51 protein-coding genes (2 of these 51 only partly in view) are annotated in these 57,547 nt (G+C 58.7%); 33 read left to right on the forward strand and 18 right to left on the reverse strand.

All coding sequences use genetic code 11. The features are described from left to right. A protein-coding gene (locus C1N84_RS09210) for a catalase (RefSeq protein ID WP_059008879.1) crosses the window boundary here: on the reverse strand, positions 1-679 show its start. The gene continues 788 nt to the left of window position 1, outside the view; the window shows 679 of its 1,467 coding nt (coding positions 1-679); the start codon lies at positions 677-679; the stop codon falls past the left edge of the window. 477 nt (positions 680-1,156) lie between these two features. Between C1N84_RS09210 and C1N84_RS09215 the strand changes: the two genes are divergently transcribed. From C1N84_RS09215 to C1N84_RS09225, 3 genes are all read left to right on the forward strand, one after another. Continuing rightward, entirely contained in the window at positions 1,157-2,578 is a 1,422-nt protein-coding gene (locus tag C1N84_RS09215) for a carbohydrate porin (protein ID WP_071813574.1), read from the forward strand. Positions 2,579-2,745: 167 nt separating this feature from the next. After that, positions 2,746-3,423 carry a glutamate racemase gene (locus C1N84_RS09220; RefSeq protein ID WP_264443487.1) on the forward strand — a complete coding sequence of 226 codons (678 nt, stop codon included), beginning with the start codon at positions 2,746-2,748 and terminating at the stop codon, positions 3,421-3,423. A gap of 80 nt (positions 3,424-3,503) precedes the next feature. Next, positions 3,504-4,208 (forward strand): pirin family protein, encoded by a 705-nt coding sequence (locus C1N84_RS09225; RefSeq protein ID WP_058769830.1) that lies wholly within the window; start codon positions 3,504-3,506, stop codon positions 4,206-4,208. 116 nt (positions 4,209-4,324) lie between these two features. Here C1N84_RS09225 and C1N84_RS09230 read toward each other — a convergent pair whose 3' ends face one another. Further along, the gene (locus C1N84_RS09230; protein WP_059008873.1) at positions 4,325-4,783 is read right to left on the reverse strand and encodes an RpiB/LacA/LacB family sugar-phosphate isomerase; all 459 of its coding nucleotides are present in this window, start codon (positions 4,781-4,783) and stop codon (positions 4,325-4,327) included. A gap of 434 nt (positions 4,784-5,217) precedes the next feature. Here C1N84_RS09230 and C1N84_RS09235 point away from each other — a divergent pair, with 434 nt between their 5' ends. The 11 genes from C1N84_RS09235 (at position 5,218) to C1N84_RS09285 (ending at position 17,080) form a co-directional block, all read left to right on the forward strand. After that, positions 5,218-6,552 (forward strand): MFS transporter, encoded by a 1,335-nt coding sequence (locus tag C1N84_RS09235; protein WP_127834109.1) that lies wholly within the window; start codon positions 5,218-5,220, stop codon positions 6,550-6,552. 1 nt (position 6,553) lies between these two features. Beyond that, the gene (locus C1N84_RS09240) at positions 6,554-8,299 is read left to right on the forward strand and encodes a dihydroxyacetone kinase family protein (protein ID WP_264443493.1); all 1,746 of its coding nucleotides are present in this window, start codon (positions 6,554-6,556) and stop codon (positions 8,297-8,299) included. A gap of 2 nt (positions 8,300-8,301) precedes the next feature. After that, entirely contained in the window at positions 8,302-9,078 is a 777-nt protein-coding gene (locus C1N84_RS09245) for a triose-phosphate isomerase family protein (protein WP_058769827.1), read from the forward strand. Then, a complete protein-coding gene (locus tag C1N84_RS09250) occupies positions 9,075-9,893 on the forward strand; it encodes a sugar phosphate isomerase/epimerase family protein (protein ID WP_059008866.1) in 819 nt (272 codons plus the stop codon). The genes C1N84_RS09245 and C1N84_RS09250 overlap by 4 nt, the downstream gene beginning before the upstream one ends. Beyond that, complete coding sequence (locus tag C1N84_RS09255) at positions 9,890-10,747, forward strand: phosphogluconate dehydrogenase C-terminal domain-containing protein (protein ID WP_088518233.1); 858 nt, start codon at positions 9,890-9,892, stop codon at positions 10,745-10,747. Before C1N84_RS09250 ends, C1N84_RS09255 begins: the two co-directional genes overlap by 4 nt. Before the next feature lie 108 nt (positions 10,748-10,855). Beyond that, positions 10,856-11,821, forward strand: a complete 966-nt coding sequence (locus C1N84_RS09260) for a sugar-binding transcriptional regulator (protein WP_021506007.1) — start codon at positions 10,856-10,858, stop codon at positions 11,819-11,821. Positions 11,822-11,977: 156 nt separating this feature from the next. Further along, a complete protein-coding gene (locus tag C1N84_RS09265; RefSeq protein WP_104092962.1) occupies positions 11,978-13,081 on the forward strand; it encodes an ABC transporter ATP-binding protein in 1,104 nt (367 codons plus the stop codon). 27 nt (positions 13,082-13,108) lie between these two features. Next, positions 13,109-14,386, forward strand: coding sequence for an ABC transporter substrate-binding protein (locus tag C1N84_RS09270; RefSeq protein ID WP_264443502.1), 1,278 nt, complete (start codon positions 13,109-13,111; stop codon positions 14,384-14,386). Positions 14,387-14,396: 10 nt separating this feature from the next. Beyond that, positions 14,397-15,308: a carbohydrate ABC transporter permease gene (locus C1N84_RS09275; protein ID WP_059008859.1), complete on the forward strand. Its 912-nt coding sequence runs from the start codon at positions 14,397-14,399 to the stop codon at positions 15,306-15,308. Further along, on the forward strand, positions 15,305-16,123 hold the full coding sequence (locus tag C1N84_RS09280) for a carbohydrate ABC transporter permease (protein WP_021506011.1): 819 nt from the start codon (positions 15,305-15,307) through the stop codon (positions 16,121-16,123). The genes C1N84_RS09275 and C1N84_RS09280 overlap by 4 nt, the downstream gene beginning before the upstream one ends. Positions 16,124-16,135: 12 nt before the next feature. Continuing rightward, positions 16,136-17,080, forward strand: coding sequence for a metallophosphoesterase (locus C1N84_RS09285; protein WP_127834104.1), 945 nt, complete (start codon positions 16,136-16,138; stop codon positions 17,078-17,080). Here C1N84_RS09285 and C1N84_RS09290 read toward each other — a convergent pair. Next, positions 17,064-17,732: an MmcQ/YjbR family DNA-binding protein gene (locus C1N84_RS09290; RefSeq protein ID WP_264443509.1), complete on the reverse strand. Its 669-nt coding sequence runs from the start codon at positions 17,730-17,732 to the stop codon at positions 17,064-17,066. The two genes, C1N84_RS09285 and C1N84_RS09290, sit on opposite strands and share 17 nt — an antisense overlap. 228 nt (positions 17,733-17,960) lie before the next feature. Here C1N84_RS09290 and rluF point away from each other — a divergent pair, with 228 nt between their 5' ends. The 6 genes from rluF to C1N84_RS09320 all read left to right on the forward strand — a co-directional run bounded on the left by rluF (position 17,961) and on the right by C1N84_RS09320 (position 24,961). After that, positions 17,961-18,842, forward strand: a complete 882-nt coding sequence (rluF, locus tag C1N84_RS09295) for a 23S rRNA pseudouridine(2604) synthase RluF (RefSeq protein ID WP_021506014.1) — start codon at positions 17,961-17,963, stop codon at positions 18,840-18,842. 265 nt (positions 18,843-19,107) lie between these two features. After that, positions 19,108-20,094, forward strand: coding sequence for a sugar ABC transporter substrate-binding protein (locus tag C1N84_RS09300; RefSeq protein ID WP_264443513.1), 987 nt, complete (start codon positions 19,108-19,110; stop codon positions 20,092-20,094). 4 nt (positions 20,095-20,098) lie between these two features. After that, entirely contained in the window at positions 20,099-21,607 is a 1,509-nt protein-coding gene (locus tag C1N84_RS09305; RefSeq protein WP_394541834.1) for a sugar ABC transporter ATP-binding protein, read from the forward strand. Further along, a complete protein-coding gene (locus C1N84_RS09310) occupies positions 21,604-22,617 on the forward strand; it encodes an ABC transporter permease (RefSeq protein WP_058758574.1) in 1,014 nt (337 codons plus the stop codon). Before C1N84_RS09305 ends, C1N84_RS09310 begins: the two co-directional genes overlap by 4 nt. After that, positions 22,610-23,584, forward strand: coding sequence for an ABC transporter permease (locus C1N84_RS09315; protein ID WP_264443519.1), 975 nt, complete (start codon positions 22,610-22,612; stop codon positions 23,582-23,584). The genes C1N84_RS09310 and C1N84_RS09315 overlap by 8 nt, the downstream gene beginning before the upstream one ends. Positions 23,585-23,596: 12 nt before the next feature. Then, the gene (locus C1N84_RS09320; RefSeq protein ID WP_394541835.1) at positions 23,597-24,961 is read left to right on the forward strand and encodes an LLM class flavin-dependent oxidoreductase; all 1,365 of its coding nucleotides are present in this window, start codon (positions 23,597-23,599) and stop codon (positions 24,959-24,961) included. On the opposite strand, the gene C1N84_RS09325 is transcribed toward C1N84_RS09320, so the two are convergent. The 4 genes from C1N84_RS09325 to C1N84_RS09340 all read right to left on the reverse strand — a co-directional run bounded on the left by C1N84_RS09325 (position 24,958) and on the right by C1N84_RS09340 (position 28,155). Next, the gene (locus tag C1N84_RS09325; protein ID WP_058758572.1) at positions 24,958-26,223 is read right to left on the reverse strand and encodes an SfnB family sulfur acquisition oxidoreductase; all 1,266 of its coding nucleotides are present in this window, start codon (positions 26,221-26,223) and stop codon (positions 24,958-24,960) included. The genes C1N84_RS09320 and C1N84_RS09325 overlap by 4 nt on opposite strands. 150 nt (positions 26,224-26,373) lie before the next feature. Beyond that, positions 26,374-27,399 (reverse strand): NADP-dependent oxidoreductase, encoded by a 1,026-nt coding sequence (locus C1N84_RS09330; RefSeq protein WP_264443526.1) that lies wholly within the window; start codon positions 27,397-27,399, stop codon positions 26,374-26,376. Between the two features lie 83 nt (positions 27,400-27,482). Further along, positions 27,483-27,833, reverse strand: a complete 351-nt coding sequence (locus C1N84_RS09335) for a DUF3147 family protein (protein ID WP_264443528.1) — start codon at positions 27,831-27,833, stop codon at positions 27,483-27,485. Between the two features lie 46 nt (positions 27,834-27,879). Then, complete coding sequence (locus tag C1N84_RS09340; RefSeq protein ID WP_058769814.1) at positions 27,880-28,155, reverse strand: metal/formaldehyde-sensitive transcriptional repressor; 276 nt, start codon at positions 28,153-28,155, stop codon at positions 27,880-27,882. A gap of 121 nt (positions 28,156-28,276) precedes the next feature. Here C1N84_RS09340 and C1N84_RS09345 point away from each other — a divergent pair, with 121 nt between their 5' ends. The 5 genes from C1N84_RS09345 to C1N84_RS09365 all read left to right on the forward strand — a co-directional run bounded on the left by C1N84_RS09345 (position 28,277) and on the right by C1N84_RS09365 (position 34,902). Next, entirely contained in the window at positions 28,277-28,459 is a 183-nt protein-coding gene (locus C1N84_RS09345; RefSeq protein WP_021506023.1) for a DUF1289 domain-containing protein, read from the forward strand. Between the two features lie 267 nt (positions 28,460-28,726). Further along, a complete protein-coding gene (locus C1N84_RS09350) occupies positions 28,727-29,797 on the forward strand; it encodes an amidohydrolase family protein (RefSeq protein WP_264443530.1) in 1,071 nt (356 codons plus the stop codon). After that, entirely contained in the window at positions 29,772-31,046 is a 1,275-nt protein-coding gene (locus tag C1N84_RS09355; protein WP_264443532.1) for an MFS transporter, read from the forward strand. The genes C1N84_RS09350 and C1N84_RS09355 overlap by 26 nt, the downstream gene beginning before the upstream one ends. Before the next feature lie 321 nt (positions 31,047-31,367). Continuing rightward, complete coding sequence (locus tag C1N84_RS09360) at positions 31,368-32,483, forward strand: lactonase family protein (protein WP_264443535.1); 1,116 nt, start codon at positions 31,368-31,370, stop codon at positions 32,481-32,483. A 322-nt stretch (positions 32,484-32,805) separates the two neighbouring features. Next, positions 32,806-34,902, forward strand: coding sequence for an FUSC family protein (locus C1N84_RS09365; protein ID WP_264443537.1), 2,097 nt, complete (start codon positions 32,806-32,808; stop codon positions 34,900-34,902). Here the strand turns inward: C1N84_RS09365 and C1N84_RS09370 are convergent. Next, entirely contained in the window at positions 34,899-39,482 is a 4,584-nt protein-coding gene (locus tag C1N84_RS09370) for an ATP-dependent helicase (protein ID WP_394541836.1), read from the reverse strand. The genes C1N84_RS09365 and C1N84_RS09370 overlap by 4 nt on opposite strands. A gap of 127 nt (positions 39,483-39,609) precedes the next feature. Beyond that, positions 39,610-41,037, reverse strand: a complete 1,428-nt coding sequence (locus C1N84_RS09375) for a purine-cytosine permease family protein (protein ID WP_264443541.1) — start codon at positions 41,035-41,037, stop codon at positions 39,610-39,612. 275 nt (positions 41,038-41,312) lie between these two features. Between C1N84_RS09375 and C1N84_RS09380 the strand changes: the two genes are divergently transcribed. Beyond that, entirely contained in the window at positions 41,313-41,843 is a 531-nt protein-coding gene (locus C1N84_RS09380) for a GNAT family N-acetyltransferase (protein ID WP_058769804.1), read from the forward strand. An 85-nt stretch (positions 41,844-41,928) separates the two neighbouring features. On the opposite strand, the gene C1N84_RS09385 is transcribed toward C1N84_RS09380, so the two are convergent. Then, a complete protein-coding gene (locus tag C1N84_RS09385) occupies positions 41,929-42,708 on the reverse strand; it encodes an alpha/beta hydrolase (RefSeq protein ID WP_264443545.1) in 780 nt (259 codons plus the stop codon). Between the two features lie 228 nt (positions 42,709-42,936). Between C1N84_RS09385 and C1N84_RS09390 the strand changes: the two genes are divergently transcribed. Both C1N84_RS09390 and C1N84_RS09395 read left to right on the forward strand, forming a co-directional pair. Beyond that, a complete protein-coding gene (locus tag C1N84_RS09390; RefSeq protein WP_021506033.1) occupies positions 42,937-43,668 on the forward strand; it encodes a YoaK family protein in 732 nt (243 codons plus the stop codon). A gap of 279 nt (positions 43,669-43,947) precedes the next feature. Further along, positions 43,948-44,463: a phenolic acid decarboxylase gene (locus C1N84_RS09395; protein ID WP_058758650.1), complete on the forward strand. Its 516-nt coding sequence runs from the start codon at positions 43,948-43,950 to the stop codon at positions 44,461-44,463. Positions 44,464-45,111: 648 nt separating this feature from the next. Here C1N84_RS09395 and C1N84_RS09400 read toward each other — a convergent pair. Continuing rightward, positions 45,112-45,555 (reverse strand): NUDIX hydrolase, encoded by a 444-nt coding sequence (locus C1N84_RS09400; protein WP_264443549.1) that lies wholly within the window; start codon positions 45,553-45,555, stop codon positions 45,112-45,114. A gap of 322 nt (positions 45,556-45,877) precedes the next feature. On the opposite strand from C1N84_RS09400, the gene C1N84_RS09405 reads away from it, so the two are divergent. Next, positions 45,878-46,633: an SDR family oxidoreductase gene (locus tag C1N84_RS09405; protein WP_264443551.1), complete on the forward strand. Its 756-nt coding sequence runs from the start codon at positions 45,878-45,880 to the stop codon at positions 46,631-46,633. A 40-nt stretch (positions 46,634-46,673) separates the two neighbouring features. Here the strand turns inward: C1N84_RS09405 and C1N84_RS09410 are convergent, their stop codons facing one another. Then, positions 46,674-47,507, reverse strand: coding sequence for a LysR family transcriptional regulator (locus C1N84_RS09410; RefSeq protein WP_152391003.1), 834 nt, complete (start codon positions 47,505-47,507; stop codon positions 46,674-46,676). Between the two features lie 109 nt (positions 47,508-47,616). On the opposite strand from C1N84_RS09410, the gene C1N84_RS09415 reads away from it, so the two are divergent. Continuing rightward, the gene (locus C1N84_RS09415) at positions 47,617-48,351 is read left to right on the forward strand and encodes an SDR family oxidoreductase (RefSeq protein WP_264443554.1); all 735 of its coding nucleotides are present in this window, start codon (positions 47,617-47,619) and stop codon (positions 48,349-48,351) included. 3 nt (positions 48,352-48,354) lie between these two features. Here C1N84_RS09415 and yeiL read toward each other — a convergent pair whose 3' ends face one another. Continuing rightward, on the reverse strand, positions 48,355-49,047 hold the full coding sequence (yeiL, locus tag C1N84_RS09420) for a transcriptional regulator YeiL (RefSeq protein WP_132462948.1): 693 nt from the start codon (positions 49,045-49,047) through the stop codon (positions 48,355-48,357). 136 nt (positions 49,048-49,183) lie between these two features. Here yeiL and rihB point away from each other — a divergent pair, with 136 nt between their 5' ends. After that, positions 49,184-50,116, forward strand: coding sequence for a ribosylpyrimidine nucleosidase (gene rihB, locus C1N84_RS09425; protein WP_058769797.1), 933 nt, complete (start codon positions 49,184-49,186; stop codon positions 50,114-50,116). 83 nt (positions 50,117-50,199) lie between these two features. Continuing rightward, positions 50,200-51,450, forward strand: coding sequence for a NupC/NupG family nucleoside CNT transporter (locus C1N84_RS09430; protein ID WP_264443682.1), 1,251 nt, complete (start codon positions 50,200-50,202; stop codon positions 51,448-51,450). Between the two features lie 15 nt (positions 51,451-51,465). Here the strand turns inward: C1N84_RS09430 and C1N84_RS09435 are convergent, their stop codons facing one another. The 5 genes from C1N84_RS09435 to C1N84_RS09455 form a co-directional block, all read right to left on the reverse strand. After that, positions 51,466-52,329, reverse strand: a complete 864-nt coding sequence (locus C1N84_RS09435) for a DeoR/GlpR family DNA-binding transcription regulator (RefSeq protein WP_021506045.1) — start codon at positions 52,327-52,329, stop codon at positions 51,466-51,468. Positions 52,330-52,457: 128 nt separating this feature from the next. After that, a complete protein-coding gene (locus tag C1N84_RS09440; protein ID WP_021506046.1) occupies positions 52,458-53,405 on the reverse strand; it encodes a D-ribose ABC transporter substrate-binding protein in 948 nt (315 codons plus the stop codon). 74 nt (positions 53,406-53,479) lie between these two features. Continuing rightward, on the reverse strand, positions 53,480-54,535 hold the full coding sequence (locus C1N84_RS09445; RefSeq protein WP_058758647.1) for an ABC transporter permease: 1,056 nt from the start codon (positions 54,533-54,535) through the stop codon (positions 53,480-53,482). A gap of 22 nt (positions 54,536-54,557) precedes the next feature. Then, on the reverse strand, positions 54,558-56,096 hold the full coding sequence (locus tag C1N84_RS09450; protein ID WP_021506048.1) for a sugar ABC transporter ATP-binding protein: 1,539 nt from the start codon (positions 56,094-56,096) through the stop codon (positions 54,558-54,560). After that, a complete protein-coding gene (locus C1N84_RS09455; RefSeq protein ID WP_264443560.1) occupies positions 56,093-56,746 on the reverse strand; it encodes a DUF2291 domain-containing protein in 654 nt (217 codons plus the stop codon). The genes C1N84_RS09450 and C1N84_RS09455 overlap by 4 nt, the downstream gene beginning before the upstream one ends. 432 nt (positions 56,747-57,178) lie before the next feature. Between C1N84_RS09455 and C1N84_RS09460 the strand changes: the two genes are divergently transcribed. Further along, positions 57,179-57,547: the 5' end (the start) of an FGGY-family carbohydrate kinase gene (locus C1N84_RS09460; RefSeq protein WP_264443562.1), read on the forward strand. It continues 1,188 nt past the right edge of the window; the window shows 369 of its 1,557 coding nt (coding positions 1-369); it begins with the start codon at positions 57,179-57,181; the stop codon falls past the right edge of the window.

The raw sequence follows: 57,547 nt of genomic DNA on the forward strand, positions 1-57,547 counted from the left end.
TCAGGAACTCCACACCCTGATCGGTTTTGAAGTGGTATTTAACCCAGAATTTTTCCCCGGCGGCGTTAACCCACATATAGGTGTGACTGGAGTAACCGTTCATGTGGCGCCAGCTTTTCGGAATGCCGCGGTCGCCCATCAGCCAGGTCACCTGGTGCGCCGACTCTGGCGACAGCGTCCAGAAATCCCACTGCATATCGTTATCACGCAGATTGTTGTCGGCACGGCGCTTCTGCGAGCGGATAAAGTGCTGGAACTTCATCGGGTCACGGATAAAGAACACCGGCGTGTTATTGCCCACCATGTCGTAGTTGCCTTCGCTGGTGTAAAACTTGATCGCGAAGCCGCGCGGATCGCGCCAGGTGTCCGGGCTGCCACGCTCACCGGCCACGGTGGAGAAGCGCATTACCACATCAGTTTTGGTGCCGGGCTGAAATACCGCCGCTTTGGTGTAGCGGCTGACATCTTCTGTCACCTGAAAATAGCCAAATGCACCGCTGCCTTTGGCGTGCGGCTGACGCTCTGGAATACGTTCGCGGTTGAAGTTAGCCATCTGCTCAATCAGGTAGTGATCGTGCAGCATCAGCGGGCCGTCAGGACCGACGGACAAAGAATGTTCGTCGCTGGCTACCGGAATGCCAGCATCCGTGGTGGTCGGCTTGCGATCGTCATTGCTCATAATATCTCCAGCTTTTGTAAGGATAATCCAACCACTAAGCGTAGCAGCGAGGCGCAGGCTTGCCCGAATAATTGCGCCGTCTCATCTGGTTGCCGCATTAAGCGATGCGGCACAGCTCGCAAATTTGCTTTTTATTTCTGCTGCAGGCTAAGCAGATTTTCCGTGCCGGAAAAAGCGCCATTCTGCGAATGGGATCGGAAAAGAAAAATTAATTCACCCGTCTTTTAAGACAGGTCGCAAAGGATTTTTCCATTTAGGTAAAAACAGACCTTGAATTAATCAATCATTTTATAACTTCATGTAAAATATCACTTTTTAATTTAATGATATTGATCAAAAAGAACCGCAATCCGCTTATTTATGCTCTCGCTGCGTCAAAGGCAATCCCGTTGTAATTAATGAATGGACATAATAAGAGAGATAAATATGGTGATGCATAAGGCTAAAACCGCGCGCCTGGCGCTGGCTATCGCGGGGATGATGGTGGGTGGCAGTGCAGCGGCACAGTCATTAACGCTGGAGCAGCGTCTGGCCCAGCTGGAAGAGAAAATCGCGCGCGATGAGCAGCAACAAAAGGAGGCGAGCGCCGGAACAACCAACACGTTCCGCTTTTCCGGCTACGCCCGTTCCGGCCTGCTGGTTAATGATAAAGGGCGCGGCGGACGTGCCGGACCTGCTATTTCGCCTGCCAGTTCGATCGGCGGCGATGCGCATATTGGCCGGTTAGGTAATGAAAAAGATCACTACATCGAGCTGGGCTTTCATAACCAAACCCGGTTCAGTAATGGTTCGTGGGCCAATTTCAAAGCGCTGCTGGCAGATGGCTCATCCAGTCCGGACCCGTGGGTGCAGAATAACGACAATAATCTGAATATTCGCCAGGTGTATGTCGAAATGGGGGATCTGCCCAGCTTTGGGGGCGCCGCGCAACATGCCTCGCTGTGGGCAGGTAAACGCTTTGACGGCGACAATTTTGATCTGCACTTCACTGATACCGATATCGTCTTTCTTGGCGGCACCGGCGGCGGCATCAGCAACCTGCAATGGAACGAGCAATGGCGCAGCGATTTCTCCATTTATGGCCGCAGTTTTGGCGACCTGGGCAGCAGCCGCTACGACGATAACAACGTGCAAAACCTGCTGCTGACCTCGAACCAGTTTTACGGTAACTGGCAGTGGATGCTGACCGGCATGAGCGCAAACGGCAACGACGAGCTGAAAGGGCGCGCATCGACCACCGGCAGCTATGCGCTGCGCAGTGACGATACGGCAAAGCACGGCGTGTTTACCATGCTGGCCTGGCACGATAAAAACCGCTTCTACGGACTGGCACCGGGCAGCAGCACTCACGCCATTCAATGGGGGAAAGGGCTGGGCGCAGAAACCCGGCAGATCGGTGGCGACGGCGACTTAACGCGCAACGCCAGCGCGCTGCGACTGGCCACTTTTGGCGTGATGCCACTGAGCGATCGCTGGTCAGTGGCCCCGTCGCTACTGGCGCAGCACAGCGAGGATCGCTACCGTAAAGGCGATCGCTATGACTGGGCAACCATCAACCTGCGCGCATCCCAGGCGATTACGGAAAACTTTGCGCTGCAATATGAAGCGTCGTGGCTGTATATGGACCTCAAACCCAATGGCCGCAGCTATCAGGATGGCGGCAGCATCGCGACGTACAACGCGGTGAAGGGCGACGTATATAAGCTGACCTTTGCGCCAACATTTAAAGTCGGCAACATCAACGACATGCTGGTGCGACCGGAGATTCGCCTGTTCGCGACCTGGATGAACTGGTCTAAAGCGCTGGACAACTATGCGCTGAACGATGATTTCGGCAGCGCGGGCTTTACCGCTGGCGGTAGCTGGAACTTTGGCGTACAGGCAGAAGTGTGGTTCTGAGATCGCACTTCGCGCTGACCGGCTGAAGGAAGGTTGCACGGTGCGAGGCGTTGAAAAATGCCTCGCACCGCATCCGGCGAAGCCTGCCAGCCAGCGGTAAAGCTGCATTCCGTCACCGATTATGGCTATAGTGCAACGTACTGAACCTGAAGCGATAAGGAATCGTTGTGACCATTGCCTGCCTGCATACCGCCGCCAGTAATATTGCTATTTTTGATGACGCCGCGCAGTCGCTCGGCATTCCGCCTCAGCAAATCAGCCATCTGGTGATGCCACATCTGCTGGCAGAAGCAGAGCTCAGCGGTGGCATGACGCCGGTCCAGCAGCAGCGTCTGGAGCAGCTGTTACTCAGCCTGACGCCGTGGTTCGACGCGATACTGATTACCTGCTCTACCTTAGGTGCCGCCGCAGACAGCTTTCGCGATCCACAACAGCGCTGTGCGGTTTATCGCACTGACCGTATGCTGGCGGACGAAGTGCATCGCCGTGGCGCACCCGCGCTGGTGCTGTGTGCCGCGGAGTCTACGATGCACAGTACGCGCCAGCTGTTTTGCCCGGAGCGTCTGGCACCTGACCAGCGTCCGCAAGTCAGGCTTATCCCTGATGCCTGGGCCGCATTCAAAGCTGGCCGGCTGGACGACTATTACACGCTGATCGCCGATGCCGTCGCTCAGGGACAGCAGCAGGGCGCGGTTCAGGTGGCGTTAGCGCAGGTGTCAATGGCCGGCGCCGCGTCGCGTTTTCCTGTGCCACAGCGGCCACTTACCAGCCCGCACCTGGCGCTCAGCTTCGTACTGCAGCAGGCTAAAGGCGCGAACGAAGGTCATTCAAAACCACTGATTTAAGCCAACAAAAAGCCCTACTGTTACGCAATTTTGCAGCCTTTATGATGGTCATCAGAACCTGATTTTTGAGGAAGCCACTGATGAACGTGATTAAAGCGCAGCGTGACCAGCTGTTTGAATACGGTCCCTTTACCATTCGCCGGCAGCGGCCGGGAGAACCACTGGGCACGCTGGCGATTGTCGACCAGATGACGCTGAAGCCCGGCGCGGTAGTACCGATGCGCCGCCATCAGGATGATGAGATTTTCAGCTATGTCTGGCGCGGCTCGGTGCAGTACCGGCGTGAGGAGGGAGAGACTCTCGCCCTCAACGGCAAACGTGCACTGCTGGTGAACGCGGGCAGTGGGGTACGTCATGAAGAGTCAGCACCGCTGATTGAAAGCGAAATGCTGCAGGCGTACATCCGCCCGGCATCCGGCGGCGGTGAAGGGCAGGTGCAGAGTGTGTACCGGGCAGAAGGGGCGGCACTTAACCAGTGGACGCTGCTGGCCGGTCCGCAGCACAGCGCGGCACCTTTGACGCTGCGTCAGGCCGTTTACATCTATGACGTCAGGCTGGATCGTGGCGCACAGATCGAGGTGCCGCATTTGCCGGGTTATGCCAGCTGGGTCACGGTGCTGGAGGGCATTGCACGCACCGGGGATGTGCGGCTGCAAAAAGGCGATGCGGTGAGCGATAGCGCTGCCTTGCCGGCTATCCACGGTGAACGCGACGCCCTGCTGGTCGCCTTTCTGGTGCAGCAGGATGCGCCTGCGGTGCTGAGCGGTACGCTAAGCGGCAGTTAAAACACCGGCTATGACACGGCTGGCACGCACCAAAGTGGCCAGTCGTGTCAGCGTGCCGCTGGCGATGTCACGCACTCAGGCGCTGCCGGCTTTGCAACTCAGCGCCCGATAACCCATTATTTCGCGTGTGACACCTGTTCGTAGTAACCGATCTTCTCCACTTTGGCGGTCGAACCGCCCCCTTCAAACTCGGATGCCAGCCAGGCGTTAACGATGTTTTTCGCCAGCTCCGGCCCAATTACGCGTGAGCCCATGGTCATGATCTGGGCATTATTACTTTTGCGCGCGCGCTCGGCGGAGAAGGTGTCATGACACTGCGCGGCGCGCACGCCTTCCACTTTATTGGCAACAATCGCGACGCCAATGCCGGTGCCACACAGCAAAATGCCGCGCTCAAACTGCTTTTGCTGCACCGCCGTCGCCAGCGCAAACGCCACGTCCGGATACATCGGGCGCTCATTTTGCGCGTCGTTACTGTAATCAGTTACCTGATAATCCTGCTCTTCCAGCAGCTTTTTAATGATGTTTTTCAAATCGATAGCCGCATCATCGGCACCAATAGCGATAGTTTTCATCACGTCTCTCCAGTGATACAGGGTCTGACACCTGCACATATGTTCGTCAGGTGATTAGATGTTCACTGACAGCCTGCCACAAAAACAAACATATGTTCAATACATGTTCATATGATTTAGCGATCGATTGCGCAAAATCTCGTGCCAACCCCTGCCAGTATGATCGCGCAGCGCCGCTCTGCTGCGAAAAATCCTGAAAACGCCACCGAAATCAAATCTCATGCGCACTGTCACACTTTCGCCAACTGCGCTTGAGGAGTGAGCAAATATCCGTGTAGTGTTCATTTGTTCGCATGACCCTATCCATGTACAAGAAGAACCATTGAGGACTCGAACATGTGTCATTTGCTTCTTACCTCGCATTTTGTCTGTCGCCAGCGCCGGTTTTGCGCCTGGCCAACACCGTCTCACTGCGCACGTTTCGGAGGTGCGTTATGAATCACTCTGCTGTCAGCGCGGTTGAGCAGACCGCAATCCGCAAAATCTCCTGGCGCCTGGTACCGTTTGTGGCGCTGATGTTCTTTATCAACTTCCTCGATCGCACCGCCATTTCCTTTGCCGGCCCAAACGGCATGACGCAGGACCTCGGCCTCAGTGCGCTGCAGTTTGGTCTCGCCTCCGGCATCTTCTTTATTGGTTACATCCTGCTGGAAGTGCCCAGCAACCTGGCGCTGCATAAGTTCGGCGCGCGGCGCTGGCTGGCGCGCATCATGATCAGCTGGGGCATCGTCTCGCTGCTGTTTACCTGGGTCAGCAGTGTCGAAGGGCTGTATACGCTGCGCCTGCTGCTGGGGATTGCCGAGGCTGGTTTCTTCCCGGGCGCCATCCTTTATCTCAGCCTGTGGGTGCCGGCGCGCCACCGCAGCAAAATTCTCTCGCTGTTCTACCTGGCACAACCGCTGACGGTGGTATTTGGCGCACCGCTGGCTGCCTCGCTGATTGAGCAGCACGGGCTGTTTGGCCTGGAGGGCTGGCGCGTAATGTTTATGGGCGTATCGCTGCCAGCAATCCTCATCGGGATTGTGGCGCTGTTCTGGCTGGTGGACTCGCCGCGTCAGGCGAAGTGGCTGAATGACGACGAGAAAAACTGGCTGATAGCCGAACTGGAGGCGGAACATCAGCACAAGCAGGGCCAGCACCCGCACAGCGTGCGTTCGGTGATGGGCAACAGCCGCGTGTGGATGCTGTGCCTGATCTACTTCGGCTTTATTTACGGCCTGTACGCGCTGGCGTTCTTCCTGCCGACCATTATCGCCGGCTTCCAGCAGCAGTTTGGCACCACCTTCAATGTGATGCAGAAAGGGCTGATCACCGGCGTGCCGTACCTGATCGCCGCCGTCGTGATGTTTTTCTGGTCGCGGGATGCCGCGCGGCGTGGCTGTAAAACCTGGCACATCGCGATTCCTGCGGTCGCGGGCGGCCTCAGCGTACCACTGGCGCTCTACATGGATTCACCGTTTACCACCATCCTGGTGATCGCCGTAACGGCCAGCGCCATCTTCGCCGCATTGCCCAATTTCTGGACGCTGCCGACGCAGTTCCTGACCGGCGCATCGGCAGCGGCGGCGATTGCGCTGATTAACACCCTGGGCAACGTGGCGGGTTTCTCCGCCGGTTACATCACCGGCGCACTGCATGATGCCACTCACAGTTATGTGTTACCGATGTTCGTGGTCGGCGGTTTTATGCTGCTCTCCGCTGTATTGATGCTGTTCCTCAATCGCCGTCGCGCGCAGCCTCTGCCAGCCTCATTTGTACAGGAGCAATAACATGACGTACCTGTTTAACCAGCCATCCGCGTTTGCCGCGGAACTGATCGAAGGCTTTGTGGCCGCCAACGCCGATAAAGTACGCCAGGTGAGCGGTGGCGTGGTACGCAGCACGCGCAGCCAGCCGGATACCGTGGCGGTGATTGTCGGTGGCGGTTCCGGTCACTATCCCGCCTTTGCCGGATTGGTCGGCCAGGGCCTGGCGCACGGGGCGGCAATGGGCAATCTGTTCGCTTCGCCGTCGGCGCAGCAAATCTATAACGTCGCGCGCGCGGCGCATAACGGCGCAGGTGTGCTGTTGCTGTTTGGAAACTATGCCGGTGACGTGCTGCATTTTGGTCAGGCGTGCGAGCGGCTGCGCGCTGAGGGTATTGCCTGTGAGGTGCTGGCGGTAACGGATGATGTGTCCAGCGCCAGCCACGATGAGCGTCTCAAGCGACGCGGCGTCGCCGGCGATCTGTGTGTGTTTAAAGTGGCTGCGGCCGCGGCAGAAGCGGGAGACGATCTGGCTACGGTGCTGAAAAAAGCGCAGCACGCCAACGATCGCACCCGCACCTTCGGCGTGGCATTTTCCGGCTGCACGCTGCCTGGCGCTTCGCATCCGCTGTTTGAGGTAGAGAAAGGGCGCATGGCGCTCGGGCTGGGCATCCACGGTGAGCCGGGCATCAGCGAAACGGCGGTGCCGCGCGCCGATGAGCTGGCAGAAATCTTTGTCGACCGGCTGCTGAGTGAGCGGCCAGCGGATGTGGCGCAGGTGGCGGGACAGCGCGTGGCGGTAATCCTCAACGGTCTCGGTTCAGTCAAGTATGAAGAGCTGTTTGTGGTGTATCGCCGCATCGCCCAGCTGCTGTCGGCGGCGCAGTTGCAGGTGGTGGAGCCGGATGTCGGCGAATTCGTCACCAGTTTTAACATGGCAGGCGTCTCGCTGACGCTGATGTGGCTCGATGATGAGCTGGAAACCCTGTGGCGCGCGCCGGCCAATACGTCGGCCTACCGCAAAGGCAGCGTCCTGATTGCCGAACCGCTCAGCGCCGCCGAATGCGAAGAGATCCGTGAAGAGACGTTACCGCAGGCCAGCACCGCATCACAACACAGCGCCCGGCGCGTTCTTGAGCTGCTGGAAGCGGTGGCGGTGATGATTCAGCGTCATGCCGGCCAGCTGGGCGACATTGATGCGGTAGCGGGCGACGGCGATCACGGCATTGGTATGGAGCGCGGCGTACTCGGCGCAGTGGAAAAGGCGCGTGAGGTGGCCGCGCGTGGCGCCGGCGCTGGCAGTCTGCTGTGTCGCGCCGCCGATGCCTGGGCGGATAAAGCGGGCGGCACGTCCGGAGCACTGTGGGGCGTGGCACTGACCGCGCTCGGCACCGCACTGGGCGACAGCGCGGCAGCGGATGCAACACGCGTCGCTGCCGGCGTCCGGGATGCCAAAGAGGGCATTATGCACTTCGGCAAAGCGCGCGTCGGTGATAAAACCATGGTTGACGTGCTGGTTCCGTTTAGCGACACGCTGAGCGCTGCGGTCGCGCAGGGCGCATCACTCACCGAAGCCTGGTTACGTGCGGCAGCGGTGGCGGAGCAGGCCGCGCAGGCCACCGCACAGCTGGTACCGAAAGTGGGGCGTGCGCGGCCGCTGGCAGAAAAAAGCGTTGGCACGCCGGACGCCGGTGCGGTTTCACTGGCGATGATCGTCAACACCGTTGGCAATCTGTTAAAAGAACACAGTGCATCTGAACAGGGAGCGTAATTATGGCTCAGCCTAAAATCTGGCTTGGCGTCAGCCTGAAAATGTATTTCGGCTATCAGCAAACGCTGGCGTGGTGTCGCGAGGTTGCGACGCTGGCGCAGCATCCGGCAGTGCAGCGCGGTGATGTCGGGCTGTTTGTGCTGCCCGCTTATCCGGCCATCCCGGCGGTAACGGAGATCTTTGCCGGCACGCCGGTGCGCGTCGGCGCGCAGGACGTGTGTCAGGCGGAAAACGGCGCCTGGACCGGTGAGGTCAGCGCCAGCATGCTGCAGGAGCTGGGGTGCTCACTGGCGGAGATCGGTCACGCCGAACGCCGTCGCCATTTTCATGAAGATAAAACGCAGATTGCCGCCAAAGTGGCGATGGCGCTGCGTTATCGCCTGACCCCGGTGCTGTGCATCGGTGAACCGCAGCAGGGCACGCCTGAGCAGGCGATTGCGCTGTGTCAGCAGCAGCTGCAGGAGGCGCTGGCGGAGGCCGCGCAACACGCGCTCAGCGGTGAGGTGTTGTTTGCTTACGAACCGCAGTGGGCCATTGGCGCACCGCATCCGGCGCCGGACAGCTACATCCGCGCGGTGTGCAGCGGGCTACAGCAGCTGACGACGCCCGACGGCATCACGCTGCGGGTGATTTACGGCGGCAGCGCCGGGCCGGGTCTGATTCAGCGCCTCGGCGGCGACGTCAACGGCCTGTTCCTCGGCCGCTTTGCCCACGATCCGCAGGCGCTGGCGCAGATCGTGCAGGAAGCCAGTAAGCTGGCTGAGGAGCTGCCGTCATGAGCCGCATTGGACTCAGTACCTATGCGTTTTTCTGGCGTATGTCGCCCCAGGTGCCACAGCCGCTCACGCTGGCGCAGATGCTGCAGCAGACTGCCGATCTCGACGTGTCAGTATTCCAGATCTGCGACTACCCGGCGATTGAGCAGTGGTCAGATGAACAGCTGCTGGCGCTGCGTCAGCAGGCGGATGCGCTTGGCATCACGCTGGAGCTGGGCACGCGCGGTCTGGGCAGCGCACACCTGCGCCGCTATCTGCACATCGCCGCCATTCTCGACGCGCGCGTGGTGCGCTCAATGTTCAACACCGCCGATCACCGGCCATCGCTGGATGAAGCGGCCAATCTGATTGCTGCCGTGCTGCCGGATTTTGCCCGCCAGCAGGTGCGGCTGTGCCTGGAAACTTACGAACAGGTCAGCAGCGCGGCGATGATGTCGGTGATCAACCGCTTTCTCTCGCCGTGGCTGTGCGTCTGTCTCGATCCGGCCAACTGCGTCGCCGGACTGGAACTGCAGGAGCAGGTGATCGCCAATACCGCTGCGCGCGTCGGCAATCTGCACATCAAAGATTTCGCCTTTACCCGCCGTGCCGGCTGGGTCGGTTTTACCCTGGCCGGCTGTCCGATGGGCGAAGGGAAGCTGGATTATGACCGGCTGATCGCCAGCGTGCGGCCGGCCGATCGCGACATCAACCAAATCATCGAACACTGGTTGCCGTGGCAGGACGATGCCGCGCAGACCTGCGCGCGGGAAGCTGAATGGACCCGCCGCGCCGTTGAATTCCTACGCAGTAAACAAGATCAGGAGTCGTTAACATGAGCAAGGCATTGAAAACCATCACCGTGATCGGCGCAGGCGGCAAAATGGGCATGCGTATTTCCGCTAATTTGCAGCACAGCGCTTATCAGGTGTTTTACTGCGAGAATTCACCGCAGGCGCAGCAGCAGGTGACTGCACAGGGACGCGAGCTGTCGGATGCCGCGTCGGTGGTGCCGCTGAGTGACGTGGTGATCCTCGCCGTGCCGGATATCGTACTGGGCAAAGTCTCGCAAAGCGTGGTGCCACAGATGCAAAGCGGTGCGGTGCTGCTGACGCTCGATCCGGCCGCGGCCTATGCCAACCTGATCGCCCAGCGTGACGGCATCGAATACGCAGTCGCGCACCCGTGCCATCCGTCGGTATTTCTGGCCCGCTACACCAAAGAGGAGCACGCCGATGCGTTTGGTGGCGTCGCTGCCGTTCAGCACGTCGCGGCAGCCTGGGAAAGCGGCAGCGCTGAACAGAAGGCAGAGCTGAGTAAGGTAATCAGCGTGATGTACGGCCCGGTTGATCAGGTGCACTGGGTCACGGTGACGCAACTGGCGTATCTGGAGCCGACGCTGGTCGAAACCGTCGCCTGCATGGTCGGTGCCTTCATGAAAGAGGCGCTGGATGAAACGGTGAAACACAGCGGCGTCCCGGAAGAGGCAGCGAAGGCCATGCTGTACGGCCATATTCAGATTGCGCTGGCGGTGGCTTTCCGCGCCACCAACCCGTTCTCGGACGCCTGCATGATCGCCATGGAGTATGGCCGCGAGAAGATCATCAAGCCGGACTGGAAACAGATCTTCGATCAGCAAGAGCTGGATAAGGTTATTGCCCGCATGCTGAAAATTGACGCCATTCAGCGTTAAGCGTGAAAGCAGCGGCGACTCGCGGCGTTGCTGGCTGGCGAAGCGAGTCGCATCAATGATATAACTCCCTGCTGAGCACTCCGCACGACGATACAAGACAGGTAACGGATGGAAAAAAACACGCTTTCTCAGGACTCCGAGCTGCTGACGGAAATTGCCGTCGCCTACTATCAGGACGAAATCACCCAGGAGGAGATTGCGCGTAAGTTTGGGATTTCCCGTATCAAGGTGGGGCGACTGCTGAAACGCGCGCGTGAAGAGGGCATCGTCGAGATCAATGTGCGCTACCATCCGGTGTTCAGTACGCGGCTGGAACAGCAGTTGCAGACGCGCTTTCCCCATCTGCAGCGCGCGCTGATTGCCCTCGATTCGCCAGACAGCGACGAGCAGCGGCGTCAGGTGGCGGCGCTGGTGTCGGCGCATCTCGCGCAGTCGCTGAAAGACAACGCCATTGTCGCCGTGGGCCAGGGGCGCAACGTGGCGGCCGTCGCCGATTATCCCGGTCAGGTGCCGACGCGCAACTGCCTGTTTATCAGCGGCATCGGCGGCACCCATCGTCCGGGGGATGCCATCAACGCGGACCACATCAGCCGCCGGCTGGCCAAAAAGTTTGGCGGCATCAGCGAAACCCTGTACGCCCCGGCTTACGTCGAAAACCGGGCGCTGCGCGACGCTTTCATGCAAAACGGCACCATCAAAGAGACGCTCGACCGCGCGCGGAAAGCGGATGTGGCACTGGTGGGCATCGGCGACATGAACGAAAACAGCTATATGGTGAAGCTCGGCTGGTTCACACCACATGAGATCATTGATGCCAGCGTCAATCAGGGCGTGACCGGTGACGTGGCCGGCTATGATTTTTTTAATGCCCAGGGCCAGCACGTGGATACGGTGATGAACGACCGGGTAATTGGCCTGAGTATCGACGAGCTGCGTAAAATTCCCTGCGTGATTGCCATTGCCGCTGAAAACACCAAAGCCATGGCGATCCTCGGCGCGCTGCGCACCGGCGCTATCGACATCATTGCCACCACGGCGCAGAACATCCGCACCATTCTGAGCATGTCGCAGTAACGCATCAACGCCTGCCCGGCGCGGCCTGCGGGCGTGCCGGGTGAGGGGGATGCTGCGCCAGGTCGCCGTCCATCACCCAACCGTCACGTCAGCGCCATAAATCTTTCATCCGCCTCAGCTAGCTTACCGCCATTCTGATTTCAGGACTGCGGATGCATGAGCCATCTCTCGCTGCAACACATCACCAAAACCTGGGGCGATAAAATCGCGCTGCAGGATATCAGCTTCGACGTGGCGCAAGGCAGTTTCGTCGCACTGCTGGGGCCTTCAGGCTGCGGTAAATCGACGCTGTTGCGCACCCTCGCCGGGCTGGAAACGGCCGACAGCGGCCGCATTTATTTCAATCACACCGACGTCACGCCTCTGCCACCGGCGCAGCGCAATCTGTCGATGGTGTTTCAGTCTTACGCGCTGTTTCCTCACCTGAGCGTGCGGGAGAATCTGCTGTTTGGCCTGAAGGCGCGCGGTGAAGATAAGCAACAGTTTGCCGCCCGGCTGGCGCAGGTCAGCGCACTGCTTGAACTGGAACCGCTGCTGGCGCGCCTGCCTTCACAGCTCTCCGGCGGGCAGCAGCAGCGCGTGGCGCTGGGCAGGGCGGTGATCGCCAACAATACTCTGTGTCTGATGGATGAGCCGTTATCCAACCTGGATGCCAAACTGCGTCAGAGCATGCGGCGCGAAATCCGCGCGCTGCAAAAGCAGCTCGGGCTGACCATGTTATACGTCACCCACGATCAGACCGAAGCGATGAGCATGGCCGATCACATCATTCTGCTCAACGATGGCCGCATTGAGCAGCACGGCACGCCAGACCAGCTCTACAACCAGCCGGCGAGCTGTTTTGCCGCGCAGTTTATTGGCGCACCGCCAATGAATATCCTGCCACTGCACAGCAAAGGCGCGCATCACTACCTCAGCCATCTCAGCACACCGCTGCTGAGCTATGCCGGCGAAACGGCGCTGAGCCTGGGCCTGCGCGCGGAGGATATCCAGCTGGTCGCCCCGCAGCAGGCCGCGCTGAGTGCGCGGGTAGTGAGCTACGAATACATGGGCGCGGATACGCTGCTGGTATGTCGGTTGCCCGGCATCACGGAATCACTGACCGTCAAAGTGCCCGGCCTGCAGCGCTTCACGGATGACAGCCTGGTCGGCCTGCAGTGGTCCACCAGCCGGCAATACCTGTTTTCCACCACCAGCGGCCAGCGCTGTGTCGCTGCTGAACACCCGATGTTGCTCGCTGAGAAAAAATACGCTGTTTAACCGTTGTCGTTTATTCAAGGGAAAATCATGTCTGCGATCCGTTTCTCGCCTCTGGCTTGTGTCGTTATGCTGTGTGCCTCCGCGTCGGTGTTTGCTGCTGAGCCGGTGAAGTTACAGATGTACTATCCGATTGCGGTCGGCGGTAAAGTCAGCCACACCGTGGAAGCCCTGGTGGCGGATTTTGAAAAACAGCACCCTGAGATCAGCATTCAGCCGGTCTACACCGGCGATTACGCCACCACCGTGACCAAAGCGCTGACGGCGTTTCGCGGCGGTAACGCACCGCAGCTGGCGGTAATGGGCGATATTGAAGCCTGGTCGCTGATGGATGCCGGTGCCATCGTCGCCGCCAGCGATTTAGCCCCGGGTGAAGAGGGCAAACAGTGGATCGACAGCTTCTATCCGGCCTTTTTGCGTCGCATTGAGGGCAAAGTGTGGGGCGTGCCTTTTCAGCGCTCAACCGTGGTGATGTACTGGAACAAACAGGCCTTTGAGAAAGCCGGCCTCGATCCGAATACGCCGCCCGCCACCTGGCAGCAGGTGGTGGCATTCAGCAAAAAACTGACGCTGAAACAGGCCAGCGGCGTCAGCCAGTGGGGCATTGAAATCCCTTCCACGCCGAACGGCTACTGGAATTTCCAGGGGCTGGCAGCCACCAATGGCGGACGGCTGGATAACGGCAAGGGCAACGCCGTGTATTTCAACACGCCGGGCAACGTGGAAACCCTGCAATGGCTGACCGATCTCGGCCAGAAAGAGGAAGTCTCGCCGAAGGGTGCGATTGCCTGGGGCACCACGCCGCAGGATTTCATCAGCGGCAAAACGGCCATGATGGTCACTACCACCGGTAACCTGACCAACGTGCACGATAACGCGGCCTTCCCGTTTGGCGTCGCCATGCTGCCGGAGAAAACCCAGCGCGGCAGCCCGACCGGTGGCGGCAACCTGTACGTGTTCAAAAGCGCTTCACCGGCGCAGCAGCAGGCGGCGATGCGCTTCATCCGCTGGGTCACCGCACCGGAACAGGCCGCGCGCTGGAGTATCGCTACCGGCTATGTCGCCACCTCGCCGGCAGCGTGGGACACGGCGGCAATGAAAGCCTATGTGCAGCAGGTGCCTCAGGCACTGGTGGCGCGTGAGCAGCTGAAATATGCCCAGCCGGAACTCTCGACCTACAACAGCGTGCAGATTCAGGACGCGCTCAATCACGCCATTGAAGCAGCGGTGACGCAGAGCAAAACCCCGGCCCAGGCGCTGGCCGATGCACAGAAACAGGCTGACCGCCTGCTGAAAAATTATCAGTGACGGCCGCGTGATGAGCTCATTCTCTGGCAGCGCCGCCACGCTGCGCCCGCGCGGGTGGACACTGCAGCTCAGCGGCTATTTGCTGCTGCTGCCCGCGCTCAGCTTCCTGCTGCTGTTTACTCATTATCCGGCGCTGGCCACGCTGTGGCAGAGCCTGTTCAGCGCCGCGCGCGCTTCGCATCCGGCCCATTTTGTCGGGCTGGATAACTATCGCGCGCTGCTGGATGACGACATTTTTATGCAGTCGCTGTGGAATAACCTGCTGTATGCGCTGATCACCATTCCGCTGGCGGTGACGCTGGCGCTGCTGATGGCGCTGGCGGTCAATCGTCGGCTGCGCGGCAACGCACTGGTGCGTGCGGCCTTCTTCATTCCGTCGCTGCTGCCGATGATCGCCATCGCCAATCTGTGGCTGTTTTTCTATACGCCACAGCTTGGCATCCTGAATAGCCTGCTGGCATGGTTTTCGCTACCGGCGGTCAACTGGCTCGGCGAGCCGGATACCACGCTGTACTGCCTGATGGCGGTTTCGGTATGGCGCGAGGCGGGTTTTTTCATGATCTTTTACCTCGCCGCCCTGCAGCAGATCGATCCGCGTCTCAGCGAAGCCGCTGCGATTGAAGGCGCATCGCGCCGTTACTTTTTCCGCCGCGTGCAGTGGCCGCTACTGCTGCCAACCACGCTGTTTGTGCTGATCAACGCCTCGATGAACGCCTTCCGCATTGTCGATCAGGTGATTGCTATGACCAACGGCGGCCCGAACAACAGCAGTAGCCTGCTGCTGTTTTATATCTATCGTACCGCGTTCAGTTTCTGGGACATGCCAGCCGCGTCGGCCATGACGGTGGTGCTGCTGGTGATCCTCGGATCGATTGCGTTGATCAAATTTCATCTGCTGGACAAGCGAGCCCATTATCAATGAAAGCTGCATCTTCTCCGGGCGGTTTTGCGCTCAACCTGCTGATTTGGCTGGCCGCGCTGCTGTGGAGCTTGCCGATGCTGGTGGCGCTGTGGATTGCCATTCATCCGGCCGCCGGACAGGGGCACTTTTCACTGCTGGCGCCGCTGACGCTGGAGAACTTCATCAATGCCTGGCACGCGGCACCGTTTGCCCGCTACTTCCTCAATACCACGCTGCTGGTGCTGATGATTGTGGTGGTCCAGCTGGTGCTGGCCACGCTGGCCGCTTATGCCCTGGTGCGGTTCCGCCTGAAATTTTCCGGTTTCCTCTTCGCGCTGATTCTGCTGCAGCTGATGATCAGCCCGGATGTGCTGATTCTGAATAATTACCGCACCATCAGCGCGCTCGGGCTGCGCGATACCCTGACCGGCATTGCGCTGCCGTACTTTGCCTCGGCGTTCGCCATCTTTCTGCTGCGGCAGACGTTCAAAAGCATTCCGCTGGTGCTGGAAGAGGCGGCAACCGTTGAGGGGGCCAGCCGGTTTTACATTCTGCGCCACATCTACATTCCGCTGGCAAAGCCAATCTATGTGGCGTTCGCGCTGGTCTCGATCAGCTTCCACTGGAACGATTTTCTCTGGCCGCTGGTGATCACCGACTCGGTTCAGGTGCGTCCGTTAACCGTCGGGCTGCAGCTGTTTTCTGCGCCGGAGCAGGGCGTGCAGTGGGCGCTGATTGGGGCAGCTACGCTGATGACCACCTTGCCGTTGCTGCTGCTGTTTTTGCTGTTCCAGCGGCAGTTTATTCAGTCATTCATGCGTGCCGGTATTCGCTAAGGAGAGCCACAGATGGGATATGCCCATGCGCTAACCGCAGCGCAACGCCAGCGGCTCGGTGATGTCGCTGAGCTGTATCAGTTACCGGATTTACGCGCGGCACCGCTCGACGGCACGCTGCGCTTCGGGCTGCTGGCCGATCCGCAATATGCTGACGTTGAGGCGGATGTCCCGGCGAATCTCTACTATCGTCATGCGCTGCATAAGCTGCCGCAGGCGATAACCGCGCTCAATCAGCAGCCGCTGGATTTTGTCGTTACGCTCGGCGATCTGGTGGATCGCCACTGGGCCAGCTATGCCACGCTGCTGCCGCTTTACGATCGGCTACTCCATCCGCATGCCGTGGTGCTGGGGAATCACGACGCCCAGACCATCGCGCAGCACTTTGATGACGCGCTGCCGCTGCCAAAAAGTTACTATGCCTTTCAGCTGCCGGGCTGGCGCTTTATTGTCTACGACGGCAACGATATCAGCCTGTACTGCAATCAACACAACGGCGACGATCGCCAGCGCGCGGCCGCACTGCTGGCTGATTTACAGGCGTGCCAGCAACCGCAGGCGCAGCCGTGGAATGGCGCGGTCGGTGCGACCCAGCTGGCGTGGCTGGAAACGCAGCTTATTGAGGCCCGCACCTGCGGCCAGCAGGTGGTGGTGTTCGGCCATTATCCGCTGGCACCGGGCTACAGCCACAGTCTGCTCAACGGTGCGCAGCTGGCAGAACTGTTCTGCCGCTATGGCGTGCGCGCCTGTTTTGCCGGCCACGATCACCGTGGCGGCTATCATCGCCGCGCGGATACCGTGTTTATAACCCTGAAGGGGATGCTGGATGGCCCGTCGCGCGTGCCCTTTGCGGTGGTGGAGCTGACGGGCGAGACGTTGCGGCTGCGGGGATGGGGCGGCGAAATCAGCCGCGAAGAGGTATACGGTGCCGCGCCGATTGCTAGCCGGCCAGGTTAAAACTGTTGTCAATGCGCAACAAAACCTCGGCCGTCGGGACTGATCCATCCAGACACAGGGTGACCCAATGCTTTTTGTTCATATGGTAGCCCGGGAAATAAACCTCGCCATCGACCAGCGAAGCGATCGCCTGCGGCGAGACTTTAATATTGACGATTTCAATCAGGCTATCATCCGGTCGGCCCAGCTTGCTGCTGTGAATCGTCAACAGCGCGCCGAACCACTTTTGATTATCTTTGCGGCGAAAGATAGCGTTTTCAGGAAAGCGCGGCCATAAGAATTCCAGCTCAGTCTGATACTGCTGTTTCAGGTGCTGAACGATCGCATCGGCCTGCGTTGTTTTGAAATGCTTCTGCGGGAAACATTTTTCTGCGATATCCAGCAAGATAGCATCATGTTCTTCACGGACCTGCCCCACAAAGGCACCGGTGGCAGAAATAATACGGTGAAGAATGTAATCTTCTCCTGTGACTTTATCGATAATGGTGGCGGCAATGTCACCCTGAGTAGTGATGTTTACCTGCAGGGTGAACTGCTTATTCATTACATCACAGCGGTAGCCGTAATCCTGCCCGTCCTTGCGGAAACCGTAAGCCAGCAGCTTTTTCACATTCATTTCCCGGCTGACGAAAAGATGATTTACGTTGTACATTTTCATGCCTGGTTAACGGTGAGATGTTCACAATACCTGGAGTTTACTCAGGGGCGAGCGGGCTATTTTAACCGACAGGTGGGATTTTTATGTGCCATAAATCGCTATGACACCCGGCACCGCTTTTTCGCCATATCACACCGCAAAGAACAACCGCCACCGGACGCTTAACCCAGCCTTACGCAACGCGCGCACATGCTGTATAGTCCGTTTTTTTTCGGAGGAACCATGCTGCCCAACTCATCCACGCGCCTGAATAAATACATCAGCGAGAGCGGAATCTGCTCGCGCCGTGACGCCGATCGTTACATCGAACAAGGCAACGTTTTCATTAACGGCAAACGCGCCAGCGTCGGTGCGCAGGTGTTCGCCGGGGATGAGGTCAAAGTCAACGGGCGGCTGATTGAACCGCGCAACGAAGACGATCTGGTATTAATCGCCCTCAACAAGCCGGTGGGCATTGTCACCACCATGGAAGAGGGCGAGCGTGACAACATTGGTGACTTCGTCAACCACAGCAAGCGCGTGTTCCCGATTGGCCGGTTGGATAAAGACTCGCAGGGGCTGATTTTCCTCACCAATCACGGCGATCTGGTGAATAAAATCCTGCGCGCCGGTAATAATCACGAAAAAGAGTACGTGGTAACGGTGGATAAGCCGATCACCGACGAGTTTATTGCCGGTATGGCGGCGGGCGTACCGATGCTCGGCACAGTGACGAAAAAATGCAAAGTGAAGCGGGAGTCGACCTTTGTATTTCGTATTATCCTGGTGCAGGGACTGAACCGGCAGATTCGCCGCATGGCCAAACACTTTGGCTATGAAGTGACGAAGCTGGAGCGCACGCGCATCATGAACGTGAGCCTGAAAGGTATCCCGCTCGGTGAATGGCGCGATCTGACGGACGATGAACTGATCGACCTGTTTAAGCTGATTGAGGATTCGTCGTCAGAAGATCAAAAAACGCAGCAGGCACAGGCGAAGAAGAAAGCGGCGACGCCCGCCGCGAAAAAACCGGCCGTCAGCGCACCGAAACAGAGTGACAAAGCGGGTCAGGGCGCTAACCGCAAGCGCTTTACCCAGCCGGGACGCAAGAAAAAAGGGCGTTAAAATCACACCCGCGGCGCCCGCGACCATCACGTATCTTTAGCGCCGCACGCCTTCATTCCAGCCACGTTTTTATTATTTATAACCGGGCGTCAGAATATCTGCGCCCGGTCATGCTTTTTCACGCAATCAATATGCAAATCCGCTGCATATCCAAAGGAGAAAATGGCATTAGGGATAAATAGTGACTGTGATAATTTTCAGCTATACGCCGAATAGCAGGCGTCACTCACCTTATTTAGCTGAACCTTTTCCAGGGATATAAACAATGCATAAACACCGCCTGGCCGGACTATTACTGGCCTCTGCATCGCTGCTCGCCGGCTTGTCGCTGCACGCTCGCGCCGCTGATGCATCCATTCCCTCACTGGCCGGTAAACGTATCGGTATTACCGTGGCCGGTACCGATCACTACTGGGATCTGAAAGCCTATCAGGGACAAATTGATGGAGTAAAGCGGCTGGGTGGCACGCCTATCGCGCTGGATGGCGGACGCAAAGAGTCACAGCAGATCGCGCAAATTCAAACGCTGATTGCACAAAAACCGGATGCCATTATTGAAACGCTGGGCACCGCCTCAGTGCTGGAACCCTGGCTGAAAAAAATTCGCGACGCCGGCATTCCCTTATTTACCGTGGATACCGCCAGCCCATCCAGTATTAACGTCACGACCTCCGATAACTTTTATATTGGCGAGCAGCTGGCATTAAAACTGGTCAATGATCTGCGCGGCGAAGGCAATATTCTGGTGTTTAATGGTTTTTATGGCGTGCCGGTGGTGGCGATGCGCTATGACCAGTTAAAAGCCGTGCTGAAATGGTATCCGAAAATTAAAATCATTCAGCCCGAACTGCGCGACGTCATTCCCAATACCGTGCAGGATGCCTATGCGCAGATTAGTCAGCTACTTAACAAGTATCCGCAAGGGTCAGTACAGGCTATCTGGGCGGCATGGGACGTACCGCAGATTGGTGCCACTCAGGCGGTTGATGCTGCCGGTCGCAGTGAAATCAAAACTTACGCCGTGGACGGCAGCCCGGACGTGGTCTCGCTGGTGAAAGATCCGAAATCCAGCGCGGCGGCGGTGGTGGCGCAGCAACCCTATCTGATCGGACAGACTGCGGTACAAAATGTGGCGAAATACCTTGCCGGCGATCGTTCACTTCCGCCTGCCACCTATGTTCCGGCCATTCTGGTCACCAAAGAGAATGCGGCGCAGGCGCAGCAAACGCTGGGCCAGAGCGATGATAAATAAGACAGTGCGACTGCAACTGCGCCAGATCAGTAAAGCCTTTGACGGCATTCCCGCGCTGCAGGCGGTATCGCTTGATGTCCACGCCGGCGAAGTGCATGGGCTGATTGGGCATAACGGAGCCGGAAAATCGACGCTGATCAAAGTGCTGGGCGGCATCCACGCTGCCGATGAGGGCAGCGTGACGCTGGAAGGCCGGCCACTGGTGTTGACCAGTCCGGCTCAGGCACAACAGCAGGGCATCGCCATTGTTCATCAGGAGCGGCTATTGCCAGGCACGCTGACGGTGGCGGAAGCGCTGCTGCTCGGTAATGAGCCACGGATTGGCAGCACACCGTTTATCGATCGCCGGCGTATGCGGCAGCAGGCGCGGCAGCTACTGCAACAGCACTTCGATCTGCAGATCGATCCCGATGCGCTGATCGCCGGGTTAAGTGTGGCGGAACAGCAACTGGTGCAGATCTGTCGCGTATTACAGCGCGCGCCGCGCGTGGTGGTACTGGATGAACCGACCGCCGCGCTGGCGCGCCACGAGGTGCAGGCGCTGTTTCGCGTTATTGAACGTATGCGTCAGCAGGGGATCGCACTGATCTACGTTTCTCACTATCTCGATGAAATCCAGGCACTGTGCCAGCGGGTTACGGTGCTGCGCGATGGTAAAGACGTCGCGCATTTTACCGGCGACGCCCTTTCTCCGCATGCGCTGATTAATGCCATGATCGGTGAGACGCAGCAGGCGATTGCACCGCGCGGTCTGCCACCTGACGGCGAGCCGGTGCTGACCGTAGACGCCCTGAGCGCGCCGGGTCGCTTTCACAATGTTTGTTTCAGCGCACGACGTGGCGAGATCGTTGGCATTACCGGCCTGCTGGGCTCCGGAGGGAAGGCGTTAATCAGCGCACTGTTTGGTCTGGAACGTGGCGTGAGCGGGACGCTGCGCGTAGGTGAGACGCACGGCGTACCGGCTTCGCCACATGCCGCGGTGAAACGTGGCATCGCGCTGGTGCCGGAAGATCGCCGCGCCAACGGCATCGCGCTCGATGTGAGCCTGCGCGACAACATCACCCTGACGACCGTGCAGCGCCTGCTGCGCTGGGGCGGCGTCTCCGCAACCGCCGAGACCGCGCTAGTGGCGGACAACATCCGCCAGCTGGCGATCCGCACACCGGGCCAGCTGGCACCGCTGCGTCAGCTGTCCGGCGGAAATCAGCAAAAAGCGGTACTGGCGAAATGGCTCAACACCCACGCCACGCTCTATCTGCTGGATGAGCCCACGGTTGGCGTCGACATTGCCGCCAAGGCCGCCATTTATCAAACCCTGCAGCAGCTGGCGGCCGCCGGTGCGGTGATTATCCTGTTTTCCACCGATCTGCTGGAACTGCAAACGCTCGCCGACCGCATTATTGTGCTGGCGCGCGGCGAGCAGGTCGCCACGCTGTCCGCCCGGCACACCAGTCACCAGGAGATTCTGTCCCTGGCTTCCGGCACGGGCGCATTGACGGAGCAAATCCTATGAGTGAACTGAGCCAACCGGCGGTGGTAACGGCGGCAGGCAAACCGCAGGGGCAGCCGTGGCTGCAGCACGTCGCGCTGCTGATTATTGTACTGGTGCTGGCGGTATTTGCCTGGCTGTCGCCTATTTTCCTCAGCGTGATCAACCTCGGTAATGTATTGCAGCAAACGGCGGTGGTGGGAACGCTGGCGCTGGGTCTGACGCTGGTGCTAAGCGGTGGCGGTGTTCAGGGGATTAGCGGCGGCATTGATTTATCCATTGCCGCTAATATGGGGTTGTGTGCCGCGGTATTCGCGGCGCAGATCGCTGAGCAACACTCTGTCACTTATGCGCTGCTGCTCACGCTGCTCACCGGCATCGCCGTGGGGATATTCAATGCCCTGGCGATTGTCTGGCTTGGTATTTTGCCCCTGCTGGCGACGCTGACCAGCATGAACATCGCCATGGGACTGGAGATGGTGCTGAGCGGAAACGCGTCGATTTCCGCCAGCAGCGCGCTGCAAAACCTGCTGATAGCCAGCGGACCGCTGGGCGTTTCCTGGCTCGGCTGGGGATTTCTGCTGCTGGCGTTGAGTGCACTCGGGCTCAGTCGTTTCACCGCGTTTGGCCTGCGCCTGCAGGCGGTGGGTAGCCATCCGCAGGCCGCCAACGCGGCGGGCATTAGCGTGGCGCGCTATCAAAGTCTGAGTTATGTGCTGTGCGGCTTCAGCGCTGCACTGGCAGCCATTGCCTCGGTGGCGCTGCTCAGCGGCAGTTCGCCGGGCGCTAACGACAATCTGCTGATGGTGATTGCCGCCGCGCTGCTCGGCGTGGTGTTTTCGCGTCGCCTGGTGCCGACCCTGGGCGGTGCACTGATCAGCGCGCTGTTTCTGAGTCTGATAGCCAACGGCTTTCAGTTGGTTAACGTCTCAAGTTACTGGATTAACGGCGTCGAGGGTGTGCTCATCCTGCTGGTTGTGGCGCTGACCGCGCTACTGCGGCGCCGTCAGGCGGGGAGGGCATCTCATGTCTGAACTGAGCCTGAGCGGTAAAAAAGTGCCGGGGCTGTTGCGCAGCCTGATGGTGCTGACCTTTGTTGCGCTGCTGCTGTTTTTCATCATCGCCGCGCCCGCGTTTGCCACTGTCGCCAACATTCGTAGCGTGCTGCTGAATAATGTCGCACCGCTGGCGATTGTGGCGCTGGCCATGACGCTGGTCACGCGTATCGGCGCGATCGATCTGTCCGTCGGTACGGCGATTGATGTCGCCTGCCTGGTGCTGGTGACGCTGGTACTGCATCAGGTCGCGCTGCCGCTGGCGCTGTTGGGTGCGCTGACGGCGGCACTGCTGGTAGGCGTGTTCAACGCTTTTCTGGTGACACAACTCGGCGTTGAGCCGTTTCTCGCCACGCTTGGCACGCTGTTTATTGGTCAGAGCGTACAGCAACTGTCGTCCAACGGTGGGCAGCCGGTCTATCTGCTAAGCCAGACGCTGCCGGCGGGTTTTACCGCTATTGGTCACGGCACGCTACTTGGCGTTCCACTACCGCTCTGGCTGTTGCTGGGCGTGGCGCTGGTGCTGTATCAACTGTTGCACCGCAGCGCCAGCGGTCGCGCACTGCGCATGATGGGTGAACAGCTCAGCGTAGCGCATCATTCTGGCGTGGCGGTCAAACGTCTCACCGCGCTGGCATTCATATTCAGTGCACTGGTCGCCGGCATCGTCGGGTTAATTCTCGCCGCCAATGTCAAAGCCTGGGTACCGTTATCGGGCAATGCCTATCTGCTGAATGCCATCGGTGCCAGCTTTATTGGCGCGACCTTCGCGCCTTCGCGCCGCCCGAATGTACCGGGTACACTGCTGGGTGTCGTGCTGCTGAGTTTCATCGCCAACGGACTGTTGCTGGTCGGCTGGAACTTTTACTGGCAGCAGGTGGCAACCGGCGTACTGATCTTTGTGGTACTGGCCGTGGGTGCGCTGCGTGCGCGTCGCCCTGTCTGAGGAGGGTAACGGATGCCTTCACCGTTTTTGCTGTTTGCGTTCATGATGAATGTCCCTGGTCATCTCTCTGCCGGATTGTGGCGACATCCCCAGGATCAGGCGCATCGCTATACCGAGCTGGATTACTGGACGACCCTCGCGCGGCAGCTTGATACCGCAGGTTTTGATGCGCTGTTTATTGCTGATGCGCTGGGACAATTGGATGTATGGCAGGGCAAGCCGGACGCGGCGTTGCGCCTGGCCGCTCAGATGCCGGTGAACGATCCGCTGCTGCTGGTCTCAGCCATGGCAGCCGTCACGCAGCACCTCGGTTTCGGTATTACGGTCTCTGCCACCTACGAACATCCTTATTTGCTGGCGCGCAAGTTCACGACGCTTGATCATCTCACCCGCGGGCGTATCGCCTGGAACGTGGTGACTTCCATGCTTGATTCCGCGGCGCGCAATCTGGGTTTGATCCGGCAGCTGCCGCATGATGAGCGTTACGATCGCGCACAGGAGTTTCTGGATGTGACCGCGAAGCTTTGGGAAGGCTCATGGGAGGAAGATGCGGTTAGCCGTGATAAAGCCAACAGCCTGTATAGCGATCCGCAAAAAGTGCACGCTATTCAGCATTATGGTCGCTGGTATCAGGTGCCGGATGCACATCTCAGTGAGCCCAGCCCACAGCGCACCCCGATGCTGTTTCAGGCTGGCACTTCGGCACGCGGTGCGCAGTTTGCTGCCCGTAACGCAGAAGTCATTTTCCTCGGTGGCGTCACCGCGCAGGCGATTGCCAGCGATATTCAGCGCATTCGTCAGCTGGCCGTGGCAGAAGGGCGCGATCCGGCGTCGCTGCGTTTTGTCACAGCCATCACGGTGATCACGGCCGAAGATGATGCCGCCGCCCGGGCCAAACTTGAGGATTATCAGCAATACATCAGTGAAGAGGCTGCGCTGGCGCTCTTCTCGGCGTGGACCGGTATCGACTGGTCGCAGGAGGATCCGGACATGCCGCTGGCCTTTCGCGAAACCGACGCCTGCCGTTCGGCGCTGGCCAGCCTGACGCGAATTGACGATCAAAAACGCTGGACGCTGCGTGAGGCAGCACGCTACATCGGTATCGGTGGTCTGCATCCGTTGCTGGTGGGCGGCGGCGAAACCATTGCCGATCGGCTGGATCAGTTTGCGGCAGAATCGGGCGTGGACGGCTTTAATCTGGGCTGGGCTATTAGCCCGGGCAGCTTCAACGATTTCATTGCCTGGGTCATGCCGGTGCTGCGCCAGCGCGGGCGGGTGCGTCCTCAGCCAGCACAGCCGTTAACCTTGCGTGAACGTCTCACGGGTCAGCCGCGCCTGGCAGCTGACCATCCGGCAACGCGCTTCCGCCGCCCTTAGCTCCACGCATGGCGCGGCGGCGGCGTGCCGTTGAGATAATAATTACCCACGTGGTAATACTTCCAGCGCACCGGATCGTGCAGCGTATGGGTGCGCGCGTTGCGCCAGTGGCGGTCCAGATTAAACTCCTGCAGCGTGGCGCGGGTGCCAGCCAGCTCAAACAGTTTGTTACCGGCAAGCAGAGCGATCTCCGTCGTCAGCACTTTGGCCTCGGCGGTGGCCACGGTCGCGCGTGCCACGCTGGTCTCATCGGGCTGCGTCAGCGCGGCGTCAATCGCTGCACCGGCCTGCCACAGCAGCGCTTCGGCAGCGTGCAGGCGGATTTTCAAATCACCGACTGCCGCCAGCGTGAAGTGGTCATCGGCAGCGCGCGCCTGGCCACTGTCAATCCACGGCCGCGAGCGTTCGCGAACAAATTGCAGGGTGTCTTCAATGGTGCCGCGCGCAATACCGACATCCACCGCCGCCTGAATGATCTGTGAAATCGGCCCGGCAGCGGTTGGCCGCTCAAACGCCTGCCAGGTTGGAATAACGCGCGACAGCGGGGCGCGGACATTCTCCAGCAGTACGGTACCGGAGGCCGTCGTGCGCTGACCAAAGGCCGACCAGTTATTAATGACGCTGATGCCTGGCGTGTCGCGATCGAGCACAATCAGATGCGCCCGGTCCTGCTCGTCCAGCGCCACGGCATGGATTCGATGCGCCAGCAGCGCGCCAGTGGCATAAAATTTTTCCCCGTTAATCACCACCTCATCACCGTCACGCCGAAAGCGCGTCTGAAAATCGGCGACCGTGCGGCCATGCTTCTCCGAGAAGGCATTGCCCCAGCGCAGCCCGGCCAGTACCTCGCTCAGCAGTACCTGTTTTTGTGCTTCGCTACCGTCTTCCAGCAGATGGGCCACACCGGCCAGATGGTTTTGCGGCAGCTGACCGAGCGCCGGATCGGCAGCTGAAATGATGGCGATCACCCTGGCCACGGTGGTCCACGACACGCCCGCTCCGCCCCAGGCTTTGGGGATGGCCATTGCCCACAGGCCGCTTTGCGAGAACGCATCCAGCTCTTTGAGGGGCAGAATGCCCTCTCGATCGCGCAGTGCCGCCTCGCGCGCGAAGCTGGCCGCCAGCTGATGGGCTACGGCGATAGCTTCCGCATCGTCGCGAATGATATGCGCGGCGCCAGCCGGTAATGGCACCGGTGCTTCCGCCTGTTGCGTATTGACTTTACGCGGCAGCGCCGCGGAGTCGGCTAAGGTCAGCGACATAATGACTTCTCCGGTAGAAGAGGATAGAGGAGGGCATCATCGCATGCGCACGCGGAGGGCTTATATCTCAATAGCGGTTAAGCAAAGCGCAAAAAAGCCTTAGTGCTTGCACACTAAGGCCGGATTTACAGTCGGGGAGAGAACCGCTGGCTACGCCACTTTCACCACGGTTTTGCCGAAGTTTTTGCCTTTCAGCATGTCAATAAACGCCTGCGGCGCATGCTCCAGCCCTTCTACCATGTGTTCGCGGTACAACACTTTTTGTTGCTCGACCAGCGGCGTCATCGCCTGCAGGAATTCCGGATAGCGATCGCCATAATCCTGGAAGATGATGAAGCCCTGCATACGGATGCGGCGTTTCAGAATCCCGCCCATGATCAGCGGCGTGCGATCGGGGCCGGGTGGCAGTTCGCGACTGCTGTAGCCCGACACCAGGCCACACACCGGCACGCGCGCGGCGGTGTTGAGCAGCGGGAAGACGGCATCGAATACTTTGCCGCCGACGTTTTCAAAATAGATGTCGATACCGTCCGGGCAGGCGGCCGCCAGCTGTTCTGCGAAATCGTCACGATGATGATCGATACAGGCGGAAAAACCGAGGGTGTCAATCGCGTAGCGGCACTTCTCCTCACCGCCGGCCACGCCGACGACGCGGCAGCCATTCAGCTTACCGAGCTGACCGACCGTGGCACCCACCGGTCCGGTGGCGGCGGCGACAACCAGCGTTTCACCGGCTTTGGGCTGACCGATATCCATCAGGCCCATGTAGGCGGTAAAGCCCGGCATACCCAGAATACCCAGCGCCCAGGACGGATGGGGTAGATGACCGATTTTAGTCACGCCAGTGCCATCGGACAGGGCATAGTTCTGCCAGCCGCTGGCCGCCAGCACCCAGTCGCCGGCGCTGAAGTCCGGATGCTGCGATTCCGCCACCTGGCATACGGTGCCGCCGACCATCGGCTGGTCGAGTTGCGCCGGCGGCGCGTAGGATTTGCTGTCATCCATGCGGCCACGCATATACGGGTCGAGCGACAGATAGTGGGTGCGCAGCAGCATCTGTCCCGCCTGCACCTGCGGCAGCGGTTGTTCGACAAAGCGGAAGTTCTCTTTCACCGGCTCGCCGTCCGGGCGTGACGCCAGCAGCCAGGCGTGATTGAGTGAAGCGTGTTGAGTCATAGCATTTCCTTGTTTCTGCGCGGGTAAAACAGCAAGTGTAGCCAATGACCGGGCAGGGAATGGATGATTGATGCGGCTTGCGCCTACATCAGAATGATACCAAACCGCTTCAGCAACAGCGCCCAGAGGGCGAACAGCACCACGGTAATCACGCAGGAGAGCAGTAGCGTGAGCCAGAAGCCGACGCGCTGGTAAAAAAACGGAAACAGGATAAACATCGGCAGTGTCGGCACCACATACCAGAACGTATACCATGCGTGAGCGGCAATCTTTTCCTGCGTTTGTCCTTCTATTTTCATCCAGACAAGCACCAGCAGGGTGACCAGCGGTAAAGCGGCGAGCAGGCCACCCAGACGATCGCTGCGTTTCGCGGCTTCTGAGATCAGTACCACCATAAAGGCGGTTAACGCGTATTTTGAGATTAGCCAGAGCATCGTTATTCACGATAATTATCATTAAGCCGGCTGCGTGCCTGAGGTTCTATTTCAGGTAAGAACGAATGACCGCCACGATCTCTTCCAGATCCTCACTTCGCGCCTGCGGCGTAGCCTCTGCGTTCATCAAATGTTCGCGTATATGGCCTTCAAGCAATTCGCTCATCAGGCCATTAATAGCGCCGCGCACTGCCGCGACCTGCTGCAGTACCTTGAGGCACTCCTCACCCGATTCGACGGCGGTTTCCAGCGACGCCGCCTGACCTTTTATACGTCGAATGCGGGTGAGTAAGCTTTTCTGATTTCTCAGGGTATGGGCCATTACTGCCTCCGATTGATCATGCTCTATACTGGGGTATAGTATATAACTCACTTTACGGCGCTTTCGGGTCGCCTGCAACTGATTACCCCGACATTGACATCCAAATCCCAGGAGGCTGGATATGGCCGCAAAATCGCCGTGCATCGATCTCTGTGTGTTTGATACGAAAACCGGCTGGTGCGAAGGATGCGGACGCACCCGTGGGGAAACCCAAAGCTGGCGTAAGCTTTCGCCTTATCATCGCAAAGCGACAGAGCGGGCGCTTCCGGCGCGCCTGAAAGCGCTTAAAACCCGAGAGGCGTAGTCTTGTTCGTCAGGTCGAGGCGACACACATTGAGGTTGACGCTGCTGCCAAAGATTGAAACCTGACGGTGTAGCAGGACATTTGTGATTAACATCTTACTTACATCATTAACATCCCCTTTTTGCTGGCTATCGGTTATGCGGTAAATCTATAGTCAATTTACTATGTAAAACTTTGTTTTATCTGGTGCAACTCATGGCTTTGGCGATGAGGTATGCCAGCAGCGTTTCAGACCTGATTTAAATCAGGCAGTTAAGAGGGGATACTATGGAGATCGTTAACGCACCGCATCTGCCAGTCAGAGAGCACTGGCTGGCACTGCATCATGAACCCGCTTTGATGCCCGACCTGCCGATGGTCGATGCGCATCATCACTTATGGGACCGCCAGTCAGGGCGTTATCTGGCGCCTGAATTCAGCCACGATATCGAAACGTCCGGCCACCGGATACTCTCCACCGTCTACATTCAATGCCGTTCAATGCTGCGCCGTAACGGACCGGAGGCCTTCAAACCCGTCGGTGAGGTGGAGTTTGCCAGCGGCGTCGCGGCAATGTTTAACAGCGGCCATTACGGCGCGGCGGCAGGCTGTGAAGCGATTGTCGGCGGTGCCAGCCTGTTGGCTGGCGATGACCTGCTGCCGGTGATTGAAAGCATGACGGAACGTTCAGGGGGACGGTTACGCGGGATGCGTAATCCGCTGGCCTGGCACGATGACCCGCGCGTGGTATCCAGTCCCGCGACGCCGCCCGCCGGTCTGGCGGCCAGTGCCGCATTCCGGCGCGGTGCCGCATGCCTGGCCCGCAAGGGACTGTCGCTGGATGTCTGGGTTTATCACACCCAACTCGATGAAATCGCTGAGCTGGCACGGGCGCTACCCGATCTGCACATTATTGTGGACCATTGCGGCGGGCCGATCGGTAGCGGGCCGTATGCCGACAAACGGGATGCCACCTTCCAGGAATGGAAAAAGGCCATCATTGCGCTGGCGGCGTTGCCAAACGTGAGCATCAAAATCAGCGGTTTCGGCATGACCGTCATGGGCTACTCCTTCGCCCAGCATGCCATGCCACCGGACTCCCTGACGCTTTCGCAGGCCTGGCGGCCGCAGTTTGAAACCCTGGTTGACGCATTTGGCGTCGGGCGCTGTATGTTTGCCAGCAACTTCCCGGTCGACAAAGGGATGTTCAGCTACGGCGTATTCTGGAATGCCTGTAAAAGGCTGGCTGATCACGCTTCGCCGACCGAAAGAGAACAGCTGTTCTGGCGCACCGCGGCTGCACGCTATCGCTTATCCTCCCTGGAGAATATGGATGAATATCAAATCAAGACTGCGTGAAGCGCCTCCCCTGGCGCAGGATGAGTCCGCTGCAGCGATCTCGTATACATCGGCAGAAAAAAGGACGCTGGCGCTGGGCGGGTTAGGGTGGACGTTTGAAAGCTATGACTCGTTTTTGCTCTCGCTGTTACTACCGGTACTGGGCGTGGTATTTGATGTCAGCAAAACGGAACTTGGCGTGTTTATCAGCACCACGGCAGGCGGGCAGATTATTGGTGGCATTCTGTTTGGGCTGGTTGCCGATAAGATTGGACGCGTCAGAACGGCCTTCATCTGTATCGCCATCTATTCACTCTTCTCCGGACTGCTGGCGTTCTCCCACAATCCTCAGGCGTTTGCTGCGCTGCGATTCTGCGGTGCGCTGGGTATGGGCGGCATGTGGACGTCAGGAGCGGCACTGATCGCCGAAACATGGCGTCCGGAACGTCGTGCACGTGGTGGCGCGCTGATGCAGATGGGGTTACCGGTGGGGGCGATTCTGGCGATTGGCCTGACGGCGCTGGTGACGGCCCTGACCGGCGGGCTGGAAAACGGCGGCTGGCGCTACCTTTTCATGATTGGCGCACTGCCGGTGTTTATCATGATGGTTATTGCTTATATCACGCCTGAATCACCCGTCTGGCTGGCGCGCCAGCAGGAACGCGCTCACCGCCAGAGCAAAACGGCAGGCACCGGCAAAATCAACCTCAAAGGATTGCTGCTGGCATTTACCTTTATCTTTTTCATTCAGTACCTGTTCTGGGGCGTATTCACCTGGACGCCAACCTATCTTCGTGAAGTTAAGCATCTTGATTTTCTTCACAGCCTGAAATTTGTGCTGGCCCTGCAAACCGGTGCCATTGCTGGCTTCCTGGTGTTCTCACTGCTGGCCGATAAGTGGGGGCGCAGGCCGATGTTTCTGCTCTACCTGTTTATCGGTGCGGTAGCGGTCGGTATGTATCTGGCGACCACTCAGCCGCTGATTCTGATGGTCGCCATCTTCATGGCAGGGTTTGGCGTAAACGGTATTTTTGCCGGCTCCGGTCCTTTCCTTGCCGAGATCATTGGCGACACGCAGTCACGCGGCTTTTTAATGGGGCTGGCGTATAACGGCGGGCGCCTGGGCGGCTTTATCGCTCCGCTGCTGATTGGCTTTGTGGCCAGCGTTGGAGGATTCACCGCCGGGCTGGCCACCACGGTGATCGCCTTTCTTGCCGCGATGGTGGTGGTCTGGTTAGCGCCAGAAACCAAAGGCGTGAAGTTGCAGTAAGCTGTGCACCTGTCGCGCAATCGGCAGGTTAAAACCTGTGACACGGTTGAACACCTGACGCGCTGTCAGGTGTTCAGCCAGTTGTGTGGTATACCCGCCGTAGCCAGAATCATCACCGCAAAATCCTGCATCACATCGCGGCCACGCCAGGTGAGCCCGCGCACAAACCCGGACAAAACATCAGGTTCGCCGGCGCGCTAATTGCCTGATTAGCCTGGCTTGCTGGAGAAGTGCCCAGGTGAGGTCGGGCAATCTCACATAACAGGCGCGTGCTTTACTGCGTATAACCGGGTCTGATTACCCCTCATCAAGGAGAACACCATGATAAACAGCCTGCGCACCGTTACGCTGCTGGCGGCAATGACGGTGAGCGCGCCACTGCTGGCGCAGACCTTTGTTTACGTATCCGCCGCCGACGACGGCACCATCGCGCGCTATACGCTGGACGCACGCAGCGGCGCTTTGCAGCTGCTTGGCCACACTGAGGCCGGGGGCAAAGTGATGCCGATGGCGCTCAGTGCGGATCACAAAACGCTGTACGCGGCGATTCGCAGTAAACCGCTGCAGCTGGCGAGCTGGCAGATTGACTCGCAGAGCGGCGAGCTGAACAACCGGCGCACCGTGCCGGCTGCGGCCAGTTACCCCTACATCAGCACTGACCGTCAGGGACGCTTTCTGCTGGGGGCCTCTTATGATGGCGACGTGGTGCAGGTTTATCGTCTGACGGCCAGCGGCACCATCGCTACGCCGCCGGTCGGCAGCTATAAAACCGGTCATGCGGCGCATTCGGTGATTGTCGATGCCAGCGGTCGTCACGCTTATGTGGGTAATCTTGGCACCGATCGCGTGCTGCAGCTCCGGCTGGGCGCAAACGGCACGTTGAGCGCCCTCGGCAAGGGGGAGGTAGCAACCGCCGCCGATAACGGTCCGCGCCACTCGGTGTTGTCGCCGGATAATCGCTATCTGTACAACATTGGTGAAATGGGCGGCATCATTACCCAGTTCCGGCGCGAAACCAGCGGCGAGCTGGTGAAAGTGGCGGAAACGCCCAACGCGGTGGCGGCGCAGTATCATCTGCAACATGGGCGTGAACGGCCGCCGGGTTACAGCGACAGCACGCCGCGCATCTGGTCAGCGGATATCCAGCTGACGCCGGACGGGCGTTTTCTGTATGTCAGCGAGCGCACCAGCAGTACCGTGAGCGGTTATCGTGTTAACCAGCAGGATGGCAAACTGACGCTGATTGGCAGCTGGCCGGTGGAGAAACAGCCGCGCGGCATGGCGATCAGCCCCAATGGTCGCTGGCTGGTGGTGAGCGGTGAGAAGAGTGCGGTTATTGGCAGCTACGCGATTGAGGCGCGCAGCGGGGCGTTGCAGCGGGTCGGCGAGGCGCCAGCCGGCCGGGACGCGAACTGGGTGACCATCGTCAGCTATTAAAATGATCGGGCGCAGGAAACTGCGCCTTATTGTGCGAAATTATTTTATGGATAGCATCGTCCGGCAGCAAAGTGTGATCTGCGACACATTTCTGCCGCTGAAGGCAGATTGCTGCTTTCTGCGGCAGTGACAGCGCAGATATCCCGCCGGCGACCCGCCGATCGCTGCGTTCGATTAGTTTCCTTAAAGCATTCTGTGCCTGCTGTCAGGCGCGTATGAACACCGTTTTCGATTACGAAACAATTTGTCGTAGTTATCGGGATGAGCGCCCGCCAGATTCTGGCAGGATACGCCGCACTTAGCGCCTTCTGGTCTCCGTGACATGCAGTGGTTTTCGAAAAACGCCGTTTTTTTTGCTGTAAAAACCTGTCTGGCCGCCTTTCTGGCATTATATCTGGCTCTTGAACTGAATGTTGATCGTCCCGCCTGGGCGCTGACCACGGTGTTTGTGGCATCGCAGCTTTATTCGGCCTCCACCATCTCCAAATCGCTGTTCCGCCTGCTCGGCACGCTGCTCGGTGGCGTCTTCATCTTTTTTATCTTTCCGCTCACCGTGGCGCATCCGCTGCTGTTCAGCCTGTGTATCTCACTGTGGGTGAGCCTGTGTCTCTATCTGTCGCTGCACGACCGCACGCCGAAAAGCTATGTTTTTATGCTGGCGGGCTACAGCGCCGCGATTATGGGTTTCCCGGAAGTGACGACGCCGCTCGGTATCACCAGCACCGTGCTGTCGCGCATTGAAGAAATTACCCTGGGCATTGTCTGTAGTAGCCTGGTGCACGCGCTGTTGTTTCCGGTCTCGATGCGCAGTCTGCTGGAGCAGAGCGTCAGCCAGTGGTATCTCAACGGGCGCAAGCTGTGCCGCGATTTACTCTCTGGCATTTCCGCTGACCGATCGCCAGAACGCGACGAAATCCTGACCCGCATGGCCACTAATCCGCAGCAGGTCGAGATCCTGATTACCCATTGCGTGTACGAGGGCGACGCGGCCCGGCGTCTGATTCGCCTGGTCAGCACGCAGTATCAGCATCTTTCATATTTAATCCCCACGCTGACGGCGATTGAGATGCGGCTGGAGCGGCTGGCGGCGCGCCAGATTGCCTTTCCTGCCTGGGTTGAGCATACCCTGCAGCAGTTCCTGCTGTGGCTGAATGACGGTGAAGCGGTGGGCGATGTCATTGGCATTCAGCTGGAACTGAGCCTTTGTCAGGATCGGCTGAATACTGCGTGGCGCAACGGCGAATTGTCTACCGAACACTGTCTGCTGTTTACCGGTCTGCTGGAGCGGCTGGTGGATTTTGTGCGTATCGCCGGGGCTTACCAGAGCGTGGGCGGGCTGGTCAGCGATCTGTCAGGCGACACCACGCTGGCGCGCGGCAAACGCACGCATCGCTTTTTCGACAAAGGGCTGATTCGGCTGTCGGCGCTGACGGCATTTTGCGCCACCTTTGGCTCCTGTCTGTTGTGGATGGCGACCGGCTGGCGCGACGGGGCATCAGCGCCAGTGATGGCCGCGATTCTCAGTTCCTTCTTCGCCAGCCTCGATACGCCGCTGACCTCAATGAAGCTGTTTATTCGTGGGGTGATCGTGGCGATCTTTATCAGCGTGATTTATGTCGCGCTGCTGCTGCCGCAGGCAACCTCGTTCGAGGCGCTGATCCTCTGCCTGGCTCCGGGTTTGCTGCTGCTCGGGCTGATGATTGCGCGACCGGCCAGCAACATGATCGGTCTGAGCGTGGCGATTCAGATCCCCGGCTTTATCGGCCTCGGACATCATCTGAAACCCGATCTGGTGCTGCTGGTGAATAACGCGATTGCTTCAATGGCCGGCGTGCTGTTTGCGGTGATCCTGACCGCGCTGATGCGCAATAAGCGGCCATCGTGGACCGCGCGCCGCGCCGTGCGTCACGGCCTGCGTGAACTGCTGCGTTTTATCAAGGAGATTGAGCGCAACGGCTCATCACTGCTGGGACGCCAGCGTTTTATTGGCCTGATGCTGGATAAGGTCAACGTGGTGCTGCCACGCCTGCACCTTGATCCGCAGTCCGATATGGCGCCGGCGGGAATGCTGCTGACCGAGGTGTGGCTGGGGGTCAATAGCTTTGACTACTACGCGCGCCATCAGGCGCTGCTGAGCCGTTATCAGCTGGACAGCGGGCAGATGTTTCACGAGCTGGGACTGTTTCTTAAGCGCAGGCTGAAGTCGCTGCAGACGCCACCGCATGAGGATTTGCAGGAGGAGCTCGATGTGCTGCTGATGCAGCTGGAACAGCTGGCGCAGCGTGACGAGGCGCTGTTGCTGCCGCTGTTTCATCTGTTCAGCATCCGGCTATACCTGTTTCCGCAACTTAGCTGGCCGGTGGCGACGCCGCGTCAGGCCGAACGCCTGCAGCAGCATCGTTACCGCCTGCAGGCTTAGCCATACCAGCTGTAACCTTTCGGCACGCGGGAAAAGCCGATGGCTTTCAGGGCCGGTAGCAGCGATGACTGGCTGGCCGGCTGATCGTCCACCCGTTCGAGAATGAAGCTGTGGGTCTTCTCCCGGCGTAAGGCCTGGCCCAGCGCCACGATCGCGGCCTGGCGTTGCTCCTCACTAATGTCGCCAAAAGTTAACAGCTCTTTACCACCCGGCGGCAGCCACAGCATAACGCGCCCATTGCCAATCACCACCAGTGCGCCGCTGCGGCGGGTAGGCCGCACGCCACCGACGCTGAGCGGCCACGCCAGCTGCACGCCAAAGGGATTGGCGGGATCCAGCACCGTCAGCGCCACCGGCGGGTGCGTGGCCTGCGCGCTGCCGAGCTGGCGCAGCCGGTCGATGGCCGGATTTTCAGCAAACTGCGCGCCGCCCATGCCGGCAACAAAGCGGCCGCGCAGCAGCCGTCCGGCATCCTCCATACCGCGCAAGAGCGGCTGCAACGCCGGAAAGCCGCCGGGAATCTGCTCTGCCACGGCGGCACCGCGCGTGATCACGCCAAAGCGGTCGAGCATATTTTCAGTCAGCGCCAGGGCGCGTTCGGTATCGGCCAGCGGCTGCCGCATAATCAGCGACCAGCGTCCGGCCATGCTGTTGAGCGAGGGCTGCGCAGCAGCACTGCGGCTGGCTGCGAAACTGGCCCGACTGTGGCGACTGCGCGCAGGGCGGGCCGTGCGTGGACGCGGCGTGTGGCTGGTGGTGCTGAGCTGGCGCAGCGCGGCCCAGGTATCCATGGTCAGATAGCCGCGCCATACCAACTCCCACATCGCGGCAAATACTTCGCCGGGATCGACAGATTGTTCAGGCTGCGCCATCACGCGCGGCAGCATCTCGCGGGCGAACCAGCCGCCGCCGTCCTGTAACTGCGCCAGAATCGCGTGCTGCAAAGGTGACAATGTCACATTATTACCCTCATCAGGCACCGGTAACGTTTCACTGGCAAACTCGCTCAGGTGCAGGGAGACCAGTCCGTCCTGCGTGCCAGGTGCCCGCTGACCACTCCAGATGACTTCACCGGAAGAGAGCAGCTCATCCAGCATCGCAGGCTGATAGTCACGCACCCGCGCCGGCAAAATCTGGCTTTCCCACAGCGAAACCGGCAGCGCCACGCCAGCCAGTTGTTCAATCACCCGCGCCACGCCGTTGATACCGGCAAAGGCGCCCTGTGCCGCAGATGCCGCGACGTCGCTCAGTAATCCCTGACGCTCAAGCAGAAAAGCCACGTACGCCGGCGCTTCGACCGGTCGGGTGGCCTCACGCGCCGCCTGCAGCGATCGCACGCGCAAACGACGAAATACGCTTTCCGCTACCCACTGCGTTGACGCATCGACTGCAGGCGAGAGGAAATCGCCTTTCAATACGCGTTGCTGCTGACGCAGCTCTTCCAGCGTGTCGTCGACCACGGCGCGGCCCAGACCAAAGCGGGCGGCGATTTGCAGACTGGTGGCGACAGCGTGAGTGCGCAGATAGCGATTAAGTAAGTCATGCAGCGGACGGGCCACCGGCGCGAGCAGCCCGGCGGGCAGATCAGCTGGCAGCGCCGTGCCCAGTGCGTCGCGCAGCCGCACGCCATCTTCGGCGACAGCCCAGCGCGCCTCTGCCGCAATCGTAACCTGAATGATGCGTTGCGCCTGTTGCAGCGCGGTTAGCAGCGGCATCAGCGCCGCCTCGCCGTTGTAGCGCACCGTGATTTCCGGCACAGTGAGCGGCCCCAGCTCGCGCAGCAGATCAACCACAGCTTCCTGAGTGCTGGCCTGATAATCGGGGACGGTGCGCTGAAGCTCCTGCTCAACGCGGGCCACCACCTCGGGTGCCAGCAGCTCGTGCATCTCAACCTGGCCCAGCAGATCGCTCAGCAGCGCGCTGTCGAGCGCCAGCATTGAGGCGCGCCGCTCCGCCTGCGGCGCATCGCTGGCATACATGAATTCGGCGACATAGCCAAACAGCAGCGGCGCAGCAAACGGCGAGGGCGTATCGGTGGTAACTTCAGTCAGCTTAACCTCGCCCTGTTGTATCCGCGCCATCAGCTGATGCAGCGCCGGCAGGTCATACACGTCCTGCAGACATTCACGCGCGGTTTCGATCAAAATCGGGAAATCATCGAACTGCCGCGCCACCTCCAGCAGCTGCCCGGCGCGCAGCCGCTGCTGCCACAGCGGAGAACGTTTACCGGGGTTGCGGCGCGGCAGCAGCAGGGCGCGCGCGGCGCATTCGCGGAAGCGGGCGGCAAACAGCGCAGAATGTCCCACCGCAGCCGTCACCTGTCGCTGGAGTTCGTCCGGCGCAAACAAAAACAGTTCAGCGCCTGGCACCCGGCCTTCGCTGTCAGGGAAGCGCGCGACAATCCCATCATCGCTGGCGACCACGGCCGGATCGAGCCCCATCTGGCGGCCAATCCGCTCAGCGATGGCCAGCGCCCACGGCGCATGCACGCGCTGACCATAAGGGGAATGCAAAATCACGCGCCAGTCACCGGTTTCATCGCGACAGCGCTCAATCAGCAAATTACGATCGTCAGGCACCAGGCCTGTGGCGGCAATCTGTTCGTCGATGAGCGCACGAATGTTGTGTCGGGCATTGGCGTCAAGGTTGTCGCTGCCGGGCAACACCCCGCTGGCGGCATGTCGCAAATAGCGGCCAATGGCTTCGCCGAGTGTCGCCGAACGCCCGAGACTGTCGCCGTGCCAGAAGGGCAGGCGCGCCGAGCGACCGGGTGCCGGCACCACTACCACCTGATCGTGCGTAATTTGCTGGATGCGCCACGAGGTGGCGCCAAGCGTGATGATGTCGTTAATCCGCGACTCATACACCATCTCCTCATCCAGTTCGCCGACCCGGCGCGCACCAGACTGTTCTTCGCCCTCCGGCAGCATCACGCTGAACATCCCACGATCCGGAATGGTGCCACCGCTGGTGACGGCCAGATGCTGCGCGCCCGGGCGACCGCTTAAGGTTTGCTGTTGTCGATCCCAGATGATGCGCGGGCGCAGGTTAGCAAACTCGTCCGAAGGGTAGCGGCCAGACAGCATGTCCAGCACCGCATCGAAGGCGTTACGCGGTAACGTTTTGAACGGATCGGCACGGCGTACCTGTTGATACCACGCCTCGATTGACAGGGTGTCCATGGCCGCCGCCGCCACCGTATGCTGGGCGAGAATATCGAGCGGATTGTGTGGCAAAGCGATAGCATCCAGTTCGCCTGCCAGCATCGCGTCCACCGTCACGGCCGCATCAACCAGATCGCGGCGCGTGCGCGGCCAGATAATGCCTTTCGGCGTACCGCCGACCTGGTGGCCGGCCCGGCCAATACGCTGTAGCGCGCTGGCCACCGAAGGCGGTGCCCCGACCTGAATCACCAGATCGATATCACCCATGTCAATTCCCAGTTCAAGACTGGATGTCGCCACCACGCAGCGCAGCTCGCCGGCTTTCAGGGCGTTCTCAATCTCCAGCCGCTGCTCTTTCGACACCGAGCCATGATGCGAACGGGCAATATACGCTTCAGCAGGCGTGGCGCGTTTTTCGGTTCCACCGCTAAAAGAGCCATAGGCGAGGGCGGGCTCTGTTACGCCCTGTTCCGGCGCGGCGCGTCGCGCATACAGTTCGTTGAGCCGTGCGGTGAGTTTCTCCGCCAGCCCACGCGAATTGGTAAACACCAGAGTCGCGCGATGGCGCAATACCTCATCCAGAATGCCGGCTTCAATATGCGGCCAGATGGAACCGGCGGCGAGGCTGCTCTCCTGCGCGGCGCGCGCATCGGGACGCTGCTGGATGTCCGTCATGTCCTCTACCGGCACGGTAATTGTCAGCTGTAGCGGCCGCTGCGCCGGCGGGTTGACGATGCGCGCAATACCTGCGCCACCGAGGAAAGCCGCCACCGCTTCTGGCGGTCGCACGGTGGCCGACAGGCCAATGCGCTGAGCAGGCTGCGCCAGCAATACATCGAGCCGTTCCAGGCTGAGCGCCAGATGGGCGCCGCGTTTACTTCCGGCCACCGCGTGCACTTCGTCAATAATCACGGTTGAGATGCCGCGCAGCGTTTCGCGGGCTTTTGACGTCAGCAGCAGGAAAAGCGATTCCGGGGTAGTAATCAGGATGTCCGGTGGCCGGCGCTGCAGCTTTGCCCGTTCGGCGCTGAGCGTGTCGCCGGAGCGCATGCCGACCTCCAGCGTGATATCCGCCTCACCCAATTCCGCGCGCTGAGCGGCAACGCCCGCCAGCGGTAGCGCCAGGTTACGCTGCACGTCAGCCGCAAGCGCTTTAACCGGTGAAATATACAGAATGCGCGTCTTATGACTGCGCGCTACGGGTTCGTCGCGGCTACGCTCGCGAAACAGCGCGTCGATCGCATGCAGAAATGCCGCCAGCGTTTTGCCGGAGCCGGTTGGAGCAATCACCAGGCAGTGTTGTCCGCTGGCGATGGCGCGCCAGGCTTCCTGTTGTACGGGGGTCGCCGCCGGGAAAGTGCGGCGAAACCACTGTTGCGTGGCCGGGGTGAACAGTGAAAGCGCTGAGGCTGGCATCCATGACTCCTGCATTCTCGAAAGGGCGATCAGCAGTGTAGCGTGCCGCAGCGTTTACGGCATTATCAGGATATTGCCGATGAGGGCGGCGCGAAAACACGCGCCGCAGCATTGATATGTGACAACGTCACTGAGGGTAAACCGAGTCGGCCAGTTTCCCGCGTCGATCAAAGCGACGTGCGGCCAGCCACAGCAGCGCGGTAACAAACCAGCCGATGATCCATGACACATCGTTGCCGGCAAAAATCCACGTCAGGGAACCATGATGCAGCGGGTTATCAATGAACGGCAGCTGTACCAGCACTCCGAGGAAGTAAATGATAATGCCGGCCCAGTTCCAGCGACCATAGCGGCCATCCGGTTGCGACAGCGCGGGCACATCGACTTTCCCTTTGGTAATCAGATAAAAATCCGTCAGGCTGATGGCGCTCCACGGCACAAAAAAGGCCAGCAGGAACAGCAGGAAGTGGGTAAATGATTTGAGAAACGCCGGTTCGCTGAGCAGCGCAATGATGCAGGAGAGCGTCACCATCAGCACCACAAACAGGATACGTCCGCCACGGCTGATCGCGGTTTGCTGGCGAAAACCGGAGACAATGGTGGTCAGCGACATAAAGCTGCCGTAGGCATTGAGCGTGGTGAAGGTGATTTTGCCAAAGCAGATGGCGAAGTAGATAACCATCGCCATAGTGGCGCTGCTGCCCAGCCCGACGATATAGCCCACTTCATTACCGGAGAACGCTTTACCCGCAATTGCAGCCACAATGACGCCCAGCGTCATTGATGCCTGCGTGCCCAGCACGGTGCCAAAAAACACCGAACTGAACAGCTTTTTCGCGGAGACATCCACCGGCAGATAGCGCGAGTAGTCCGACACATACGGGCAAAACGCAATCTGCCATGACGAGGAGAGCGATACCGCCAGCAGAAAACTGGCAACGCTGAAGTGCTGATTTTGCCAGACGGCCGCTAAATCGTGGCTGGAGAGCAGGGTGATGAACAGGTAAACAAAGGCCAGCACGCCTATGACGCTAGCCACTTTGCCGAGTTTATGAATCACCCGATAGCCGAGCACCGCAATCACAATGATGATGGCGCTGAAGATGATCATGCCGGCTGCATTGCTGACGTTGACCAGCTTCGCCAGCGCCTGGCCGGCCAGTACCGTGCCGCTGGCCGAGAAGCCCACATACATAATGCACACCAGCACCAGCGGGATCACCGCGCCAAACACGCCAAACTGCATACGGCTGGTGATCATCTGCGGCAGGCCAAGTCGCGGGCCCTGGATCGCGTGCAGCGACATGATGGCTGCGCCGACAATCTGTCCCACCAGTAAACCGACAATCGACCACACCACATCGCCGCCCAGTACCACCGCCAGCGCACCGGTAACAATGGCGGTAATCTGCAAATTGCCGCCAAACCACAACGTGAACTGGCTGAACGGCTGCCCATGACGCTCGCTGAGCGGGATGTAATCAATGGAACGTGTTTCTGACAGGCGCTGTTTCTCTGCGCCTGAATACTCTGCGGCAGGTATCTGAGCGGACATAGTTTCCTCGCTGGAACGGCTAAAGGTGGTTAGTCATTGATTTTTCTTGTTAGTCAGTGGTAAATGTCACGAAACATACATGTATATACATGTAGCGATATTGTCACGAGGTTGATGAGGTTACAAGCTGACCGGTCATTGGAAATTGTGATGACGCTGGCAATGTTGTCCGTTAATGTCAGCAGATTGGCCGACAACGGACGCGCACACAGGTGATGATGTGCTCAATGCCGCGTCACCACCGGTGGCGATCAGGACAACCCGGGGAGGGAATCATGCAGGCAGTGATTGAAACAGAACGTTTACGACTGGAACCCTTTGCGCTAAGCCACCTCGCCGGCTTGCGCGCGATGGATGATGACCCGGAAATCATGCGTTATATCAATGAGGGACAGGTGAAGAGCGAGGACGAGACGCTGGCGACCATTGAGCGCGTGCAGCAACGCTGGCAGCGCTATGGTTTTTCCTGGTGGGCACTGCGCGAGAAGAGCAGCGATGACATCGTCGGAGCGGCTTGTCTGCAGCATCTGGCTCATCAGGAACAGGCGCCGCTGGAAATTGGCTGGCGACTGTTGCGCAGCAGTCAGGGGAAAGGGTATGCCACCGAAGCCGCCACGGCGATTGTGCAGTTTGCTACCGGGCAGATTGGCGTGGATTATCTGGTGGCGGTGGCACATCCGGAAAACCTTGCATCCCATCGGGTGATGCAGCGGCTGGGTATGCGCTATCGCGGTATTGAGCAGCATTACGACCAGCCCTGTGTGGTTTATGAACTGGATATGAAGAGTGCCCCAGCGCATTCATAAGGCAGGGCGCGCACCCTTTCTGGCGGCGCGATTTATCACGCAATAAATTGCGCCGCTATCAAACATGCAACCGGTAAGGGTGCGCTCAATACCCTGGTACGTGCGCGGCTTTCATGATCAGATTTGCCACCGCCTGCGGCTGGGAAATCAGCGACACATGGCTGGCCTTGAGTTCGATAGTCTGCGCATGCATGCGTTTCGCCATAAAGCGCTGCAGATCCGGATTGATAGTGCGATCCCCCGTCGACACCGCATACCAGCTCGGTTTGCTATGCCAGGCCGCCACGCTGGTTTTCGCCTGGGTAATGGCTTTACCCATCGGTTGCTGAACGGCGTAATAAGCCCGCGCTTCGCTTTCCGGCAGATCGCCGGCAAAGTCGTGGATAAACGCCTGTTCACTGAGCGCGCCAAAGCCGTCGTCACGCCACTTCAGGCCAGCGGCAACGGGTGCGGCAGGGAACTTTTTGGTGAGCGCCGGATAATCTTCACCGGCCTCCGGCGCGCGCGCCGCTATATATACCAGCCCCTTCACTTCAGGTTCATCGCCCGCCTGACTGATAACCATGCCGCCGTAGGAGTGCGCAACCAGAATCACCGGTCCGTCCTGCTGTGCCAGCGCGCGTTTCACCGCCGCCACGTCATCATTCAGCGACGTCGTTGGGTTTTGTACCGCGGTGACGTGCAGACCTTTCGCCTGCAACAGTGGGATGACTTTTCCCCAGCTGGAGCCATCAGCATACAGGCCATGGACCAGCACAATATTTTTAACTTCCTGCGGCGCGGCAGCGCTGTCGGCGTGCGCCAGTCCGGCACTCAGGGCAGAGATTACCAGCGCGGTCAGCGCCGTGATTTTGCGTAATGTCATGATCGGTCCTCATAATTAATCGGGGTTCATGCACCACTGTAAGCGCCGGGGACCAACATTCCGCTGACGTGGAAATGACAAAAAAATGACAGCGACACGATGTGGCAGCGGAGGATTTAAAAGTAATAAAAGCAGAGGATTAGCCGTGAGTCGGAGCATAGCCGCTATGCTTGATAAGGATGAGACCCGACCAACCCGAGAATCTCTCAAAGGAGTGCTGAATAGATTATGCTGTTGCGCAAGAAGAAAATCCGCTCTCACAGCGAAGACCGCCTGCTGGCGTTAACGCTGGCCACCACGGCCGGTATCCTCAACGCCATGGCGTTTGGCGCATTTGGTTTTTTCCCTTCCCATATGACCGGCAACACCTCGCAAATTTCGGCAGAGGTAAATGGTTCTGACCTGCACGATCTGCTGTTTCTGGCCGTGCTGATTTTTGCTTTTGTCTGTGGTGCCATGCTGGCGCGTTTGACGGTAGCTTACGGCCTGAAGCGGAATCTGCGCACCATTTACTGTCTGGTGCTGCTGGCAGAGGGTATTTTCCTGCTGCTGACCTCCCTGGTAGAAATCCTGTGGTATTCCGAACGAAACAACGGCGAAATTCTGGTTACGCTGAGTCTGCTGATGGGCATCCATAACTCAACCTCAACCCAGCTTTCTTCCGGTCGTGTTCGCTCCACGCACGTGACCGGCACACTGACCGACGCCGGCATCGCACTGGGATCCTGGCTACGCGCATCCTTCAGTCAAAGCGAGGCCGCCGATCGCGATGGCCATCGAACCGTGCTTTTTACTCATCTGGTTACGATCTTCTCATTTCTGTCCGGCTGCGTTGTCGGTTATCTGCTGTTCAGACACCTTGGATTTGAAGCGATGGCGGGGTTGGGCATTGTGCTGGCGCTGATCGCCGTCGGTGGCATCGCCAGGACCCTGCATTTAACCGGCATGCGATTTTGGTAACACCGACGGAGAGTTTCCAGATTTGAACCAGGTGGACTAAGTGCACATGAATACTTTTTTTGCTGGTATTCATGTGCACTTGACATAAAGCCAGGCTAAATCAAGGGATGACAGGGAGTCCGGCAGAAGAAAAAGAGCAGGGGACGGACGCTGTCAAGCCGGCAGCACGCTCAGGAAGCGGATTTTTTTGTTAATTTGCCGTCTGGTTTTCTCACAGGCGCTATAACTTACTATTCCTGCTTCAACAAACTGCTGATGAGGTAAACAATGGATAACACCATGATAACGGATGAATTTTCCAAAGATTTGTCTGCGTTTGTCGGGACGCATTTCGTTTATACCTATGATAATGGCTGGAAATATGAGTGGTACGCGCGCAACGCGACGACCTGTGATTATCGTATCCATCAGGGATTGGTTGGTGGCCGTTGGGTGACCAACCAAAGCATGAATGCGGTGCAGTTTGCACCGGGCATTTATAAAGTTGACTGGCACGAGCCGACCGGCACCTGCGTCAGTCTGCTGTTTGATATCAACCGCAAGGTGATTCACGGCACCATCTTTTTCCCGCAGTGGATTGCCGGCGAAGGACAGCATCCGGAAAAAACCATCTGCTATCAGAATGAATTCATCGAAGATATGCATCGTTTCCGTGATGAAGGGCCAGCGTATCCGTACGTAGTGATTCCTGAGTTTGCCAAAGTGACCTACATGAAGAATGAAGGTCCGGATAATGATGCCGTAATCAACATGCCGCCGGGACAAATGCCGGAAGATTATTTTAAAGATAAATGAGGGTGGCAATCCGCTGACGGCGCCGGGTTCGGTCGCCATGAATGGCGCCCCTGCGATTGTGCAGTGCGGAGTGGCATTGCAGGGTGCGCATTGATGCGCACCTGGATGACATCGTGATATTCAGCAAACAGACCGATCGCGCTACATGAAATCTGACAAAAGCGCTGAGGGATAACCGGGAAGTTTTCGCGTAGCGTTGTCATGCTGGATGAGCTAAAGACATGATAAAAGCCACAAAGTGCGAAGCTGACTTGTAGGGTGCGCATTGATGCGCACCAGGATAACGCAGTAGTGTCAATCAAACAGACCGGTGGGACAGGTAAGAGGCGTGAAGGGCGAAACTGAAAGATTGAGATACGTGATCAGATACCTTATTTAACATAATATACATTATGCGCCATTTGATTACAGGGGCAAAGCTGACCTGATCGCTGTGAGCTAAGCTGACCAGGCCGCTTAGGCTACCTGCTGAAAATCCTGAAATACCTGTATAAATTCTGCAAGCATTGCCGTGAGTTCATGCTTCAAACTTTGCTTCCCTGAGCGTGTGTCGGCTCCACTGAACATACTCTGATCACCTGCAATAAGATTCCATTTGAAAGCGGCAATGATAGATTCATACGCTCAACGCTATGACACGTCGCGTAATTAATCCGGCAATGTGCAGAGATCAGCAATATTTATTGGATAAACGACGTCGCGAGTGTTTCGCAGCTCAGTAAGATCCCACCAGTGATAACTATCAATGACTGACTTTTCATTTTCAGTCCAACCACTGGTACAGATATCTTCATCTCCAACTTTAATTAAATAAAATCGTTCATTTGCCAAAACCACCTCACCGCTGGGAAGCGTCATTTCAAAAATGCGCTCAGTTAACGGCTGACCCACATCATCGACATAAAAGCCTGTTTCTTCTCTGAGCTCTCTGATAGCTGCCTGTTCAAAAGTCTCTCCCGGTTCAACGCCTCCACCGGGTGTAGCCCAGTATTCTCTGCCTGACAGGGCATTATTTTTATGCTTAAACCAGAATAATAAAACCTGATTAAGGGGATTTATAATAAGCAAACGAGCCGAATCGCGGGTGCGCACTTTATAATTCCTTTATGATTTTTAATACAAATCAGCATAACTGATCATGGTCAGAAAACGAAACGCCACAGTCTGCAGGAACAGGACGACAGGATAGACATCCCTCCCCGGCTCGCTATATAGTAAGCGCGCATCTCACTTCTGACTTGCCGTAGGCGTTACCGTCATCCAACGCGCCCTGAACCGGAATGGGCCTCTGCGCAGAGGAAAACCGGAACAGCGCCACGGCATCGTTCACGCTTTCTACGCATCCTGTTTCACGGGATCGCTAGCAGTGCATCACTGCACGTGGCCTTTCATTCTCTGACTGACAAGGCACACTATGAAACTGACCAACAACACCCTGCTCATCACCGGCGCAACCAGCGGTATTGGCCGCCGCATGGCCGAGGTTTTTCACGATCGCGGTAACCGCGTCATTATCACCGGCAGACGTCAGGCGCTGCTCGATGAGATCACCGCCCAGCGCCCGGCCATTACCGGCTTTGCTCTGGACGTTAATGACACCACCGCCCTCGCCCGCTGTTCTGCGGCGATTCACGCGCAGTTCCCGCATATCAACGTGCTGATCGCCAACGCCGGTATCTCGCAGCCGGAAACGGTGACGACAGACGAATGGACCAGTGATATTGCTGAGCAAATCGTGATGACCAACATCCTCGGTGTGATTCGCGTCACCGCCGCGTTTTTGCCGCTGCTGCGCCGTCAGCCGCAGGCCACGCTGATGGCAACCAGTTCCGCGCTGGCCTTCATGCCGCTGGCCAGTTTTCCCACCTACTGCGCCAGCAAAGCCTTTCTGCATTCCTGGCTGGTTTCGCTGCGTCATCAGCTGCGTAATACCCCGGTTGAGGTGCTGGAAATGCTGCCGCCATATCTACAGACGGCGCTGACCGGTGATCACCAGCTCAGCGATCCCCGTGCCATGCCGCTGGACGACTATATCGCGCAGATTCTGCAGATGCTGGAAAATGGTCCGGTCGCGCGCGGCGAACTGCTGCTGGAGCGCGACTATACGCGGCGCTGGGCCGAACGCGACGGCAATTTTGACGCCATATTTGACATGATGAACCCGCGCTAATCTGCTTTGAACCGGTGCGCCCGGCAGCGTACCGGATCTATCACGAAGTACGCAAAGGCGCGCCGTGGCTGAAGTGCGCCAGCAGCCGTTCTACCGCCGGATTGGCCTGCGCCTGAACCGCATAGCAAATGCCGACACGCCGCATCAGCGGCTGACCGGGTAAAGCGCGCCAGGCCAGGCGATGCCGCGCGGCAACCAGCGGCGCCGGCGCAATGGTGACGCCAAAGCCGGCTTCCGCCAGATCCAGCGCCAGCGCGTAGCTGCCGGCGTTGGCCGCTGCCGCACCCGCACCGTAAAACGGCAGCAGCCGCTGATGTGACTCATCAGTCGGCACCATCACCCACGACAGCGGATGCAACTGATCATGGGTCAGCGTTTCCAGCTGATTTAGCGCATGACTGGCGGGATACGCCAGCACGTAGTGCTCTTCAAACAGCGGCATAAACAGCTCGTCTTCGCAGCGCAGGCTTTCACACGCCAGCCGGATATCGCCCACGCAACCGGGCTCGACGTTAAGCAGCACCGTGGGAAAATGTTGCCGGATGGCCGTCAGCAGTTGCGCCAGCTGGGCGGGGGCGACATCCCCTTCAACGCCAATCTTCAACGGCAGACAATCCGACGGCTGCCGAAAGCGTGTCACCAGCGCCTGCATATCGCTGAGCATCTTGCGCGCCTGCGGATAAAGGACGCGAGCGTCCTCCGTGACCTCCACGCCGCGCGGCCTGCGGATAAAAAGCGTGGTGGCCAGCTCCTCTTCCAGCAGTTTGATCGTGGCCGAGAGCGCGGGCTGCGTCAGATTGAGTAACTGTGCGGCGCGCGTGATGTTGCGCTCTTCAAACACGCAGATAAAAGCTTTTAGCTGTCGCTTATCCATAGAAAATCATTATATCGGCGAAAGAAATAAACCATTTTTCACCAATTGCCGCGCGATTTAAAGTGCACGCCTCAGCTTCGCCATTAATTTTATCTATGAGGAAGTCATTATGACGCAGAATGTTAAACCCTTAATCGTCATCACCGGCGCCAGCTCCGGTATCGGTCTTGCCACGGCAAAGCTGCTTTCGGCGCGTGGACATGCCCTGCTGCTGCTGGCTCGCCGTATCGATCGTATGACGGCACTGAACCTGCCCAATACCCTGTGCCGCGCGGTTGATGTGACCGATCGCCACGCATTGACCACCGCAGTGCAGGATGCTGAGCAGCAGTTTGGCCCGGTCGATGCGCTGATTAACAATGCGGGCGTGATGCTGCTCGGCGCGATTGAACAACAGGATGCCGGCGAATGGGATAAGATGTTCGACGTCAACGTGAAAGGCCTGCTCAATGGCGTGCAGGCGGTCACCGCAGGCATGATTGACCTTAAAAGGGGCACGATCATTAACATCAGCTCAGTGGCCGGACGGAAGACGTTTCCTAATCATGCAGTGTATGTTGGCACTAAATTCGCTGTGCATGGCATGTCAGAGAACCTGCGCGAAGAGCTGTCGCCGCACAATGTACGCGTGATCGTCATCGCACCCGGCGCTGTTGAAACTGAACTGTTGAGCCACACCACCAGCGAAGCAATTAAGGACAGTTATCACGCGTGGAAAGCCGAAATGGGCGGCAAGGTGCTCAGCGCAGACGATGTGGCCAGCGCCATCGATTACGCCTATTCGCAGCCGCAGTCGGTCTGCGTGCGGGAAATCGTGCTGGCGGCCACCCGCCAGGGCGCATAAACCTCAGTGACCCGGCAGCGCTGCGCCGGGTTCCATCTCTTCGGCTAAGGCCGTCAGCGCCGCGCGGTTACCGATCGCATAACCCCCCTGCTGCTTACGCAGCACCCCTTCTGCGCTGAACTGCGCAAACACATACAGCAGGTGGCGATAGGTCACGCCAAGGTACTCCGCTACCTGCGTATGCTTTTCTTTATATACACCATCATGCTGGGTCAGCAGGATAAAGGCCGCCAGCCGGTTAACCAGCGGAAACGCCTGATTGCGTGTTGAGGTGACAATATTGCGGAAATTCTTTTTCACCAGGCCAAGGCAGGCGTGGCGCAGGAACTGTGCATCATTTAACAATAGCGTGCGGCAGGTTTTCACCGGCAGCGCCAGGCACCAGCAGGCTTCAATCGCTTGTACCGCGCGTGAAGCATGCGTTTCATCCAGCACTTCAATCTCGCCAATAAAACAGGGCGCATTAAAGAAATCCACCAGCGAAATACGGCCATTGGCCAGCGTGACATACAGTTTGGTGCGACCGCGCGCCAGATAAAACATATACGACGGCAGAGCCCCCTCACGCACAATATAGTCCCCGGCAAGAATATGAAATAAATGTGTGTGCGGGATCACATCGGCTGAAAATTTATCGCAATAGCCGGACGCCATTATTAACTGTTGCTTCAGCGCGTCATTATTTATTTCTTTCATCATTCGATGTCCACTATGAGATTTCTCATACGCTGGCGTGTCACGCCGCTGCTAAGGTGAAGGCCTCTACCCTACCGCACCGGAAAATTTCTGCAATGAAATTAAGGTGATAAATAAAGAGGCTGAGGAGTAAACCATGACAGCACGTAAAATTATTCTGGACTGTGATCCCGGTCATGATGATGCCATCGCCATCATGCTGGCCGCGAAACATCCTTCGATTGAACTGCTCGGTATCAGTATCGTGGCAGGCAATCAAATTCTGGACAAAACGCTGGTCAACGGCCTGAACGTTTGCCAGATGCTGAATATTGACACGCCAGTTTATGCCGGCATGCCGCAGCCGATTATGCGCCAGCAGATCGTCGCCGATAATATTCACGGCGAAACCGGTCTTGACGGCCCGGTGTTCGGCCCGCTGACGCGTAAGGCGGAAACAAAGCACGCGGTGAACTTTATTATCGATACGCTGATGAACAGCGACGGGGATATCACGCTGGTGCCGGTCGGCCCGCTCACTAATATTGCAGTAGCGATGCGCATGCAGCCGAAAATCATTCCTAAAATCCGTGAAATTGTGCTGATGGGCGGCGCTTACGGCACCGGTAATTTTACCCCGTCGGCGGAGTTTAATATTTTTGCCGACCCGGAAGCCGCGCGCGTGGTATTTACCGCCGGCGCCCCGCTGGTGATGATGGGCCTCGACTTAACGCACCAGACGGTGTGCACGCCGGACATCATTACCCGCATGGAAAAGGCTGGCGGCCCTGCCGGCAAGCTGTTCAGCGATATGATGAATTTTACGCTGAAAACCCAGCACGACAATTACGGTCTGGCGGGTGGTCCGGTGCACGATGCGACCTGCGTCGCCTATCTAATCAATCCGGATGCCTTCAACGTTCAGCCGATGTTTGTCGAAATCGATGTCAACAGCGGTCCCTGCTATGGCCGCACGGTGTGTGATGCGCTGGGCGTGCTGGGGAAACCGGCAAACACCAAAGTGGGCATCACGCTGGATACCGCATGGTTCTGGGATTTAGTCGAAGACTGCGTGCGCAGGTACCGCTAATCATTTAACCCCACAATATGGGCAGAAAGTGGTCGCCCATACCGCTATGCAACCTCACCAGGCTGACATCAGGAAATATCATGATGGATATAATGAGAAGTGTTCTGGGTATGGTGGTATTACTGGCGATCGCGTTTCTGCTGTCAGTAAATAAAAAGCACATCAGTCTGCGCACCACCGGTGCCGCGTTACTGATTCAGATTGCCCTCGGCGGCGCGATCCTCTATTTGCCGCCGGGCAAATGGCTGGCGGAAAAAGTCGCCAGCGGCGTGCATCAGGCGCTGGCTTACAGTGATGCGGGCAGCGCGTTTCTGTTTGGCGCGCTGGCCGGACCGCAAATGGACAAGGTGTTTAACGGCGCCGGCTTTGTATTCGCTTTTCACGTTCTGCCGGCCATCATCTTTATCACCGCGCTGGTTAGCGTGCTCTACTATATTGGCGTGATGGGCGCCATCATTCGGCTGCTGGGCGGCATCTTTCAGCGCGCGCTCAACATCAGTAAGATCGAATCCTTCGTGGCGGTCACCACCATTTTCCTCGGGCAGAATGAGATCCCGGCCATCGTCAAACCCTTCGTCAACCGTCTCAATCGCAACGAACTGTTCACCGCCATCTGCAGCGGCATGGCTTCAATAGCCGGTTCCACTATGCTCGGCTATGCCGGGCTGGGGGTACCGATTGAATATCTGCTGGCCGCCTCGCTGATGGCCATTCCTGGCGGCATTCTGTTCGCCCGGCTGCTCAGTCCGGCAACGGAAGCATCGCAGGTGACTTTTACCAACCTGTCGTTTAGCGACACGCCGGCACGCAGCCTGATTGAAGCCGCCGCCAGCGGAGCGATTACCGGGATGAAAATAGCCGCCGGTCTGGCGACGGTGGTGATGGCGTTTGTCGGTATCATCGCGATGCTCAACGGCATACTTGGCGGCATCGGCGGCTGGTTTGGTCACGGCGACATCAGCCTGCAGGGAATACTCGGCTTCGCGCTGGCCCCGCTGGCGTGGCTGATGGGCGTGGCGTGGCACGATGCGGCGCTGGCGGGCAGTCTGATAGGTCAGAAACTGGTGGTGAACGAGTTTGTTGCCTACATCAGCTTTTCACCTTATCTGCATCAGACGGGCGCGCTCGACGGCAAAACCATCGCCATCGTCTCGTTCGCCCTGTGCGGCTTTGCTAACTTTGGTTCGATTGGCGTGGTGGTCGGCGCCTTTTCTGCCGTCGCACCAGAGCGCACCCCGGAAATCGCGCGGCTGGGCCTGCGCGCGCTGATCGCCGCAACGCTCTCCAATCTGATGAGCGCCACCATCGCCGGCTTCTTCATCGGCCCTGGCTAAGGCGCAAACCGGGCATTACGCCTCTGTGCGTCCCTGCCCGGTTTTCATCGGTGCCACCACCACATTCACCCCCAGCTCCTGCAGGCGACGTAGCACCGGCACCGGCGTGCCCTGATTGACGATCACCACATCAAACTCGCTCAGGTGGGCAAAGCGATGCAGCGCGCGCCGCTCAAACTTGGTGTTATCCATCATCAGGATGCGCTTCTGCGCCGCCTCGAACATCGCGCGCTTAGTCTCCACCGTCTCGGCCGACTGATGAAACACCGCATCATCAATAATCGCCGACATGCTGACAAAAAACACATCGGCGCGCAGGCTGGCGATTTCGTCTCGCGTCATGCGTCCCATAAAGGCGTTACACCAGTGATGAAACTGGCCGCCGAGCCCCATCAGGGTGATATCGCGACCGTTACGTAATTCATTCATTAACGTCAGCGAGTTGGTGATTACCGTGAGCGGCGCTTTGGCCGGTAGCAGCCGCGCCATCTGCAGCACGGTAGTAGAATCATCAAGAAACAGCGCCTGGCCGGGTTCAAGGTAGCCAGCGGCCACTTCGGCAATCGCCTGTTTCTCTTCCAGCTGGCGCGTGGCACGGTAGAGATCGCTGGATTCCACCAGGCTGGTTGGTGTGGCAGAGACCACGCCGCGTGATTTATGCAGCAGCCCACGCTCAACCATCTCATCAATATCGCGATGGGCGGTCATCAGGCTGATCCCGAAGCGCTCAGTAATATCTTCGATACGCACCGCGCCTTCGGCCATCACGGCTTCGGCTATGAGCTGGCGTCGTGCCAGCTGACGCGCCTGACGGCTGTCGCCCGGTAAGGTTTCATTCAGGAAGTGACCAGCGGAGGTCTCTTGCGGGTTATGCGCCATGTTTCGTCCGGAAAGTGAAGCGGAAATGCAGTTTCGGCTTTGATTACAGCGCGTAAACGTTTCTTTTGCAAATCAGGCGCGCAGCAGGCAACCGATGACGGCCAGAACGCCGCCATCGGTAATCTGACTTACTGCTTCAGGACAAACGGCGAAACGAAATCACCGGCGTTGTCTTTGGTGATCAGGATACAGTCAAACAGCTGCTTCTCCTGTGCTACACCGGTTTTGCCGGTTTTGAGGAAGGTGTCCGCCTGCTCTACCGCCTTCTGCGCAAACTGTGCCACCGGCTGCATCACGGTATAGGCCAGCGTACCGGCTTTAACCGCGTCGACCGCATCCGGTGAACCGTCAAACCCGCCCACTTTGACCTGGCTGAGTTTGCCGGCTTCCTTCAGGGCGGCGATAGCACCCAGCGCCATCTCATCGTTACCGCTGATCACCCCTTTGATGTTCGGATTAGCCTGCAGCAGCGACTGCATTTTATTGAAGCCCTGGGTGCGATCCCAGTTCGCCACTTCCTGGCCGACTTTCTTAAGCGTCGGGTACTGAGACAGCACGGTATCGAAACCGTTGGCGCGCGTGGCGGCGTTGTTATCCGACGGCGGTCCCACCAGCTCGACATAGCTGGCGCTGTCACCCACCTGCTTCACCCACTCCATCGCGCCTACTGCCGCGCCCTGTGCGTTATTCGACACCAGCTGCGCTTTAGCCAGCCCGCTCTGGTTCAGTTCGGCATTGATCACGAACACCGGAATATTGGCGGCGATGGCTTTCTTTACCGAGCCAATCGAGCCGTCGGCGTTAGCCGGATCGAGAATGATCGCCTTCGATTTATTGGTGATCGCCGTATCAATCAGCTGGCTTTCGGTGTTGGTATCCCCTTTGTGCGCGCTGACTTTGGCACTGTAGCCCAGCTTCTCCGCCGCCTTCTGCGCGACCTGGCCCTCAGTCAGCCAGTAAGGGTTGGAGGGATCGTTGACGATGATGGTCATCAGGCCGTTGTTGGCCCAGCTGGGTAAGGCAAAGGTGGAGATGGCCATCGCGGCGGCGGCGATAAACAGACGTTTATTGAACATAGGTGCTCCGTTATTATTAGGGTACAGGTTTGTTTTACGGTTACTCGCGCGCCAGCCGGCCAGCGCGCACAGGGTTAGCGACCGCGCCGGCCGTATTGCAGGGTGTTGAGCAATACCGCCAGCACAATCACGGCGCCAGTGAACACCGTCTGCCAGTAGGCAGAAACGCCGATAATCACCAAGCCATCAGAGAGAAAGCCAATCACGAACGCGCCCAGCAGCGTGCCGCGCACGTTACCGCGTCCTCCGGTCAGCGCCGCACCGCCAATCACTACCGCTGCAATGGCGGTCAGCTCGTAGGTGGTGCCCGCGGTCGGACCGGCGGAGGTCAGCTGCGAAGAGAGCACCAGCCCGGCCATCGCCGCACAGATACCCGACAGCACGTAGACGCTGATTTTGATGCGTTTCACCGGCACGCCGGAAAGATCGGCGGCGCGCTCGTTACCGCCCGAGGCATACAGCCAGCGGCCAAACGCCGAGCGACTCAGCAGGAAGCCGCAGGCCAGCGCCACTGCGCCGAGCACCAGCACGCCGACCGGGATGTTGAACAGGCGGTTAAAACCGAGCCAGTCGAAACCAGTATTGCCCAGCGCTTCGCTGCCGGAGAGTTTGTTGTAGGTCAGACCGTTAGTGATCAGCAGCGCGATACCGCGCGCCACATACATGGTGCCGAGCGTGGCGACAAACGCCGGGACGCGAAAAATCGCAATCAGCACGCCGTTGACTAGTCCCACCAGCGCGCCCAGCACCAGCGTCAGAATTGCCACCGCCCACACTGGCAGATAGAGCACCACGCCCAGCGCTTCAAGGTTGATGCCCTGCATCATAAAGCCGGCCATCACGCCAGCCAGTCCCAGCGTCGAGCCGACTGACAAATCAATTCCGCCGTTGAGGATCACCAGCAGCATGCCGATCGCCGGCAAACCGAAGATGGCCACATGCGATGCCATGGTGAGGAAGTTCGCGCCGGTAAAGTAGTTGGGCGATAGCAGGGAGAAAGTGGCGATAATCACCAGCAGCGCGATAAAGGCACGCCCTTCCAGCAGCAGCCGCGCCAGATTGAGGCGCTTGCCGCTGGCCGGTTTCGCCACCCGCGGTGCGCTATCCAGCGTTTGGGTTCTGTCAGTCATACCGTTTGCTCCGTTTTTCATGTCATGCCACCAGAGACTCGCCCGAAGCGGCCATAATGCGTTCTTTGCTCACGCTGGCGTCGAAGATGGCCGAGATGCGCCCTTTGCTCATCACCACGATGCGGTGCGCGATACTCAGGCACTCGCCCACTTCTGAGGTGGTGTAAACCACCGCCAGCCCTTTGCTGGCATTCTCCGCCAGCAGACGAAACACTTCGGCTTTGGCACCGATATCGATGCCGCGGCTCGGTTCATCCAGCAGAATCACTTTGGGTCGGGTGGCGAGCATTTTGCCGATCACCACCTTTTGCTGATTGCCGCCGGACAGGGAACCGATAGCCGCTTCACCGCCGGCAGTCTTGACCGTCACGTTACGAATGCTGTCACTAATCAGCTGTTTCTCCCGTCGCGTTGACAGCACCAGTCCGCGCACAAACTCGCTGATGCTGGCCAGCGACAGGTTCTCGCCCACCGTCATGGTCTGCACCAGCCCGTCGCGCTGACGATCCTCCGGGACCAGCGCCAGCCCCATTTTGATGCGCTGCGACAGCGACAGCGCGGAGATCTCGGTATCCTGCAGCAGGATGTGCCCGCTGCTCTGCTTCAGCCGTCCGGCGAGACACTCCAGCAGCTCGGTGCGCCCCGCGCCCATCAGGCCATAAATGCAGACAATCTCGCCTGCCTGCACCGTCAGCGACAGCTGATCCACCAGCCGGATGCCGGTTTTGCTTTTCACGGTTAACGCCTGCACCGTCAGCGCGTCACCGCCGAAGGCATAGCCGCCGGGCGGTGAACCGAGGTCGAAGTGCTCTCCCACCATGTTGCGCACGATCCATTCGAGGTCGATCTCGTCGCGCCGGGCATAAGCGGTCATCACGCCGTCACGCAGCACCACAGCGCGATCGGTGATCTCCAGTGCTTCCTCCAGATGGTGTGAGATATACACAATCGCCACGCCCTGACTGGTCAGATCGCGGATGACCTGGAACAGCACCGCCACTTCCGCCGCGCTGAGCGCCGAGGTCGGTTCATCCATGATCAGGATTTGTGAATTCACCGACAGCGCGCGGGCGATCTCCACAATCTGCTGCTGCCCGAGACGCAGGTTCTCCACCGGCGTCAGCGGATCAATCTCCTCCTCCAGCGCCGCCATCAGATGGCGGGTCAGCCGCGCCTCTTCGGCGTAATCCACCCCGCCGGGCCGCATGATTTCGCGCCCCATAAAAATGTTGTCGCGCACGTTCATGTTGGGCGCGAGATTCAGCTCCTGATGAATAATCGAGATACCACAGTCGCGCGCCTCGGTGGCCGAACGGAACACCTTTGCTTCGCCGTTTAACAGAATTTCCCCGGATGTTGGCGTAATCACGCCAGAAAGAATTTTCATCAGCGTCGATTTACCGGCGCCGTTTTCACCAAACAGCGTGGTAACTTCGCCGCGGCGGATTTCAAAATTGACGCCTTTCAGCGCATGGGTGGAGCCATATACTTTGCTGACGTTGCGCGCCTGCAGAATCACTTCTCCTTTCAGCAGCGCCGGATTGACGTTGAACGGTTTCATTGCACCTCCACGCGCACCGGCGTAATCAGCCAGTTGGTCGGACTGAGCAGGCGGAACACGCCGACCACCTGCACGGTTTTGCCCGGCAGCGCGTCGCGGTCCAGTTTCTCCAGCACCGCCGCTTTCATGGCGCGGTTAATCGCCGCCCCGGCGTTCTGGTATTCGATCTGATTAGTAAAATCACCAAACTTAATTTTGCCGCTGGCATCACGCAGATCGGTGCCGGTGATCGCCGGGCCGGTTTGCAACCGCAGCTGCGTGCCCGCCGGCAGACCGGCGACCTGTAACGGGAAAACACCCATTTGCCCCGGCTGCACCACGCCCTGCAGTTTGACCGGCAGCACCGGCAGCGGCGAGCCGACACCGTATCTGGCCACCGCCTGCTGCCGATCGCTGTTCAGTGCGGCCGCCAGCGTGGCGGCATCCACCGCGCGCGCTTCGACATCCTGCTGGATGCCGGGAAAGGTTTTCTGCCCGTAGCTGTCTGCGGAGAAGCCCTGCTGACGCGCGTCGTCTGCCGAACCGATGCGCACCACTTTGGTATCCAGCGCCATGGCAGCCACCAGCGCCACGATCACCACACCGCTGAACGTGTAGCGCCGCCGACGTTTGCGTGCCAGCTGCTGCGTTAAGATTGAGACCTCGGACATAACGTGACCTCTCAGGATGCACAGCGACGATGTTCATCGCCCTGCAATGTTATAAATGTGATAACTTGTGTGATGAGAATTGTGCTGTTGTGACTAAATTGTCAACAGGTGGCGCGCAATTTTTCGCACAGCGCGATCTGGATCGCTTATTTGCCTGCAATCACCCCAAATCCGTTTAAAAACCCCTTTAATACAATCATTAAAAACCTTTCACAGTGTCCAGGTGCATCCGCAATCCCTGCTGATTTTGTGATCGAACTCGCCATCCGGTGTGAAATTTATTCTTTTTTTAGAAAAATAATACATCAGATATGTTATCTCCATGAGAAGTGGTGTAAGACAGTATTTAGCAAAATCATCACAGCTCATTAACAAGGCTGCGGATAAACCAAACAGGGGTTCCCGCACCGGGAGCAGCGAACGGAGGTGTATGTGGAGAGTGGCGATATCATTCTGGGTCTGGATTCCGGCACCTCGGTGGTTAAAGCGGTGGCGTTTGATCTGGAAGGTAACCAGCTGGCGTGCGCGTCGGCGCGCAATCGCTATTACCGCAGCGCAGGCGGTGCCGCCCAGCAGTCAATGACGCAAACCTGGCAGGATGCGGTCAGTGCGATTCACAAGCTCGGCGATCGGGTGGAGAATCTGGCGGCGCGCGTGGTGGCCGTAGCGGTGACCGCCCAGGGCGACGGCAGCTGGCTGGTCGGTGTTGATAATCAGCCGGTGGATGATGCGTGGATCTGGCTGGATGCCCGCGCCGCCGCCACGGTGGAAAAACTCAATCAGCAGCCGCTGGCCGCCGCA

The organism is Pantoea sp. SGAir0418 (assembly GCF_043529865.1).

What these genes read in the sequence shown, in the direction of transcription:
- C1N84_RS09225 (WP_058769830.1), top strand. Translation starts at nt 3,504, where the DNA reads ATGAACGTGATTAAAGCGCAGCGTGACCAGCTGTTTGAATACGGTCCC.
- C1N84_RS09360 (WP_264443535.1), top strand. Translation starts at nt 31,368, where the DNA reads ATGATAAACAGCCTGCGCACCGTTACGCTGCTGGCGGCAATGACGGTG.
- C1N84_RS09390 (WP_021506033.1), top strand. Translation starts at nt 42,937, where the DNA reads ATGCTGTTGCGCAAGAAGAAAATCCGCTCTCACAGCGAAGACCGCCTG.
- C1N84_RS09285 (WP_127834104.1), top strand. Translation starts at nt 16,136, where the DNA reads ATGGGATATGCCCATGCGCTAACCGCAGCGCAACGCCAGCGGCTCGGT.
- C1N84_RS09450 (WP_021506048.1), bottom strand. Translation starts at nt 56,096, where the DNA reads ATGAAACCGTTCAACGTCAATCCGGCGCTGCTGAAAGGAGAAGTGATT.
- C1N84_RS09410 (WP_152391003.1), bottom strand. Translation starts at nt 47,507, where the DNA reads ATGGATAAGCGACAGCTAAAAGCTTTTATCTGCGTGTTTGAAGAGCGC.
- C1N84_RS09270 (WP_264443502.1), top strand. Translation starts at nt 13,109, where the DNA reads ATGTCTGCGATCCGTTTCTCGCCTCTGGCTTGTGTCGTTATGCTGTGT.
- C1N84_RS09245 (WP_058769827.1), top strand. Translation starts at nt 8,302, where the DNA reads ATGGCTCAGCCTAAAATCTGGCTTGGCGTCAGCCTGAAAATGTATTTC.
- C1N84_RS09320 (WP_394541835.1), top strand. Translation starts at nt 23,597, where the DNA reads ATGCCTTCACCGTTTTTGCTGTTTGCGTTCATGATGAATGTCCCTGGT.
- C1N84_RS09260 (WP_021506007.1), top strand. Translation starts at nt 10,856, where the DNA reads ATGGAAAAAAACACGCTTTCTCAGGACTCCGAGCTGCTGACGGAAATT.
- C1N84_RS09370 (WP_394541836.1), bottom strand. Translation starts at nt 39,482, where the DNA reads ATGCCAGCCTCAGCGCTTTCACTGTTCACCCCGGCCACGCAACAGTGG.
- C1N84_RS09215 (WP_071813574.1), top strand. Translation starts at nt 1,157, where the DNA reads ATGATGGTGGGTGGCAGTGCAGCGGCACAGTCATTAACGCTGGAGCAG.
- C1N84_RS09355 (WP_264443532.1), top strand. Translation starts at nt 29,772, where the DNA reads ATGAATATCAAATCAAGACTGCGTGAAGCGCCTCCCCTGGCGCAGGAT.
- C1N84_RS09290 (WP_264443509.1), bottom strand. Translation starts at nt 17,732, where the DNA reads ATGTACAACGTAAATCATCTTTTCGTCAGCCGGGAAATGAATGTGAAA.
- C1N84_RS09395 (WP_058758650.1), top strand. Translation starts at nt 43,948, where the DNA reads ATGATAACGGATGAATTTTCCAAAGATTTGTCTGCGTTTGTCGGGACG.
- C1N84_RS09250 (WP_059008866.1), top strand. Translation starts at nt 9,075, where the DNA reads ATGAGCCGCATTGGACTCAGTACCTATGCGTTTTTCTGGCGTATGTCG.
- C1N84_RS09265 (WP_104092962.1), top strand. Translation starts at nt 11,978, where the DNA reads ATGAGCCATCTCTCGCTGCAACACATCACCAAAACCTGGGGCGATAAA.
- rihB (WP_058769797.1), top strand. Translation starts at nt 49,184, where the DNA reads ATGACAGCACGTAAAATTATTCTGGACTGTGATCCCGGTCATGATGAT.
- C1N84_RS09280 (WP_021506011.1), top strand. Translation starts at nt 15,305, where the DNA reads ATGAAAGCTGCATCTTCTCCGGGCGGTTTTGCGCTCAACCTGCTGATT.
- C1N84_RS09315 (WP_264443519.1), top strand. Translation starts at nt 22,610, where the DNA reads ATGTCTGAACTGAGCCTGAGCGGTAAAAAAGTGCCGGGGCTGTTGCGC.
- C1N84_RS09455 (WP_264443560.1), bottom strand. Translation starts at nt 56,746, where the DNA reads ATGTCCGAGGTCTCAATCTTAACGCAGCAGCTGGCACGCAAACGTCGG.
- C1N84_RS09330 (WP_264443526.1), bottom strand. Translation starts at nt 27,399, where the DNA reads ATGACTCAACACGCTTCACTCAATCACGCCTGGCTGCTGGCGTCACGC.
- yeiL (WP_132462948.1), bottom strand. Translation starts at nt 49,047, where the DNA reads ATGAAAGAAATAAATAATGACGCGCTGAAGCAACAGTTAATAATGGCG.
- C1N84_RS09325 (WP_058758572.1), bottom strand. Translation starts at nt 26,223, where the DNA reads ATGTCGCTGACCTTAGCCGACTCCGCGGCGCTGCCGCGTAAAGTCAAT.
- C1N84_RS09310 (WP_058758574.1), top strand. Translation starts at nt 21,604, where the DNA reads ATGAGTGAACTGAGCCAACCGGCGGTGGTAACGGCGGCAGGCAAACCG.
- C1N84_RS09430 (WP_264443682.1), top strand. Translation starts at nt 50,200, where the DNA reads ATGGATATAATGAGAAGTGTTCTGGGTATGGTGGTATTACTGGCGATC.
- C1N84_RS09235 (WP_127834109.1), top strand. Translation starts at nt 5,218, where the DNA reads ATGAATCACTCTGCTGTCAGCGCGGTTGAGCAGACCGCAATCCGCAAA.
- C1N84_RS09365 (WP_264443537.1), top strand. Translation starts at nt 32,806, where the DNA reads ATGCAGTGGTTTTCGAAAAACGCCGTTTTTTTTGCTGTAAAAACCTGT.
- C1N84_RS09435 (WP_021506045.1), bottom strand. Translation starts at nt 52,329, where the DNA reads ATGGCGCATAACCCGCAAGAGACCTCCGCTGGTCACTTCCTGAATGAA.
- C1N84_RS09345 (WP_021506023.1), top strand. Translation starts at nt 28,277, where the DNA reads ATGGCCGCAAAATCGCCGTGCATCGATCTCTGTGTGTTTGATACGAAA.
- C1N84_RS09335 (WP_264443528.1), bottom strand. Translation starts at nt 27,833, where the DNA reads ATGCTCTGGCTAATCTCAAAATACGCGTTAACCGCCTTTATGGTGGTA.
- C1N84_RS09385 (WP_264443545.1), bottom strand. Translation starts at nt 42,708, where the DNA reads ATGACATTACGCAAAATCACGGCGCTGACCGCGCTGGTAATCTCTGCC.
- C1N84_RS09240 (WP_264443493.1), top strand. Translation starts at nt 6,554, where the DNA reads ATGACGTACCTGTTTAACCAGCCATCCGCGTTTGCCGCGGAACTGATC.
- C1N84_RS09230 (WP_059008873.1), bottom strand. Translation starts at nt 4,783, where the DNA reads ATGAAAACTATCGCTATTGGTGCCGATGATGCGGCTATCGATTTGAAA.
- C1N84_RS09275 (WP_059008859.1), top strand. Translation starts at nt 14,397, where the DNA reads ATGAGCTCATTCTCTGGCAGCGCCGCCACGCTGCGCCCGCGCGGGTGG.
- C1N84_RS09375 (WP_264443541.1), bottom strand. Translation starts at nt 41,037, where the DNA reads ATGTCCGCTCAGATACCTGCCGCAGAGTATTCAGGCGCAGAGAAACAG.
- C1N84_RS09440 (WP_021506046.1), bottom strand. Translation starts at nt 53,405, where the DNA reads ATGTTCAATAAACGTCTGTTTATCGCCGCCGCCGCGATGGCCATCTCC.
- rluF (WP_021506014.1), top strand. Translation starts at nt 17,961, where the DNA reads ATGCTGCCCAACTCATCCACGCGCCTGAATAAATACATCAGCGAGAGC.
- C1N84_RS09300 (WP_264443513.1), top strand. Translation starts at nt 19,108, where the DNA reads ATGCATAAACACCGCCTGGCCGGACTATTACTGGCCTCTGCATCGCTG.
- C1N84_RS09255 (WP_088518233.1), top strand. Translation starts at nt 9,890, where the DNA reads ATGAGCAAGGCATTGAAAACCATCACCGTGATCGGCGCAGGCGGCAAA.
- C1N84_RS09445 (WP_058758647.1), bottom strand. Translation starts at nt 54,535, where the DNA reads ATGACTGACAGAACCCAAACGCTGGATAGCGCACCGCGGGTGGCGAAA.
- C1N84_RS09380 (WP_058769804.1), top strand. Translation starts at nt 41,313, where the DNA reads ATGCAGGCAGTGATTGAAACAGAACGTTTACGACTGGAACCCTTTGCG.
- C1N84_RS09405 (WP_264443551.1), top strand. Translation starts at nt 45,878, where the DNA reads ATGAAACTGACCAACAACACCCTGCTCATCACCGGCGCAACCAGCGGT.
- C1N84_RS09415 (WP_264443554.1), top strand. Translation starts at nt 47,617, where the DNA reads ATGACGCAGAATGTTAAACCCTTAATCGTCATCACCGGCGCCAGCTCC.
- C1N84_RS09350 (WP_264443530.1), top strand. Translation starts at nt 28,727, where the DNA reads ATGGAGATCGTTAACGCACCGCATCTGCCAGTCAGAGAGCACTGGCTG.
- C1N84_RS09340 (WP_058769814.1), bottom strand. Translation starts at nt 28,155, where the DNA reads ATGGCCCATACCCTGAGAAATCAGAAAAGCTTACTCACCCGCATTCGA.